This window comes from Geobacillus sp. FSL W8-0026, from assembly GCF_037966255.1.
GTDB lineage: Bacteria > Bacillota > Bacilli > Bacillales > Anoxybacillaceae > Geobacillus > Geobacillus icigianus.
Map to the genome: position 1 here is coordinate 3,584,567 of NZ_CP150194.1, position 46,463 is coordinate 3,631,029.

Annotated in this window: 45 protein-coding genes (1 of these 45 cut by a window edge); 8 read left to right on the forward strand and 37 right to left on the reverse strand. The window is 52.1% G+C overall.

Annotation, left to right across the window (positions count from 1 at the left end; translation table 11 throughout):
- The 3 genes from NST29_RS17915 to NST29_RS17925 form a co-directional block, all read left to right on the forward strand.
- On the forward strand, positions 1-741 hold the 3' portion of the coding sequence (locus tag NST29_RS17915; RefSeq protein WP_033842789.1) for a basic amino acid ABC transporter substrate-binding protein. The gene continues 81 nt to the left of window position 1, outside the view; only the last 741 of its 822 coding nucleotides appear in the window; its start codon lies beyond the left edge, outside the window; the stop codon is at positions 739-741.
- Between the two features lie 68 nt (positions 742-809).
- Positions 810-1,466, forward strand: coding sequence for an amino acid ABC transporter permease (locus NST29_RS17920; RefSeq protein WP_033017983.1), 657 nt, complete (start codon positions 810-812; stop codon positions 1,464-1,466).
- Positions 1,463-2,185, forward strand: coding sequence for an amino acid ABC transporter ATP-binding protein (locus NST29_RS17925; RefSeq protein ID WP_033842788.1), 723 nt, complete (start codon positions 1,463-1,465; stop codon positions 2,183-2,185). The genes NST29_RS17920 and NST29_RS17925 overlap by 4 nt, the downstream gene beginning before the upstream one ends.
- Positions 2,186-2,296: 111 nt before the next feature.
- Here NST29_RS17925 and qoxD read toward each other — a convergent pair whose 3' ends face one another.
- From qoxD to NST29_RS17950, 5 genes are all read right to left on the reverse strand, one after another.
- Positions 2,297-2,596 carry a cytochrome aa3 quinol oxidase subunit IV gene (gene qoxD / locus NST29_RS17930; RefSeq protein ID WP_033017979.1) on the reverse strand — a complete coding sequence of 100 codons (300 nt, stop codon included), beginning with the start codon at positions 2,594-2,596 and terminating at the stop codon, positions 2,297-2,299.
- Position 2,597: 1 nt separating this feature from the next.
- Positions 2,598-3,212, reverse strand: a complete 615-nt coding sequence (gene qoxC, locus NST29_RS17935) for a cytochrome aa3 quinol oxidase subunit III (RefSeq protein ID WP_033017978.1) — start codon at positions 3,210-3,212, stop codon at positions 2,598-2,600.
- A gap of 3 nt (positions 3,213-3,215) precedes the next feature.
- A complete protein-coding gene (gene qoxB, locus NST29_RS17940) occupies positions 3,216-5,162 on the reverse strand; it encodes a cytochrome aa3 quinol oxidase subunit I (protein ID WP_033842786.1) in 1,947 nt (648 codons plus the stop codon).
- A gap of 18 nt (positions 5,163-5,180) precedes the next feature.
- A complete protein-coding gene (gene qoxA, locus NST29_RS17945) occupies positions 5,181-6,086 on the reverse strand; it encodes a cytochrome aa3 quinol oxidase subunit II (RefSeq protein ID WP_033842785.1) in 906 nt (301 codons plus the stop codon).
- Positions 6,087-6,396: 310 nt separating this feature from the next.
- The gene (locus NST29_RS17950) at positions 6,397-7,137 is read right to left on the reverse strand and encodes an RNA methyltransferase (protein ID WP_033842784.1); all 741 of its coding nucleotides are present in this window, start codon (positions 7,135-7,137) and stop codon (positions 6,397-6,399) included.
- Positions 7,138-7,368: 231 nt separating this feature from the next.
- Here NST29_RS17950 and NST29_RS17955 point away from each other — a divergent pair, with 231 nt between their 5' ends.
- The gene (locus tag NST29_RS17955; RefSeq protein WP_061912671.1) at positions 7,369-8,757 is read left to right on the forward strand and encodes an amino acid permease; all 1,389 of its coding nucleotides are present in this window, start codon (positions 7,369-7,371) and stop codon (positions 8,755-8,757) included.
- Positions 8,758-9,287: 530 nt separating this feature from the next.
- Here NST29_RS17955 and NST29_RS17960 read toward each other — a convergent pair.
- Positions 9,288-10,688, reverse strand: a complete 1,401-nt coding sequence (locus NST29_RS17960) for a hypothetical protein (RefSeq protein WP_061912669.1) — start codon at positions 10,686-10,688, stop codon at positions 9,288-9,290.
- A gap of 187 nt (positions 10,689-10,875) precedes the next feature.
- Here NST29_RS17960 and NST29_RS17965 point away from each other — a divergent pair, with 187 nt between their 5' ends.
- The gene (locus tag NST29_RS17965; RefSeq protein ID WP_061912668.1) at positions 10,876-12,399 is read left to right on the forward strand and encodes an FAD-dependent oxidoreductase; all 1,524 of its coding nucleotides are present in this window, start codon (positions 10,876-10,878) and stop codon (positions 12,397-12,399) included.
- 141 nt (positions 12,400-12,540) lie between these two features.
- Complete coding sequence (manA, locus tag NST29_RS17970) at positions 12,541-13,503, forward strand: mannose-6-phosphate isomerase, class I (RefSeq protein WP_061912667.1); 963 nt, start codon at positions 12,541-12,543, stop codon at positions 13,501-13,503.
- A gap of 102 nt (positions 13,504-13,605) precedes the next feature.
- Here the strand turns inward: manA and NST29_RS17975 are convergent, their stop codons facing one another.
- Complete coding sequence (locus NST29_RS17975) at positions 13,606-14,748, reverse strand: glycerate kinase (RefSeq protein WP_061912666.1); 1,143 nt, start codon at positions 14,746-14,748, stop codon at positions 13,606-13,608.
- A gap of 303 nt (positions 14,749-15,051) precedes the next feature.
- Between NST29_RS17975 and NST29_RS17980 the strand changes: the two genes are divergently transcribed.
- Positions 15,052-16,290 (forward strand): GGDEF domain-containing protein, encoded by a 1,239-nt coding sequence (locus NST29_RS17980; RefSeq protein ID WP_061912665.1) that lies wholly within the window; start codon positions 15,052-15,054, stop codon positions 16,288-16,290.
- 121 nt (positions 16,291-16,411) lie between these two features.
- Here the strand turns inward: NST29_RS17980 and rlmH are convergent, their stop codons facing one another.
- The 19 genes from rlmH to NST29_RS18075 all read right to left on the reverse strand — a co-directional run bounded on the left by rlmH (position 16,412) and on the right by NST29_RS18075 (position 34,823).
- Positions 16,412-16,891, reverse strand: a complete 480-nt coding sequence (gene rlmH, locus NST29_RS17985; RefSeq protein ID WP_061912664.1) for a 23S rRNA (pseudouridine(1915)-N(3))-methyltransferase RlmH — start codon at positions 16,889-16,891, stop codon at positions 16,412-16,414.
- Positions 16,892-16,974: 83 nt separating this feature from the next.
- Positions 16,975-17,124, reverse strand: a complete 150-nt coding sequence (locus NST29_RS17990) for a CxxH/CxxC protein (RefSeq protein WP_082799330.1) — start codon at positions 17,122-17,124, stop codon at positions 16,975-16,977.
- Between the two features lie 228 nt (positions 17,125-17,352).
- Positions 17,353-18,573, reverse strand: coding sequence for a trypsin-like peptidase domain-containing protein (locus NST29_RS17995; RefSeq protein WP_061912663.1), 1,221 nt, complete (start codon positions 18,571-18,573; stop codon positions 17,353-17,355).
- A 105-nt stretch (positions 18,574-18,678) separates the two neighbouring features.
- The gene (locus tag NST29_RS18000) at positions 18,679-19,473 is read right to left on the reverse strand and encodes an MBL fold metallo-hydrolase (RefSeq protein WP_033017904.1); all 795 of its coding nucleotides are present in this window, start codon (positions 19,471-19,473) and stop codon (positions 18,679-18,681) included.
- A gap of 8 nt (positions 19,474-19,481) precedes the next feature.
- Positions 19,482-20,264 carry a two-component system regulatory protein YycI gene (locus tag NST29_RS18005; protein ID WP_061912662.1) on the reverse strand — a complete coding sequence of 261 codons (783 nt, stop codon included), beginning with the start codon at positions 20,262-20,264 and terminating at the stop codon, positions 19,482-19,484.
- Positions 20,251-21,582 carry a two-component system activity regulator YycH gene (yycH, locus tag NST29_RS18010; protein WP_339232553.1) on the reverse strand — a complete coding sequence of 444 codons (1,332 nt, stop codon included), beginning with the start codon at positions 21,580-21,582 and terminating at the stop codon, positions 20,251-20,253. The genes NST29_RS18005 and yycH overlap by 14 nt, the downstream gene beginning before the upstream one ends.
- A complete protein-coding gene (gene walK, locus NST29_RS18015; RefSeq protein WP_033017882.1) occupies positions 21,575-23,404 on the reverse strand; it encodes a cell wall metabolism sensor histidine kinase WalK in 1,830 nt (609 codons plus the stop codon). Before walK ends, yycH begins: the two co-directional genes overlap by 8 nt.
- Positions 23,405-23,410: 6 nt before the next feature.
- A complete protein-coding gene (gene yycF / locus NST29_RS18020; protein ID WP_033017880.1) occupies positions 23,411-24,124 on the reverse strand; it encodes a response regulator YycF in 714 nt (237 codons plus the stop codon).
- A gap of 196 nt (positions 24,125-24,320) precedes the next feature.
- The gene (locus NST29_RS18025; protein ID WP_033017903.1) at positions 24,321-25,607 is read right to left on the reverse strand and encodes an adenylosuccinate synthase; all 1,287 of its coding nucleotides are present in this window, start codon (positions 25,605-25,607) and stop codon (positions 24,321-24,323) included.
- Between the two features lie 189 nt (positions 25,608-25,796).
- Positions 25,797-27,161 carry a replicative DNA helicase gene (dnaB, locus tag NST29_RS18030; protein WP_033017901.1) on the reverse strand — a complete coding sequence of 455 codons (1,365 nt, stop codon included), beginning with the start codon at positions 27,159-27,161 and terminating at the stop codon, positions 25,797-25,799.
- Between the two features lie 105 nt (positions 27,162-27,266).
- Positions 27,267-27,716, reverse strand: a complete 450-nt coding sequence (gene rplI / locus NST29_RS18035; RefSeq protein ID WP_033017878.1) for a 50S ribosomal protein L9 — start codon at positions 27,714-27,716, stop codon at positions 27,267-27,269.
- Positions 27,713-29,686, reverse strand: a complete 1,974-nt coding sequence (locus tag NST29_RS18040) for a DHH family phosphoesterase (protein ID WP_033017877.1) — start codon at positions 29,684-29,686, stop codon at positions 27,713-27,715. The genes rplI and NST29_RS18040 overlap by 4 nt, the downstream gene beginning before the upstream one ends.
- Before the next feature lie 47 nt (positions 29,687-29,733).
- Complete coding sequence (locus NST29_RS18045) at positions 29,734-30,660, reverse strand: YybS family protein (protein ID WP_033017876.1); 927 nt, start codon at positions 30,658-30,660, stop codon at positions 29,734-29,736.
- A gap of 68 nt (positions 30,661-30,728) precedes the next feature.
- Positions 30,729-30,965: a 30S ribosomal protein S18 gene (gene rpsR / locus NST29_RS18050; RefSeq protein ID WP_008880812.1), complete on the reverse strand. Its 237-nt coding sequence runs from the start codon at positions 30,963-30,965 to the stop codon at positions 30,729-30,731.
- 337 nt (positions 30,966-31,302) lie between these two features.
- The gene (gene ssb, locus NST29_RS18055; RefSeq protein WP_033017875.1) at positions 31,303-31,797 is read right to left on the reverse strand and encodes a single-stranded DNA-binding protein; all 495 of its coding nucleotides are present in this window, start codon (positions 31,795-31,797) and stop codon (positions 31,303-31,305) included.
- A gap of 29 nt (positions 31,798-31,826) precedes the next feature.
- Complete coding sequence (gene rpsF, locus NST29_RS18060; RefSeq protein ID WP_033017874.1) at positions 31,827-32,114, reverse strand: 30S ribosomal protein S6; 288 nt, start codon at positions 32,112-32,114, stop codon at positions 31,827-31,829.
- Between the two features lie 465 nt (positions 32,115-32,579).
- Positions 32,580-33,680 carry a redox-regulated ATPase YchF gene (gene ychF / locus NST29_RS18065; RefSeq protein WP_033017873.1) on the reverse strand — a complete coding sequence of 367 codons (1,101 nt, stop codon included), beginning with the start codon at positions 33,678-33,680 and terminating at the stop codon, positions 32,580-32,582.
- Between the two features lie 27 nt (positions 33,681-33,707).
- Positions 33,708-33,905: a DUF951 domain-containing protein gene (locus NST29_RS18070; RefSeq protein ID WP_033017872.1), complete on the reverse strand. Its 198-nt coding sequence runs from the start codon at positions 33,903-33,905 to the stop codon at positions 33,708-33,710.
- 18 nt (positions 33,906-33,923) lie between these two features.
- Complete coding sequence (locus tag NST29_RS18075; protein ID WP_108209729.1) at positions 33,924-34,823, reverse strand: mechanosensitive ion channel family protein; 900 nt, start codon at positions 34,821-34,823, stop codon at positions 33,924-33,926.
- A 194-nt stretch (positions 34,824-35,017) separates the two neighbouring features.
- Between NST29_RS18075 and yyaC the strand changes: the two genes are divergently transcribed.
- Positions 35,018-35,641 carry a spore protease YyaC gene (gene yyaC, locus NST29_RS18080; protein WP_033017870.1) on the forward strand — a complete coding sequence of 208 codons (624 nt, stop codon included), beginning with the start codon at positions 35,018-35,020 and terminating at the stop codon, positions 35,639-35,641.
- Positions 35,642-36,170: 529 nt separating this feature from the next.
- Here yyaC and NST29_RS18085 read toward each other — a convergent pair.
- From NST29_RS18085 to rpmH, 11 genes are all read right to left on the reverse strand, one after another.
- The gene (locus NST29_RS18085; protein ID WP_339232556.1) at positions 36,171-36,869 is read right to left on the reverse strand and encodes a DUF554 domain-containing protein; all 699 of its coding nucleotides are present in this window, start codon (positions 36,867-36,869) and stop codon (positions 36,171-36,173) included.
- 45 nt (positions 36,870-36,914) lie between these two features.
- Positions 36,915-37,784 carry a ParB/RepB/Spo0J family partition protein gene (locus NST29_RS18090; protein WP_033842767.1) on the reverse strand — a complete coding sequence of 290 codons (870 nt, stop codon included), beginning with the start codon at positions 37,782-37,784 and terminating at the stop codon, positions 36,915-36,917.
- Entirely contained in the window at positions 37,777-38,538 is a 762-nt protein-coding gene (locus NST29_RS18095) for an AAA family ATPase (protein ID WP_033017866.1), read from the reverse strand. Before NST29_RS18095 ends, NST29_RS18090 begins: the two co-directional genes overlap by 8 nt.
- Positions 38,539-38,664: 126 nt before the next feature.
- The gene (noc, locus tag NST29_RS18100) at positions 38,665-39,510 is read right to left on the reverse strand and encodes a nucleoid occlusion protein (protein ID WP_033017865.1); all 846 of its coding nucleotides are present in this window, start codon (positions 39,508-39,510) and stop codon (positions 38,665-38,667) included.
- Between the two features lie 135 nt (positions 39,511-39,645).
- Positions 39,646-40,362, reverse strand: coding sequence for a 16S rRNA (guanine(527)-N(7))-methyltransferase RsmG (rsmG, locus tag NST29_RS18105; RefSeq protein WP_033844728.1), 717 nt, complete (start codon positions 40,360-40,362; stop codon positions 39,646-39,648).
- 22 nt (positions 40,363-40,384) lie between these two features.
- A complete protein-coding gene (mnmG, locus tag NST29_RS18110) occupies positions 40,385-42,274 on the reverse strand; it encodes a tRNA uridine-5-carboxymethylaminomethyl(34) synthesis enzyme MnmG (RefSeq protein ID WP_033842766.1) in 1,890 nt (629 codons plus the stop codon).
- Positions 42,275-42,290: 16 nt separating this feature from the next.
- Positions 42,291-43,679 (reverse strand): tRNA uridine-5-carboxymethylaminomethyl(34) synthesis GTPase MnmE, encoded by a 1,389-nt coding sequence (gene mnmE / locus NST29_RS18115; RefSeq protein ID WP_033842765.1) that lies wholly within the window; start codon positions 43,677-43,679, stop codon positions 42,291-42,293.
- A 231-nt stretch (positions 43,680-43,910) separates the two neighbouring features.
- Positions 43,911-44,567 carry an RNA-binding cell elongation regulator Jag/EloR gene (gene jag / locus NST29_RS18120; RefSeq protein ID WP_033842763.1) on the reverse strand — a complete coding sequence of 219 codons (657 nt, stop codon included), beginning with the start codon at positions 44,565-44,567 and terminating at the stop codon, positions 43,911-43,913.
- On the reverse strand, positions 44,564-45,328 hold the full coding sequence (spoIIIJ, locus tag NST29_RS18125; RefSeq protein ID WP_033842762.1) for a YidC family membrane integrase SpoIIIJ: 765 nt from the start codon (positions 45,326-45,328) through the stop codon (positions 44,564-44,566). The genes jag and spoIIIJ overlap by 4 nt, the downstream gene beginning before the upstream one ends.
- A 73-nt stretch (positions 45,329-45,401) precedes the next feature.
- Positions 45,402-45,767 carry a ribonuclease P protein component gene (gene rnpA, locus NST29_RS18130; protein ID WP_033017858.1) on the reverse strand — a complete coding sequence of 122 codons (366 nt, stop codon included), beginning with the start codon at positions 45,765-45,767 and terminating at the stop codon, positions 45,402-45,404.
- Positions 45,768-45,851: 84 nt separating this feature from the next.
- On the reverse strand, positions 45,852-45,986 hold the full coding sequence (gene rpmH, locus NST29_RS18135; RefSeq protein WP_020961658.1) for a 50S ribosomal protein L34: 135 nt from the start codon (positions 45,984-45,986) through the stop codon (positions 45,852-45,854).
- Between the last annotated feature and the right edge of the window lie 477 nt (positions 45,987-46,463).

Consider the following 46,463-nt stretch of genomic DNA (forward strand, 5'->3'; position numbering starts at 1 on the left):
GAAACAAGCTCACCGTCGGGAAGCGAAGGGGAAGCAAAGAAAAAAATCGTTGTCGGAACGGACGCGGCGTTCGCACCATTTGAGTACATGGAAAAAGGAAAGATTGTCGGATTTGACGTCGATCTTCTCGACGCAGTCATGAAAGAAGCCGGTTTGGACTATGAACTGAAAAACATCGGCTGGGATCCGCTGTTCGCCGCGCTACAAAGCAAAGAAGTCGATATGGGCATTTCCGGCATCACGATTAAGGATGAACGGAAACAATCGTACGATTTCTCAGCACCGTACTTTGAAGCGACGCAAGTCATCTTAGTCAAAGAAAACAGCCCGGTGAAAAACGCCCTTGATCTGAAAGGAAAAACGATCGGTGTGCAAAACGCGACTACAGGGCAAGAAGCGGCTGAAAAATTGTTTGGCAAAGGCAACCACATCAAAAAATTTGAAACGACCGTTGTCGCGATTATGGAAATGTTAAACGGCGGTGTGGAAGCGGTCATTACAGACAACGCCGTCGCTAATGAATACGTCAAAAACAACCCAACGAAAAAGTTGAAAGTCATCGAAGACCCGAACAACTTTGCATCGGAATATTACGGAATGATCTTCCCGAAAAACAGCGAGTTAAAAGCAAAAGTGGACGACGCATTAAAGAAAGTGATCGACAGCGGCAAATACACGGAAATTTACAAAAAATGGTTTAATAAAGAACCGAATATCCAACGCCTAGGTCAATCATCGTGAACAAACGAAACAGAAACATGCGTAACTGCCAGCAAGTTACGCATTTTTCGTAGAGAAAGGTGAGATCAATGGATTTCCGTTTTGACATTATTGTTGAGTATGCGCCTTACTTTTTCCAAGGGCTGCTGGCGACGATCGGCGTGTCATTGGTCGGCATCATCTTCGGCCTCATCCTCGGCCTGTTCATCGGCCTTGGCAAAATGGCCCATCATCCGCTCGTCCGCCTTCCCTTTACTTGGTACATCAACTTTTTCCGCGGCACGCCGCTCGTCGTGCAAATTTTGCTCGTCCATTTCGGCGCCATGCCGCTCTTGCTTGCCGAACCAAACGCCATCGTTTCATTGGCCGTCTCGCTGTCGCTGAACTCGGCTGCCTATGTAGCAGAAATTTTCCGCGCCGGCATCCAATCGATCGATAAGGGACAAATGGAAGCCGCCCGCTCGCTCGGGATGACCCACGCGCAAGCCATGCGTTACATCATCTTGCCGCAGGCGTTGAAGCGAATGATTCCACCGTTTGCGAACGAGTTTATCGTTTTGATTAAAGATTCGTCGCTCGGGATGGTCATCGCCGCTCCGGAAATGATGTACTGGGGAAAAGCGGCCGCCGGCGAATATTATCGCGTCTGGGAGCCGTATTTGACCGTTGCGTTCGTTTATCTTGTTTTGACATTGTCTTTAAGCAAGCTGTCACATTATCTTGAAAGGAAGTATTCGACCCAATGATCGACGTACGGCAACTGAAAAAATCGTTTGGTTCGCTTCAAGTATTGAAAGGAATCGACGTCCATATCCGCGAAGGAGAAGTCGTCGTGGTCATCGGTCCGTCGGGTTCGGGGAAATCGACGTTTTTGCGTTGCTTAAATCTCCTTGAGGATTTCGATGAAGGGGAAATTATCATTGACGGCCTCAATTTGAAGGCGAAAGACACGAATTTAAATAAAGTGCGGGAAGAAGTCGGCATGGTGTTTCAACGCTTCAACTTGTTTCCGCATATGACGGTGCTCAACAACATTACGCTGGCGCCGATGAAAGTGCGTCAATGGCCGCGTGAAAAAGCGGAAGCGAAGGCGATGGAGCTGCTCGCCAAAGTCGGCTTGCAAGATAAAGCGCACGCCTATCCGGATTCCCTTTCCGGCGGACAGTCGCAGCGTGTCGCCATCGCTCGTGCGCTCGCCATGGAACCGAAAATCATGCTCTTTGACGAACCGACGTCAGCGCTTGACCCGGAAATGGTCGGCGAAGTGCTCTCGGTCATGAAGCAGCTGGCCAATGAAGGGATGACGATGGTCGTTGTCACCCATGAAATGGGCTTTGCCCGCGAAGTCGGCGACCGCGTCTTGTTTATGGACGGCGGCTACATCGTCGAAGAAGGAAAGCCGAAAGAGTTGTTTGATCGCCCGCAGCACGAGCGGACGAAAGCATTTTTGTCCAAAGTATTGTAAACGCGTCTTGCCCCATTGAAGGCAAGACGCTTTTTTACGGCGGAAACGCCGTGCTTTCGCCTCGTCTTTTAGGATAGAAAAAAGCTGGCCGTGGACTCGGCCAGCTTCGCTCTACAACACAAACTGCATGACCCAAATCGAACCGGCGACAACGACAACCGCGATAAAGAAACTGTACATCATATTGAACGTCTGCATGCGGCCGCTGTCGCTTTCGTTGACGTGCATGAACATAAACAGCTGCAAGCTGGCTTGGATGACGGCAAACAGCACAATGATGCCAATGACTGCCTTGAGCGGCAGCCCGGACGAGAGCGCCACCCAAAGCGCCGCAAACGTCAAAACGAGCGACAACAAAAACCCGATGATATGTTTCCACGGAAATGATTCTTGATGGCTGTTCGCGCCCATGTTAGATCACCATCCCTAACAAATAGACGAGCGTGAAGATGAAAATCCAAACGACGTCCAAAAAGTGCCAATATAAGCTGACAATAAACACTTTGCGAGCCGTTTTCGCCGTCAACCCTCGCTGGAGGAGCTGAATAATGATGAGAATCATCCAAGCGATCCCTAAACTGACGTGGGCGCCGTGCGTGCCGACAAGCACAAAGAAGCTGGACAGAAAGGCGCTCGTCTGCATCGTCGCCCCTTCATGGACGTAATGGATGAACTCGCGAAGTTCAAATGTGATGAACCCCGCGCCAAGCAGCAGCGTGACAAGCAGCCAAGCGATCAGCCCGCTCATGCGGCCGCGCCGCATTTCAAAAATGGCCAGCCCGCACGTAAAACTGCTCGTTAACAGCAACAGCGTTTCAATCAAAACGTCTTTTACCTCAAACAGCTCGCCTGCCGTCGGTCCGGAGCCGGTCCGTTGAAACAAGACGAGATACGTCGCAAACAGCGTCGCAAACAACGCGACTTCCGCCCCGAGGAAAATCCAAAAGCCCAATATGTTCAACCGACTCTCTTGTGTCCGATACTCCAATGGCATTGTTTCATCATAACGATGTGCCGCTTCTCCCATTCGTTACGCCCCCTTTCGCGCCGCCCGTTCCATCCGTTTAATCTCATCAACCGGAATATAGTAGCCGTCATCGTCTTCAAACGAGCGAAGAATCAACCCGAGCACAATGAACAGCGCACCTGCTATCGCTAGCGCAAACCATTTGAACACAAGGCCGAATCCGGCGACGAAAAATGCCACCGACATCCAAAACGGACGTCCTGAGTTGCTTGGCATATGGATCGGCTTCAAATCCTCTTCTTTCACGTGGAAGCCGCCATATTTTTTCTTCATCACCCAATATGCATCGATATCTTCCACCACCGGTGTCACCGGGAAATTGTAATGCACCGGCGGCGATGCCGTCGCCCACTCGAGCGTCCGCCCGTTCCACGGGTCGCCGGTCATGTCGCGCTCGCCGTAGCGCGCGCTGTAATAAATGTTATAGCAAAGCACGATAAATCCGATGCCCATCAGCACCGCCCCAACAGTCGCGACAACGTTCAGCGGCGTCCAGCCGAGACCGTCCGAGTACGTGTACATGCGGCGCGTCATCCCCATCAGTCCGAGGAAATACATCGGGAAGAAGCAGACGTTAAAGCCGATCATAAACAGCCAAAACGTCCATTTGCCGAGCCGCTCGTTCAATATATGGCCAAACATTTTTGGATACCAGTAGTGCAAGCCGGCAAAGCAGGCGAACACCGTCCCCGCGATCAACACGTAATGGAAGTGGGCGATGAGAAAATAGCTGTTATGATACTGGTAATCGGCCGCCGCCATCGCCAGCATCACCCCTGTCACACCGCCGATGACAAAATTCGGAATAAACGCCAGCGACCAAAGCATCGCCGTCGTAAAACGAATTTTTCCTTTACGGATCGTAAACAACCAGTTAAACACTTTCACCCCGGTCGGAATGGCGATCGCCATCGTAGTGATCGAGAACGCTGAATTCACCGCAGGCCCCGCACCCATTGTAAAGAAATGGTGCACCCAAACGATAAAGCTCAAGAAAGCGATCCCGACGATCGAACCGACCATCGCTTTATAGCCAAACAGCCGTTTTTGCGCAAACGTGCTGACGACTTCCGAAAAAATGCCGAACGACGGCAAAATCACGATATACACTTCCGGGTGGCCCCAAATCCAGAACAAGTTCGCCCACAGCATCGACATGCCGCCGTTGGCCATCGTGAAAAACTGCGTGTCAAATACGCGATCGAACGTCATTAGCGCCAAGGCGACCGTCAAAACCGGGAAAGCGAAAATAATGAGCACGCACGTAATAAGAATCGTCCACGTAAACATCGGCATGCGCATCAACGTCATGCCGGGCGCGCGCATTTTTAAAATCGTGACAAGGAAGTTGATCCCGGTCATGAGCGTCCCGATCCCGGAAATTTGCAAGGCAACGGCGTAGTAGTTGTTGCCAACGCCATGGCTGAATTCGTTCCCGGCCAACGGGAAGTACGCCGTCCATCCGGCATCCGGCGATCCGCCGATGACGAACGAAATGTTAAACAGCAACGCCCCGAAGAAAAAGAGCCAAAAACTCAACGCGTTCAAATACGGAAACGCGACGTCGCGCGCCCCGATTTGCAGCGGAACGACGATATTCATCAAACCGATGATAAACGGCATGGCCATAAACAAAATCATAATCGTCCCGTGCGTCGTGAAAATTTCATTATAGTGCTGGGCATCAAGAAATTTCATGTTCGGAGCGGTCAGCTGCGCCCGCATCAAAAGCGCATCGACGCCCCCGCGGAACAGCATGAGGACGGCGCAAATAATGTACATAACCCCGATTTTTTTATGGTCAACGGTCGTAAGCCATTCGTCCCACAGCCATTTCCACTTTTTAAAGTACGTCAATACAAACACAATGCCGATCATCGTTAAAACGATCGCCACATCGGCCGCATAAATGAGCGGCTCGCCGGTGACAAAAAACTCGCTCCACTTCATCGGTTCGCTCCTCCTTTCCTACTCTCCATGATGGTGACCTTCAGACATGCCGTCATCCCGTTGATGCTCGCGACCCTTCGAATGACCGTTTTCATGGTGGCTGTTTTGCTTGGCATGGTCGATCCACTCCAAGTGAGTGTTCGAAAACGTCATCCGCCCAACAAGCCCCGGTTTTAAAATTTGCGTATATGTTTTCTCATCGAGCTTCGGGGCGGTTTGTTTCACTTCCTTCACCCATTTGCGGAAGTCAGCTCCCGTTTGCGCGACGACCTCAAACTCCATATGGGCGAACTTTTCCCCGGAAAAGTTGGCGCTCCGCCCCATGTAAGAACCGGGTTTGTCCGCTTGCAAAATCAGCTCGGTCTCCATGCCATCCATCGCGTATTTTTGGCCGCCCAATTCCGGCACCCAAAACGAGTTCATCGGCCCGACGGAAGTCAGCTTAAACTTGACCGGCACACCGGCTGGAATATGAACGTAGTTGACCGTCTCGATGTTTTCTCCCGGATAGCTAAAAATCCACTTCCAGTTTGCCGCCGTTACATGAATCGTGATCGGCTTCACTTTCTCCGTCGGCGGCTTTTCCAAGGCAAACGTCGCCTTCACCGTCGGAACAGCGAGTGCAGCGACAATCAAAATCGGAATGGCCGTCCAGACGATCTCAAGCAGCGTATTCCCTTCCTCATCCGGCGGCTCATAATCAGCGTTTTCCGGCTTTTCGCGATAACGGATCAGAAAAACGGCAAACAACGTAAAAACAACCACAATAATCAACAACATAAAACCGATCGACCACATGATCAAATCATACTGCGTGCGCGCCACCGGCCCTTGCGGATTGAGCACAGCTGTGCGCTCCACACAGCCTCCAAGAAAAAGGAAAAGCGGCACCATCAGCAACGCCCGCCATTTTGCCCGTTTCATCGCTGTCAATCCCCCTTTATCCGCTCCGATCAAACAGAGCGATTCGATGTCACTTCTTCTTTGTTTCTACCATATCAAAATTGAAAATCGTTGAAATGAACAAAAGGAAAAATTCATAAATCAGCAAAACATTTGTCACAAACTGTTCAATCATTGTTCAAGAAATCGCCACTTCTTTTCCTCTATTAGGCAACATGGGAAAGGCGGACAAACTTGAACAGCCGTTTTCCTCCCGTGCCTTATATGGGCAATGTCCCAACGCGAACAGGACGAATGCGGAGACCGTCCAAAGCAAAACAGCCGGGCATCCTTACTGAAAGGAACCCGGCTGTCCGCCTTTCCCCATCGTATATCCTCGTTGTTCCAGCTGTTTGCGGATGCGCGGCTGCAACGTCTGCCACATCCATTGTTCATAAAGCGCCCGTTTCTCCTCAAACGACAAATAGTAGCGCTCACCGACTTGGCGGCGCGCCCGTTCCGTGACATCATAGAGGGCCAACGCGGCGGCGACGGAAATATTAAAGCTTTGCACAAACCCGTGCATCGGAATGATAAACGTTCCGTCCGCTAGGCGAAGCGCCTCTTCCGACACGCCGCGGTGCTCGTTGCCAAACAGCAGCGCCGTCGGCCGCGACAAATCGATGGCGGAGAGCGGAACCGCTCCGTCGCCCAAATAGCTTGCGTACACTTGATAGCCGCGCTGCTTCAAGTCGGCGACCGCCGTTTGCACATCCGGCTTTTGATGCAACGTCAACCATTGATCGGCATAGCGCGTCACAAGCCGGTTCGGAGCAAACGGCGCCCTTCCGGCTACAATGGAAACATCTTGGACGCCAAACGCTTCCGCCGTCCGCAGCACCGCGGCCTGATTGTGCGGATCGTCAACCGCCTCCATCATCACGGTAATGTAGCGGGTGCGCTCGTTCAGCACCTCATGCATCCGCTGAAGCCGACGCGGCAAAATCATTTCCCAAACCGGGCGCGTCGATTCGGTGAGCAGCCCTTCTTTTTGGAGCTGTTCAACGATCGCCTTCGCCTCCCGTTCTTCCATCTGCCTAACCTCCGCTTCTCTTTTTGTGTTTTCCATTGTACAAAAGAGGGCGCAAAGGGCGCAATTCCATTATTTTTAAATATTATTCAAACTATTTTTTAAATATCAATTAGAAACCATTGCCCGTTTACAAATAGTTATTATATCAATTAATATTTTATTGTAAGCGTTTTAATAATCGTTTTTTAGAAAATGATTTTGATATTCTTAGTTTTTAAGGAGGGAAAAGAAATGGAACAAAAACAGCCGCAATTGCATCGCGGATTGGAAGAACGGCATATCTCACTGATGTCGCTCGGCGCCGCCATCGGCGTCGGCCTGTTCCTTGGCTCGGCCTCGGCGATTGAAATGGCAGGCCCGGCGATTTTACTCGCGTATGCGCTAAGCGGTGTCGTCATGTTTTTCATTATGCGCGCGCTAGGGGAAATGGCCGTTGACCATCCGGTCGCCGGCTCATTCAGCCGCTACGCTTACCAATATTTAGGCCCGCTGGCCGGCTACTTGACCGGCTGGAATTATTGGTTTTTATGGGTCGTTACGTGCATTGCGGAAATCACTGCCGTCGGCATTTACATGCAATTTTGGTTTCCAGACACGCCGCGCTGGGCGTGGGCGCTCGCGGCATTAATGGTCATGACATTGGTCAACTTTCTTGCTGTCAAAGCCTACGGGGAGTTTGAGTTTTGGTTTGCTTTCATCAAAATTGTCACGATCGTTGCCATGATTGTCATTGGTTTTGGCATGATTGCTTTCGGTATCGGCAACGGGGGCGTTGCCACCGGCATCAGCAACCTTTGGAAACATGGTGGCTTTTTCCCGCATGGAATCGGCGGCGTTTTGATGTCACTACAAATGGTGATGTTCGCCTATCTAGGCATCGAAATGATCGGCGTCACCGCCGGCGAAGTCAAAAACCCGCAAAAATCATTGACCAAAGCGATCAACAGCGTTTTTTGGCGCATCTTGATCTTCTATGTCGGCGCCCTGTTTGTCATCATGTCCATTTATCCTTGGAACGAAATCGGCGAAAAAGGGAGCCCGTTTGTGCTGACATTTGAAAAAATCGGCATTCACGCCGCGGCTGGCATCATTAACTTTGTCGTCTTAACGGCCGCCCTGTCGTCGTGCAACAGCGGCATTTTCAGCACGAGCCGAATGCTGTTTAACCTCGCCGAACAACAAGAGGCCCCACAGGCGTTTGGCCGCCTAACGAGCCGCGGCATTCCCGGCGTTGCCTTGATTGTCACCGCCGTGGCGATGCTGGTCGGCGTTTACTTGAACTATGTATCGGAAAAAGTGTTTCAATGGGTGACAAGCGTGGCGACATTTGGCGCGATTTGGACGTGGGCGATGATTTTGCTGTCGCAGCTGAAGTTCCGCAAGCAGCTCAACGCCGAACAAGTGAAGCGGCTCGCGTTCAAGCTGCCGTTTTATCCGTACAGCACGTACGTCTCATTGGCCTTTTTGCTCGCGGTGGTCGCCTTGATGGCATACTTCCCGGATACACGCATCGCTTTATTGGTTGGTCCGGCTTGGCTCCTTCTCTTGACAGCAGTATATTTCGCAAAAGGCATGCATCGTCGTCAGCACAACCGTGAATCGAAAAAACAAGCCGGCTGAAAAACGAAACGCCCCCTCGAACGGCCTCCCTAGACAGACGGAGATCGTAGCGCCGACCGTTTCGCCGGCATCATTCAGAAAAACGAGACTGACCAAAACGGTTGACTGTTCTCAAAATAGTCGCCCATTGCCGTGCAGCAGCCGCTTTATATTAGCAATGAGAGGAAAGCTTAATCCAAAAGGTTGACTGTCTTCAAGATAACTTCCTTGATGAAACAATTTCGTCACCATCAGAAGGATGAACATCCCTTTGCCTATGTTCGAATGGCAGGTATTTTCACGATAGACACAACATGTCGTGCAACAGAAGCAGTCAGCACGTATATAGCAATGAAAGAGGGTATCCCGATCCTTTTGGGACACCCTCTCCTTTTCGCTTTTCTTACACTTCGTTTGCGCGATCGACGTTTTCGTTTCCAAGACGATGAGTTGTTGCCACCGGCGGCACTTGTCGGCTTTTTCGTTCCTTTCCAATCGTTCACCGACCGATCCGATTTTCAACCTTCTTCCGGCACATCGGTCCAGTTTCCTCACTCATGCCGACCAAGTTGCTTCTTGTCGGCTCCGATGTACGCCTGACGCGGGTGATTGGGCTGATCCGGATATTGGAGACGAATTTTTCCTTCCTCTAATAGTTTCCCTAAGTAGTTGTTGCGCAGCCCGTCCGGCGTTCGCTCCAACAGTGCCGCCAGTTCTTTTAAACGAAGCGGCCGTTCATGGCATAAACGAACGATCAATTCCTCCATCACCGCTGGGGCGAGCCGCTTTTTTCGCCGCGCCAATTCCGCCATCTTCCACAACCGTTCATCAACCGCCTCTTCTTCTTCATCCGTACCGCCGATGCCGATTTCGCTACTTACGAAGTCGGGTGCGCTGTTTACGGAGTTGGGCGGTTTAGTTACGGAGTTGGGCGAGATATTCATGGAGTTGGCATCGCTATTTAAGGAGTTTTCGGCCTTGCTTACGAAGTTAGACCCGCTATTTACGTAGTTTGGTTCGTTATTAACGAAGTTGGGCTTTATATTTATGGAGTTAGGAGTGTTATTTACGAAGTTTTCATCGCGATCCAACTCGCCTGATTCCATCCATTCTTGTTCGATCTGTTGCACAACTTCGTCTATCCCTGTTTCAATTGTGGCGCTCGTTTCTTCTGGAAACGGCAACAAGCATAGTGTCACGATCGTCCGGTCGGGAGCGGTTTGTTGCGAAATATCGACCGGAGCGGCGAGCGTCCGTCCGCAGCCGTCACTCATCCGTTTCAAACCGGAGCCGGCCCGTTTGCACACGTCGATCAGCAAAAACATTTTAAAAATATTCGGGTTGCGCAAGTTGCTCATTTGCCCAGCCATCGCCGCCTCAATCGGAATGCGAAACCGCCCGGGATTGGCAAAGCGAAACGAAGCGCCGTCCTTCTCTACGATGATGCCGCCTTCCTCCCCATAATCCGCATGGACAAGCGCGTTGACCAACGCCTCCCGCAGCACCATCCGCCCTTCTTCTGACCAAACGTGGCGCTCCGCTTCAGCGAGCACGCGAAAATAAAAGTCGTAGACGTTTCCCGACCACGTTCCGTCTTGCGAGGTGAAGCGCTTCATCCAACCGGCTTCCGCCCGCTCCGCATGCTCCCGATACTCCAAAAAGTACTGCGGGAGCACCTCGGTGATGATCCGCTCTTCACTGAACATCAACAATCCGGCGAGGGTCAACCCTTCTTTGCTGCTGTCGCGCAGTTTGCCCCACGCTCCGATTTTGTATAAAAATTCTTTTGTCTCGAGGCCGTTCCACGGATGGTCGGGCTTCACCCGCGCAAACCGCTCCCGATAGTGATTGACGGTCTCAAAGTTGAGCTCGCTTACGCTGTAATGTTCCAAAATCAGACTGTCGGCCCATGAATGGGCGCGATCATGAAACGGGTTTGTATATTTATTCACTTCTGATCTTCCTTTAACATTATTTTCACAAAATCTTTTTTCCTCTTTTCTTTCTATTGTATCATCTTTTCCTGCCGTTGCGGACGGTTGCGAAAAAAGAAACGGGTGTGGATAGGTGGAATAACACGCCATAACCGAGAGCAAACTACCAAAAACGAGACTGTGGACAGTTAAGGAGGTTTCATCCATGTCATCTCTTCCTTCAGCTGTGGAACCATACTGGCGCGATTCCGTTCCGCTTCCGTCGTTTTCAACGCTTGACGAAGACATTTCCGTTGATGTTGCGGTGATCGGCGGCGGCATTTCCGGAATTACGACCGCTTATTTGCTCGCCACGCAAGGAGTCCGTGTCGCTCTTGTCGAGGCCGATCGATTGCTCAACGGAACAACGGGCCATACGACGGCAAAAATCACCGCTCAACACGATCTTATTTACGATGAACTGATCAGTCACTTTGGCGCGGAAAAAGCGCGCCTTTATTACGACGCTTGCATGGATGCGCTCCGCTTCATCCGCCTTACCGTCGAAAGCCGGGAAATCGATTGCGATTTTGGCGAACAAGATGCCTACGTCTATACAACATCTTCCTCCTCTTTACCCAAACTTGTGAAAGAGTGGGAGGCGTACGAACAGCTCGGCATTGAGGGCGCTTTTGTCGATTCGATTCCTCTGCCGCTGCCAGCGACAGCGGCGGTCGTAATGAAAAAACAGGCGCAGTTCCATCCGCTTACGTATTTACTCAAGCTTGTTGAAGTCATCGTCAACGCCGGTGGCGCCATTTATGAACATACGCCCGCTGCAGACATCGAACAAGGGAAGCGGTTGGCTGTCATCACCCGAAACAAGCGGCGGATTGCGTGCGACCATGTCGCTATTTGCTCCCACTTTCCGTTTTACGATGGGGGATTTTACTTTTCGCGCATGTACGCCGAACGTTCATACGTATTGGGAGTCACGGTCGCCGAGCCGTATCCGGGCGGGATGTACTTAAGCGCCGACGATCCGAAGCGCTCCATTCGTTCCGTTGCCGCCAACGGTGAGACGCTGATTTTGATCGGGGGCGAGAACCATAAAACCGGCCAAGGTGTACCGACAATGCATCATTACGAGGCGCTGTCCTCATTCGCTTCTCAGCTGTTTACGGTGAAGGACATCCGTTATCGCTGGTCAGCCCAAGACTTGACGACGCTCGATAAAGTGCCGTATATCGGCCCGATGACAGCGGACACACCGACGATTTATGTCGCGACAGGATATCGAAAATGGGGAATGACAAACGGCACTGCCGCCGGACAGCTGCTGTCCGATCTCATTCTCGGCCGCGACAACCGGTATCGCGATTTGTATTCCCCATCGCGTTTTTACGCTGACCCGAGTGTGAAACAATTTTTCACCACCAATCTAGATGTCGCCAAACACTTGTTGGCCGGGAAAATAGAGCCAGTCAGCCGCCGGCCGCAAGATTTGGCGCGCGGCGAAGGGGCGGTTGTTGCGGTCAACGGAAAACGAGCTGGTGCCTACAAAGACGAGGCAGGAATGCTCCACGTTGTCGATACGACATGCACCCATATGGGCTGCGAATTGGAGTGGAACGGCGGGGATCGAACTTGGGACTGCCCATGTCACGGTTCACGCTTCTCGGTCGATGGCGCCGTCGTCGAAGGTCCAGCGACGCGCCCGCTGCGCCGCATCGAATGGGACGCGACATGACGAATGGAAAGTTGATCCCGATTCACGCATGCCCTGCAGTCCAACGAGCTTACCGTTTTCATTTGCCGCTGGCGCCATTCATGGTAAGATAAAAATGGATAAAGGATGGCATCGGCATGACGTTTTCGGGAGGGATGACGCATGGATTTTGAACCGATTTTTCTCACTCCTGTATTCCAAGAACGGATTTGGGGCGGCACAAAGTTGGCCGAACGATTCGGATATGAGATTCCATCCGCGCAAACGGGGGAATGTTGGGCGGTATCGGCTCATCCGCATGGCCAGACCAAAATCGCCCAGGGACCGTTTGCCGGAATCACACTGGGACAACTTTGGGAGGAACGCCGCGACTTGTTCGGCCATTTTCCATCGGATCGTTTTCCGCTATTGACAAAAATTTTGGATGCGAACGCTGATTTATCAGTGCAAGTTCACCCGGATGACGACTACGCGAAGACACATGAGGGCGGGGAACTCGGCAAAACGGAGTGCTGGTACATCATTGACTGCAAGCCGGGGGCCGAGTTGATTTACGGCCATTATGCGGAAACGAAGGAACAGCTGCGCGCCATGATGGAGGCGGGGGAGTGGGACCGCCTGCTCCGGAAAGTGCCCATTCAGCCCGGTGACTTTTTCTATGTCCCGAGCGGCACGATCCATGCGCTCTGCGAAGGAACGCTCGTTCTCGAGACGCAACAAAGCTCCGACACAACGTACCGCGTCTATGACTACGACCGCGTCGACAGCCACGGACGGAAACGCGAACTCCATCTGGAAAAAGCGCTGGATGTCACCACGGTTCCGCACCGCGACGCCGATGTTCGCCCCTATGTCGCCGAGTTTCCGGGGGCAACGGTGACGACCTTCGTGGAGGGGGATTACTTTGGCGTCCAAAAATGGAACATCCATGACACGTTCACGTCAGCGCAGACAAAGCCGTTTCTCATCGTCAGCATCCTCCGGGGCGAAGGCGAACTCATCCACAATGGGCGCGCTTATCCGCTTCGCTACGGGGACCATTTGATTTTACCGCACCAATTCGGCTGCTTCACGATCCAAGGGACACTCGAGGCGATCGCCTCATGGCCGCGGGCAGGCAAATAAACGGGCCGTGCTCGCCGCGCCTAGCACCAATGTCTCTGCTAGATAAGGAACAGGCGCTCCGTCGTTTCGCACGGGCGCCTGCTTTCTTTTTTTCCCTAGTCCTCACCCTCTGCTTTGGCCGAGACGATACACCGCAGCGATGTGTCGCGCCGTCTGCACCACATACTGTTTCGCCTGCTCCAGCGCCTTGTCAAGCGGCACGACGCCAGGAACAATCGTAAACAATGCGTCAATGCCGTGATCCAACACGACATGACTGTCTTCGCCCAATGACCCGGCAATGCCGATGACCGGGACGCCAAACCGTTTCGCTGTTTTCGCGACACCGATTGGCGTTTTGCCGAAAACCGTCTGTCCATCGATCCGTCCCTCGCCCGTGATCACCAAATCAGCGTCTTTGACGCGTTCTGCTAGTTGGACGGCTTCGATCACAAGATCGACGCCGCGCCTCAACCGCGCCTTTAGAAACGCCAGCAATCCCGCTCCTAAGCCACCCGCCGCACCAGCGCCCGGGATGTCGCCGACCCGCCTCCCGAGTTCGCGCTCGACGACATCCGCATAATGCGCCAAATTCCGGTCGAGAACGGCGACCATGTCGGGCGTCGCCCCTTTTTGCGGGCCAAAGATGACGGACGCGCCGTTCGGCCCCGTAAGCGGATTCTCGACGTCACAAGCGACCTCAATGCAAACGTCTTCAAGGCGTGGATCCAGCCCAGAAAGGTCAATCGCATATAGATCGGCCAAAGCGCCTCCTCCCGGACCAATGTCGCGGCCGTCGCGATCCAACAGCCGTCCACCTAGCGCTTGCACCATGCCCGCTCCCCCGTCGTTCGTCGCACTGCCGCCAATGCCGATCACCAAGCGAGTCGCCCCGGCATCGAGCGCCGCACGAAGTAATTCCCCTGTTCCGCGCGTCGTCGTCAGCAGCGGATTGCGGCGATGGCGGGGAACAAGGTGGAGTCCCGAGGCGGCCGCCATTTCAATCACCGCTGTCTTTCCGTCGCCAAGCAAGCCGAAAAACGCCGGCACAGGGTCGCCTAACGGTCCTGTCACTTCGACGTTTATCAAGCGGCCATTCGTTGCGTCAACCAACGATTGTACGGTTCCTTCCCCGCCATCGGCCATCGGCACTTTCACATAGTCCGCTTCCGGAAACACGGCGCGAAACCCACGCTCCACCGCCTCAGCGACTTCGAGCGCCGAAAGACTTTCCTTAAATGAATCAGGAGCAATGACAATTTTCACATTTTTCCCCTCCCTGGCTTTGGGGTTCATGTCAAATTTCGCGAAAAAAGTCGAAAAACCATGCCATTCTGTCTATTTTCACAATTATGTATATAGTACTATAATAGACTTAACTGCTCGTTTGTTTGCTCCAAATAAGAACATATTCATGCCTTTGGGCCCCGTCTTCACCGCCCGCTGCCGCCTGCCGCCGCTCAAACGGTGACCGGGAACGCGCTGCCATGGTGGTTAGCCATCCTTTTCTTTGGCGTTGTTTCGCCAGCCCAAAAGTGGTCAGAGGTCAGATCATAGGAGAGAGTTGAGATGTTATTTCAAGCGCGACCAGTGATTTTCATCCTTTTTTTCGTTTCGATCATCATCGTTGCTGTGTCCGAGCCGCCCGTCCTTGATCGCACTTATGCCGTTGCCTTGTTGGTTTATTGGGTGTTTTCGAGCTTATATTCGCATTTGCGCGTCGTCGACAAAACGAAAAACAACATTCCGGTCGACTACGGCATCAACTATAGCCTGTCGTTCGCCTTGTTTGCCGGCCCGCTTGGACTGTTTCTGTTCGAGGCGTTGCTTCGCTTGACAGAGCATGGGACGAAAAAGTACTTGAAAACCGCGGAGCCTGATGAATGGCTGCACACGCTGTACAACATCGGCTCGTTTGTGACATTCAATTCGCTGGCATTTGCCATATACAGCTTCTTGGCTCCACTGTTTGAGACCGTTCCGTTCATCGGATTTTGGCTGCTGATCTTCCTGCTTGTTGTGACCGTTTCCTTCTTGACTGACTGTTGCTTAATCGTCATTTTCTACATAACAGGCGACATTCAAACAAGGCGCGAAGCTCTCGATTTTATTAAAACGAGAAGCTGGGCTGATATGGCTAAAACCGCGCTGACCAATGGCTTGCTGTTTCTCTTTTTGCAAGAGCAGCGCTGGGACATGCTTTTATGCTTGTTTCTGCTCAACTATTTCGTCAGCCGCTCCTTTTTTTCCAAGTCACAAAGCATCCAGCATAAGCTCGAGCGCGACCATTTTGAAAAAATGGCTTATACCGACTTTTTGACCGGCGTCCACAACCGCGCCTTCATGGACCAAACGATTGCCAAGCTAAACGGAACAGGGGAATGGATCGGCGTTGTCGTCGCCGACATCGACAATTTTAAGAGAATTAATGACACATACAATCACGCGGTCGGCGATGAAGTCATCCGCCACTTTACCTCAATCTTGAGACGATTTTTGCAAGAAGAAGATTTTCTATTCCGCAGCGGCGGCGAGGAATTTACGATGTTTTTGCGCCATCGCACCTTTGAACAATGCATCCAACTTGTGGAAGAAATGCGAAAAGCGGTGCAACGCAGCACGGTGTTTGTCGATTATGGGATGAGCAAACAGACCGTATCGTATACATCGTCCTTTGGTCTTTACTTTTTTCGAGCCGAGGGGACGATGTCAATCGAAAAGGCGTACATTTATGCCGATCATTTATTGCTTCGCTCAAAAGAAAGCGGCAAAAACAAAGTGTCTGCCCAATGTGGGGGAGCTGCCTAGTCAGGCCGCTCCTTTTCCATCCCCTCGCCAGCGCACCGGCCAACCGGAACAAGCGAAAAACCCGGCTATCACCCGAGGCGAACGCCGAGCTCAGCCCGCTTTGTTTACGAAACGACCTGTCTTACTTATGATACGGCTCCCCCCGGTTGATGCGGAAGGCGCGGTAAATTTGCTCGAGCAAAATGAGCCGCATCAGCTGATGGGGGAACGTCATTTTTGAAAACGACAGCGCCTCATCGGCACGCGCCATCACTCGTCTGCTCAAGCCGAGCGAGCCGCCGATGACGAAAGCGATGTTGCTCTGCCCGTAGGTCGCCAGCTCATCGAGATGGGCAGCAAACTGCTCGGACGATTTCATCTTCCCTTCGATAGCCAGCGCGATCACATAGGCGCTGTCAGGGATGTGAGCCAACAGCCGCTCTCCCTCTCGCTCTTTGATTCGTTCCTCTTCAAGCGGACTCGCCCGCTCGGGAGTTTTTTCGTCCGCCACCTCGATGATCTCGATTTTGGCATACGGGGATAACCGCTTTTTATATTCATTCACTCCAGCGATTAGGTAGGTCTCTTTCAACTTACCCACAGCGGCAATGCAAATATGCACAATCCATCCCCACCTTGTAAACACTTTATCAACAACATTTATCCACATATACACAATATATATCCACATATTGTGTAAAAATATTAGCTTCCTACTACATATATGGCCCTCTTCCCGCAAAACCAACACCTGTTTTCATCGTTATCCACAGGGGCCAAGTCAGGGGCTCGTTCCGTTTCATCCACATATTCATCAATGGCGGCATCAATATGTTCTTCACATGTGAATATCATCGCTTCCCCCTCCTTATCGCCCGTTTATGAGCAGGAATCCGTGCCAGCCAACCGGTTCGTTCATGGAAAAGTTCCAGGGGCAGCGATCTGCCCTCGACCGTGCCAGCGCGGCATTTTCACAGAAACGTTCCATGGGCGGCGCGCCCCGCCCTCCACCCAAGGATGAAAATCCGTGCCGGTTCGGCGTTTTCACGGAAAGAAGGAGCGGTCTCGCTCCTTCTTCTTTGTTTAATACGATTCACGCGCCAGTTTTAAAGTAACTGTCCGTTTTTTCCCATCGCGGTAAAACGTTACGTCCATCCGGTCTCCAATCGACTTTTTCGTGTACAAGTACTTGCGCAGATCGAGCACGTTGCGAATTTTCTCGCCGTCAAGCGCCACAATGACGTCGAATTGCTGCAAGCCGGCTTGGGCCGCTGGCGACATCGGGACAACTTGAATAACGGCAGCACCTTCGGTTACGTTTGCCGGCAAATGAAGCGTCGCTTGCCAATGATATGACGGAATGTCGCTTAACGAGCGAAGCTCCACGCCCATATATGGGCGGCGCACTTGACCATATCGCTCCAAATCGGAAATGATCGGGATGGCGGCATTGATCGGAATGGCAAAACCGATGCCCTCGACAGCCTCTTGGGCGATTTTCATGGAATTAATGCCGATGACTTGCCCTTTAATATTTACAAGGGCGCCGCCGCTGTTGCCCGGGTTGATGGCCGCATCGGTCTGCAATACTTCGGCATTCCAGTCGGGATTGCCGTCTTGGTCCAAATCCACTTCCACCGTCCGGTTCGTTCCGGAGATGATGCCTTGCGTCACTGAGCCTGCGAACTGCAAACCGAGCGGATTGCCGATGGCGATGACCGGCTCTCCCGGCTTCACGGCGTCAGAGTTGCCGAACTGGGCGATTTTTTTCACATGTTTCGCCTCAATTTCCAGCACGGCCAAATCCATCAGTACATCGCTCCCGAGCAGCTTCGCCGGCACCCTCGTTCCGTCCTTCAAGCTGACTTCCAGCTGGCTTGCGTTTTCAACGACATGATGGTTTGTGACGATAAACGCCCTTCCTCCCGCCTTTTTGTAAATGACCCCCGATCCAACGCCGGTTTCTTCACCTTGTGACCAGAAGCCTGCCGCTTGAATATTGACAACGCCAACAACGGCATCCGACACTTGAGCGATGGCTTTCGTGACCGCTGTGGTCACGTCAACAGAAACGCTTTGCTGGATGGGAGGGGTGCCATTGTCCCCTGCCCGCTCTTCTCCGCCAGCTTGCTCGGAAGGGGCAACATTGTATGGGAGAATGTCCCAACGGGAAAGCGCTGGAATCGAAAGGAGCACGAGCCCGCCTCCCAGTATGGCGCCGACGAACGCCGAGGCAAACGAGCCGCCGCGCCGTGTTCGTCTCGTTTGACCGTGCGATTCATAATGATCATCGTAATATCCCATGCCCATCACCACCTTTTTCTATATTTCTCTCCATCCCTCATTATAATCATGAACAGAGAAAAAAATCCAATCGGTGCCCGTTGCGCAGCCAAAGCCGCACCGCCATTAGACGCAAGCGAGCGCGGTCGCCTGATGCGGATCGGTATCGTACAGATGAAAGCGGCCGCCGACCGCGAGGCCTTTTTGTTCCAGTGTTTGCGCTACGGTCATGCGCGCCAGCTCCTTCATATTGTTGTCTTGGCTCAGATGGGCCAAATAAATTCGCTTCGTCCGGTCGCCGATCACATCGGCCAACGCCAAGCCCGCCTCCTCGTTCGAAATGTGGCCGACATCGCTTAAAATGCGGCGCTTGACGTTCCACGGATACCTTCCCATTCGCAACATGCCGATGTCATGGTTGCTTTCAAACACGAACACGTCGGCGTTCTCCACTGTCTTTTTCATCCGCTCGCTCACATAACCGGTGTCGGTGAGCAAGGCGAGTTTTTTTCCGCCGCAATGGAAGACGTAAAACATCGGCTCGGCAGCGTCGTGGGAAACACCGAATGATTCTACATCAAGATCGCCGAACGTCTTTACCGCGCCGAGCGGAAAAACGAACTTTTGTTCACTCGGGATTTCCCCAACCGCCGCCTCCATCGCTCGCCATGTTTTTTCATTGGCAAAGATCGGCAAGCGATATTTGCGCGCTAAGACGCCAAGCCCCTTAATGTGATCGCTATGTTCATGGGTGACAAGAAGCGCATGCAGTTCGCTTGGGTGGCGGCCGATTTGCGCAAACAGCGCCTCCAGTTGTTTGCCGCTCAAACCGGCATCGACAAGCAGACGCTGGCGATCCGTTTCCACATAAAAGGCGTTGCCGGTGCTGCCGCTTGCCAGTACGCTAAATCGCATCGTCATGTTCGTTTTCACTCCAAAACATTTCCTTGGTCATTGATGACTTGTCCTTCAAAGGCGTTGACGAAATAATCTTCCTTGCGATTGACGACAATATGCCATGTCGGTGTCAATACTTGAGAGGCGGTGAATTGGACAAGTCCGTAATAGCCGAGTTCGACCTTAGTGACGCGGTCCCCCGGCTGCAAATACCCTTTTCGATACAGCGTTTCAAGCGCCTTGATCGCTGGGACGATGTCTTGTTTTCGTTCATATTTTTCCAAGTCGTCCAACATCGTCTGTTCATAGGACAATGCTTCCTGCTTTTTGTTTACATGGATGACCAGCTTGCTGTTTTCGTTGCCATAAATCATTTTGCCGTCGTACACTTGATAACAGATAACTGTCCCTTCATTTTCATTGAACGACCAAAAGGCATACTGTCCCCCGTTGACCATGTAATGCTGCAAAAACTCGCGCAGTCGATACGGGTCATCGACCGGCAAAACAAGCGGACGGGTAAATGTTCCTTTGATTTTTGTTTTTCCTTCGATTTTCACTTTTTGGCTCGGCAACTTTTTCACATCGGCCTCGGTGAATTGACGACTTTTGCCGCTGACATACGCCGCCTTCGTCACTTCTTTCGGCAGCTCGACATACGTAATGCCATTGGCCTCAAGCTGCTCTTCAATCGTCGTTTCTAAAATGACGTCCAGCTGGCTGCTGCTTCGTTTTTCCATAAATTGATAGCCTAAAAAGCAGTCGAGAACGAGGAAGACGATGATAAAAATGGTCTTCGTTTTACTCCAATCCATGCGCTTCCCCTCCTCGTTCCGTTCCGCTCGGTGCCACCTTTTTCCACGTTTGCCCGTATAAATAAAACCATGCTGGTTCAAGGCGGATCACTTTTTCCCGATCGGGATCTTTCACGAGCTCATAGCCGATGACGATATTTTTGATCAGCGACCGGCGGACGCCTTTCATTTGTTCGAGCTGTTTGACGGCTTCGCGGCCGGACGGCAGCGTTTTCGGCGTGCGGCTACGGTCAGCGATTTCTAAGCGAAAGAGCGGGCGTTGATACTTCATTAAATCGCTCGCCCCCCACGTTTCCACAATTTCAGACATGCCATAATCGTTAAAAACCGGATAGCCGTTGACAACGAGCTGGAACACGACTTTCCGATCTTCTTCGTTCCAGCGGGCGAAATGGTACAGATCCGTCCAGCCGCCATGTTCGTTGACAAATTCAATGCTTTTTTGAATGAGATGGGTTTCCGGCTCTGTCTGCCCGCTGTTTGAGACGCGCGCCGCCGGATTGACGTATAAAAGCATGCGTTGCAGAAAATCAACATCCATCAGCCTTGATCCGTCCGTATACTCTTCACCGAACGGAATGAAGTCTTTTTTGACGAAGCTGGGGTCGCTAAACAGCGCCTCTTTAAACTTATCAGCGTCCAGTTCATCTGTGTAATATTGCAGGCTGTTCAACGTCACTTCGTTTTCCGGCAAATAAAGTTGCTTCATTTCACTGATCGGGTAGGCGAAATACCGAGGAAAACGGTTCGCCTCCCTCGCCAGCCGGTTGATGACGGATAGCGAAGCGTCAGTGGCGGTCGCCCGGTAAATTTTCCGCTTGTCGGTCGCGATAAAGTATACAGGAAACTCGTCCTTTCCGCCAAGCGGAACAACGAGACGGTCAAACGCCAATCCTTCCGTTTTTTTGTCTTCAATCGTAAAAATCAAGCGGTAAATATCCATCGGCACTTCGTCGGGATAAATGACTTCCAGCCGCTCCTTGCCGCTTAAAAACGATAAAAACTTCCCTTGTGGGACAGAAGAAGAAATATCTTCGAAGTCATCAAGCGACCATTTTCTGATCTCTTTTAACGCCTCATTTTTTTCCTCTTCTTTCACGACCGCATAGTGGATCCCGTTTTTATGAATCAGCACTTGTTCCGGCTGCACAACCATTGCCGTGTCCACTTGCGTATTGCTTACGGAGACGTGTTGAATGTATTCATCGCTGCTTTGCAACACGTCGTATCTCGGGTGGTATGTCCATAAAGCAAACGTCAGCATCACGCTGATGAATACGAGCGCCGTCAACACGATGGTTTTGATCGTCTCATACATCGTCCCAGTCATCCTTTTGTTCTCGTTCTACCGGCAATGTAAAGTAAATCGTCGTTCCTTTATGTTCTTTGCTTTCCGCCCAAATCGTCCCGCCATGGGCAAGCACCACTTCCTTGGCAATGGCCAGCCCGAGGCCGGTCCCGCCCAGTTTGCGCGACCGCGCCTTATCAACGCGGTAAAAACGTTCAAATATTTTACCTAAGTCAGCCTTCGGAATGCCGACCCCTTCGTCGCTAACGCTGACGATGATTTCATCAGCTAGCTGGCGCACGCGGAACGTAATCGTCCCGCCTTGAGGAGAGTATTTCAACGCGTTGGAAATGATGTTGTCCAACACTTGCGTAATTTTGTCCTCATCCACTTCAATAAAAATCGCCTCACGGGGAATTTTGCGGACGAACCGGATGTTGTCGCTTTTCGTCAGCTCAAACCGGTCAATGACTTTATGAAAATAGGCTGAAAAATTGATCCACGTTTTCTTGAGCTTGTAGTCTTTGCTGTCGAGCTTGGACAGATGAAGCAAATCGTTGACGAGCCGGATCATCCGCTCGGTTTCATTTTGCACGACTTGAATGAACCTTGGAGCGATGTCTTTATCTTGCCAAGCGCCGTCGGCGAGCGCTTCTAAATAGCTTTTCATCGTCGTGAGCGGCGTCCGCAATTCATGCGACACGTTGGCGACAAACTGCCGCCGCTCGCGATCGATTTTTTCCTGTTCGGTAATGTCGTGCAAAACGACGATCAATCCGTTGACAAATCCACCCTCTTTTTGAATCACCGACAACGACGCGCGCAAAATGTACAGTTCCTCATCCGTGCTGAAATCTAAAATGAGCGAATCGCGCTCCTCTAACAGCGTTTCAAACGTATACTGGTCGGCAAGGCCGAGCACGTCGACGATCGAACTCGACAGCACTGTTTCACGTGAAACATTCAAAATGTTTAGCGCGGCATCGTTGATGAGAATGACGCGCCCCCGGCGGTCGGTCGCGATCACGCCATCGGTCATATGCGTCAACACCGACTCGAGCTTGCGCCGCTCCCCTTCGGTGGTCGCCTGCGCCTCTTGCAATTTTTTCGTCAAATTGTTGAACGTCATGGCCAATTGGCCGATCTCATCGTAGCCGTACACTTTGACCTTGCGGGAGAAGTCTCCTCTTGTCATCGCCAGTGCTTGCCGGCGCATATCAGAAATCGGGCGAGTGATCGTGCGCGACAAAAAAATGCCGAGCACGGCGGTAATGGCGAGAGCGATCCCCGTTCCGGTCGCCAAAATCATATTGATTTGCCGCATTTGCGAAAAGACGTTTTCCATCGAAGCGATGACGTAAATAACGCCCTTAATTTCCCCGCTCGTTTTGATCGGTGTCGAGGAAATATACATGCGATGGCCCGTCTTTTGATCGAGCATCATTTGATCAACCATTTCCCCAGTAATCAGCGACCGCTTGATATAAATTTGCGTTGTCCGCTTTCCGACGATGTTTTGCGTATATGGGTTGGACGTCGCCAGCACTTTTCCTTTGTCATCGATCACTTGCACTTCGGAAATGTCTTGAGAAACGAAGTCATGAAGAAGCGAGCGGATGTCTTCTTCTAACGTCGGGCTATTCTCATCCCGCTCCCGATTCATCGCCTGCTCGATATTATAAGCGAGCAGCGTCACCCGCTCATTCAACGAGTTTTTAAAGTTTTGCACAAGTTCGGTTTCCAATTTGCGGACGAAGTAGACGCCGATAATTTGCATGGCGACGAGAATTAACAGCACATAAATGATGACAAACTTAAAATGAATGGAACGAAACGGCCCTACTTTTTTCATGTTCGTTCATGACTCCTGTTCCGGGTTGCGCAAATAGTAACCGACCCCGCGGCGGGTGACGATCCAATTCGGGTGGGATGGATTGTCTTCAATTTTTTCCCGCAACCGCCTTACCGTCACATCGACCGTGCGCACATCGCCGTAATAGTCGTAACCCCAGACCGTTTGCAGCAGATGTTCGCGCGTCATGACTTGTCCAATGTGTCTGGCTAAATAGTGGAGAAGCTCAAATTCGCGATGGGTCAGTTCGATCGTTTCGCCCCGCTTCTGTACGACATAGGCGTCCGGGCGAATGACGAGCGGGCCGATGGCAATTTCATTCGTTTCGCTTCCCTCTCCTTCTTGCGCGGCTGTTTGCGCATGACGGCGCAAGTTCGCCTTCACCCGCGCGAGGAGCTCGCGTGTGCTGAACGGCTTGGTCACATAATCGTCCGCGCCGAGCTCCAACCCGAGCACTTTATCAATCTCGGAATCTTTCGCCGTCAGCATAATAATCGGCATGTCGTATTTTTTCCGCACTTCGCGACAAACTTCCATGCCGTCTTTTAACGGCAGCATAATATCCAATAAAATCAAGTCCGGCATCGTTTCTTCGACTTTTTGCAGCGCCTCTTCGCCGTCGTAGGCGCAAATGACTTCATATCCTTCTTTTTGCAAGTTAAATTGCAAAATATCGGCAATCGGTTTTTCATCGTCGACGACTAAAATGCGTTTTTCCATCTCGCACACATCCTTCCTTTTGCGATGGAATGCTATCATTACTAATTTACCATGTTATGACCATGAAATCATCCGTTGCCGGCTGCCATTTTGAGGAGTCGAGCGAAATTGGCGCTGTCGTTTTGCCGCCCAATGACGAAACAGGCATAGACGCCATGCATCTATGCCTGTTTTTCCTATGGTCTGCTGCCGCTGTTTACGCGTAGACGCTGCGAACGACATTCGTTTGCGAGCGATCCGGACCGACGGAGAAAATCGAAAGCGGAATGCCGGTGAGCTGGGAAATGCGCTCGACGTAATGGCGGGCGTTCGCCGGCAATTCATCAAGGCTTTTCACGCCGGTAATATCCTCTGTCCAACCAGGCAGCTCCTCATAAATTGGTTCGCATTCGGCCAACACTTTTAAGCTTGCAGGAAACTCTTCAAGCACTTGGCCGCGGTAACGATAGGCAACACAAATTTTCAACGTTTCGATGCCGGTCAACACGTCGATCGAGTTGAGCGACAAGTCGGTAATGCCGCTCACCCGGCGGGCATGGCGGACGACGACGCTGTCAAACCAGCCGACGCGGCGCGGCCGACCGGTCGTCGTCCCGTACTCGCGGCCGACTTCGCGAATGCGATCGCCGATTTCATCGTGCAATTCCGTCGGAAACGGCCCGTCGCCGACGCGCGTCGTGTACGCTTTTGCCACTCCAACGACATGTTTGATCTTCGTCGGGCCGACGCCGGCACCGATCGTCACCCCACCGGCGACCGGGTTCGACGATGTAACAAACGGATAGGTGCCTTGGTCGATATCGAGCATGACGCCTTGCGCCCCTTCAAACAAGACGCGGCGCCCTTCATCCAAGGCGTTGTTCAATACGACCGAGGTATCGCAGACGTACGTAGCGATTTGTTGGCCGTACTCGTAGTATTGTTCGAAAATGTCTTCCAGCCGGAAGCCTTCCACTCCGTATACCTTTTCAAACAGCACGTTTTTCTCTTCCAAATTGCGAGCCAACTTTTCGGCAAACACCTCGCGGTCAAGCAAGTCAACGATACGGATGCCAACCCGGGCCGCTTTGTCCATGTATGCCGGCCCGATTCCTTTTTTCGTCGTGCCGATTTTGTTCGCACCTTTCCGCTCTTCTTCCAGCTCGTCCAGCTTCAAGTGGTACGGCAAAATGACGTGGGCGCGGTTGCTGATGCGCAAGTTGTCGGTCGCAACGCCGCGCTCGTGCAAGTACGAAAGCTCGGCGACGAGCGCCTTCGGGTCGACGACCATCCCGTTGCCGATGACGCAAATTTTATCTTTATAGAAAATGCCCGATGGGATCAAATGCAGCTTATACTTCTCTCCGTTGAACACGATCGTGTGCCCGGCGTTGTTTCCCCCTTGGTATCGGGCAATGACCTCTGCGTTTTCCGATAAAAAATCCGTAATTTTTCCTTTCCCTTCATCACCCCATTGCGTGCCGACAACAACGACTGACGACATGGCGAGCACCTCCAGTTTTCCTCGGTCTGAACATTGTCAGTGTATCAGTTTTCAGCCGCAAAGTCAATGAAACACGAACATTCAAAACATCCTTATCTTGTTTTATTCGTCAATGATTCACTGGAGGCATCGACAAGGCGACGTTGCGCAGGCACGGCAGAATCAGAGGCAACCGCCGGCTGCACACCGTTACGCTCCGGGCGGAATGTGCGCCTCATCGAAGCGGCGTTCTAAGTTGACAAATTTGTTGTACTCTTTAATAAAGGCGAGCTGCACCGTTCCGACTGGACCGTTCCGCTGTTTGGCGATGATGATTTCAATGATGTTTTTATGCTCTGAATCTTTGTTATAGTAGTCGTCGCGGTATAAAAAGGCGACGATATCCGCATCCTGCTCAATGCTTCCCGATTCGCGAATATCGGACATCATCGGCCGCTTATCTTGGCGCTGCTCTACGCTCCGCGACAGCTGCGACAAGGCGATGATCGGCACCTCAAGTTCACGGGCGAGCGCCTTTAACGAACGGGAAATTTCCGATACTTCCTGTTGGCGGTTTTCCCGATTGCGTCCGCTTCCTTGAATGAGCTGCAAATAGTCAATGACAATCATGCCAAGGCCGCTTTCTTGTTTCAGTCGACGGCATTTGGCGCGAATGTCGCTGACGCGGATGCTCGGCGTATCGTCGATGTAAATGCCGGCATTGGATAAGCTGCCCATCGCCATCGTCAATTTGCCCCAATCTTCCGGCGTCAGCTTGCCCGTGCGCAAGCTTTGTGCGTTGATGTTGCCTTCGGCGCAAAGCATCCGCATCACAAGCTGCTGGGCGCTCATTTCCAAGCTGAAAATCGCCACGTTTTCGTTTGTTTTCGTTGCGACATTTTGCGCGATATTCAAGGCAAACGCGGTTTTTCCGACTGACGGCCGGGCAGCGACGATAATCAAATCGCTGCGCTGAAAACCGGACGTCATCCGGTCCAGTTCGGTAAACCCCGTCGGGATGCCGGTGATATCCCCGTTCCGATTGTGGAGCATTTCAATATTGTCATAGGTCTGAACGAGAATATCGCGAATCGTTTTAAAACCACCGGAATGTTTCCGTTGGGAAACTTCCATAATTTTTCGTTCCGCTTCGTCGAGCAGGATGTCAATCTCATCTTCGCGGGTGTATCCGTCTTGGGCGATCGATGTCGCCGTGCGGATGAGGCGGCGAAGCACCGATTTCTCTTCAACAATGCGGGCGTAATATTCGACGTTGGCCGCCGTCGGCACCGAATCCGCCAGCTCGCTTAAATACGAAACGCCGCCCACTTCCTCAAGCTGCTCGGAGGCGGCGAGTTCCGCCGTCACCGTCACTAAATCAACCGGCTCGCCTTTATCGGCCACCCGGAGCATGGCATGAAAAATTTTTTGGTGTGCCACACGATAAAAATCTTCGGGAATCAATCGTTCGGAGGCGAGCGTCAGCGCGGTAGGATCCAAAAATACGGCGCCAAGCACAGCCTGCTCGGCTTCGATGCTTTGCGGAGGAATTCGTTCGGAAAACAGTTCGCTCATCGGTTTCACCACCTTTTCCCCCGTGTTTTTCATTCCACGCCAAACCTTCAAAGCTGAGAAGCAAGGAACCCCGCCGCAGCGGGCGGGGGCATCCGACAACAGCTGTTATTTTTGCTCGGTGACGTGCACTTTCAACGTGGCTGTCACTTCCGGATGAAGCCTTACTGGCACATTCGTATAACCGAGGGAACGAATGGCGTCAGCAAGTTCCATTTTTCGCTTATCAAGCTTTACGCCATGTTGATCGTAAAGCGCCTCGACGATCTGTTTGCTTGTGATCGAGCCAAACAAGCGGCCGCCCTCGCCCGCTTTCGCCGCGATTTCCACCGTCAGTTTTTCGAGCGCTTCTTTCAGTTTTTTGGCATTGGCCAGCTCTTCCGCAGCCTGGCGACGCTCTTTTTGCTTTTGTGCTTCGAGCGCTTTAATATTGGCCGGAGTCGCTTCAATAGCGAGCCCTTGCTTGAACAAAAAGTTGTTCGCATAACCGTCAGCTACGTCTTTGATTTCGCCTTTTTTCCCTTTTCCTTTCACATCTTTTAGAAAAATGACTTTCATGATGGCTTCCCCCCCTCAAAATAGTCATGAATCGCCTCACGCAGCTGCCGCTCCGCCTCTTCGACCGTCACGTCAGACAGCTGGGCGGCAGCGTTCGTTAAATGCCCGCCTCCGCCGAGCCGCTCCATGATCAATTGCACATTGACATCGCCAAGCGAGCGGGCGCTGATGCCGACCGTTCCATCCGCCCGCTTGGAAATGACGAACGAAGCGACAACACCGCTCAGTGTCAGGAGCGTGTCAGCCGTTTGCGCGATCAACACTTGATCGTGCACCTCATGTTCGTCCCCACTGGCAATGGCAATGCCGTGCTCATCGATGGCGGCCCGTTCAATCAGTTTGGCGCGTTTGACGTAATTGGCGATGCTTTCCCGCAGCAGCTTTTGCACGAGCACCGTGTCCGCTCCCTGAGAGCGCAAGTACGAGGCGGCGTCAAACGTCCGCGAGCCGGTGCGGAGCGTAAAGCTTTTTGTATCGACAACGATGCCGGCAAGCAAAGCGGTAGCTTCCAACATCGACAACTTCATGCGCCGCGGTTGATACTCCAAGAGTTCGGTAACGAGCTCGGACGTTGAGGAAGCGTATGGCTCCATATAGACGAGCAGCGGCGCCTCGATAAACTCTTCCCCGCGGCGATGGTGGTCAATGATGACAATGTGGTCGGTGCGGTATAGCAACCGCTCCTCAATGACAAGCGACGGTCGATGGGTATCCACGACAATGAGCAGCGTATCATCTGTCACCAACTCGAACGCCTGCTCCGGCTTCAAGCACCTTGACCATAAATCGGCCTGCTTTTTCATTTCCTCGAGCAGCCGCTGCACCCCAGCATCCGTTTTCGCCGGGTCAATGACGATAAATCCTTCCTTTTGGTTCGATTGAACGACTTTTAAAATGCCGATGGCCGCCCCAAGCGCGTCCATATCCGGATACTTGTGGCCCATGATGAGCACTTTGTCGCTTGCAACGATCAATTCGCGAAGCGCATGGGAGATGACGCGGGCGCGGACGCGCGTCCGTTTTTCCATCGGATTCGTTTTGCCGCCGTAAAATTTCACTTTCCCGGTTCCTTGCTTAATCGCCACTTGGTCGCCGCCGCGCCCAAGCGCCAAATCGAGGCTTGATTGCGCGAGCGCGCCAAGTTCAGGAAGCGGAGACACACCGGCGCCGATGCCGATGCTCAGCGTCAGCTGAACATGATGCTTCGCCGTCTGTTCTCTCACTTCATCAAGGATGGAAAATTTGCTTTTTTCCAATCGGCTCAAGATCTGCTCATTCAACACCGCGATAAACCGGTCGGACGATGTCCGCTTTAAAAAGATGCCATAATCATTGGCCCACCGATTCAGCACAGAAGTGACAAGGCTGTTCAGTTGGCTTTTCGCTTGATCGTCCATCCCTTGCGTAATTTCATCATAATTGTCGAGAAAAATAATGGCGAGCACCAAGCGTTCCGCCTCGTATTTTTGCTTCAATTCCATATGCTCGGTGACGTCAAAAAAGTAAAGAAGCCGTTCAGAGCGGCGAATGAGCACCTTGAGTCGCTTTCCATGAAACTCAAAGATCTCTTCGTCCGTTTTTCCTCTTTTGACGAAAGCGGCCAATGGCTCGGACAGTTCAGCGAGAGAGCGGCCGACTAACGTCTGCTCTTTGAAGCAGGCGGCCAGAAAGCGATTGGACCAATCGATCTCGCCGTCTTCATTCACAAGCATAATGCCGACCGGCATTTGCATGAGCGCTTCTTCCCCGACTTTTTTAACGCGATGCGATAAGTTGGAAATATAATGTTCCAGCTCTTGATACAAAGAGCGCTGCGACCAGATGACGCTGTACAGAACGAATCCAATGCCGAGAAGGGCGACCAGCCCGATCAGCCATTGGAAATAAAACAGGCCAATCGCCATTAGCACCGCCATGGCGGCCAACGCATAAAGCGGATAGCGATACGCTTTCCTTTCATAAAAATGCATTCAAGTCAGCTCCTACTTCGGAAGAAATGACTCACCTTATCCAATTATCATATGCGGCGGCGCAAATCAAATCCTAAATCAATTATACCGAATATCGCCACAAGATAAAGTAGAAAAGGCAGGAATAAGCAAAGGACCGTCCCCGCTACCACCACGCCTTTGGCGATTCCTCTTTTGTAGGCAACAGCGTACAAAAACGAAAAACCTTGCACGATCATGGCTAGGTGTAACACATACGATACATTTAGCACCGCCATATAGGCAAACGATCCTTCTTCCAGCGGAAACAAGGAGAGAAGGAGGACGACAACATAAATCCATAGCACGCTTTTGGGCCACGTCAACTCACGAAACGGCGGCCATGAACCGACCGGCAGCTTTAGCCTTTTCATCACTGGCAGCGAGACGATGATCGTCACATACGAAAGCGCCAACGCCGCGATGACAAACAGCGTCGGAATCATATAGCCGATCAGCTTCAGTCCTTGTTCGATCTGCCTTTGCATCTCCAAAGATGGCGCTTGCCCCATCCCTTCCATGAGACGCATCGCGGTGTCAAACGATTCACGCACGAGCGCAAGCGTATCTTGGATCAGATCGACGTGCAAAAACTGAATCGAGATGATGTAATCAAGGACGATATTGAGCAAAAATACAAACGTACCGACAAGAAGAACAACGTACCGGTTTCTCTGTTTGGAAAGCAGCGCGCCAACCGCGATGCCAAACGTGCCGAACATCAACGCCATCGGCAGCGCCAGAAGCGAACCGATCAAACCGGAGACGACAAGGGCCGCCGCCAGCAGCAACATAGCAGGAATCCATCCGTGGCGCATCGTGAACACCATAAACGGAAGCGCCAAAAACAGAGTAGCAACGATCCCGACGACCGGCACGTACAGCGCAAACAAAAACAAAACGGCAAACAGCGCAAGCTCGATCGCCGCCTCGGTGAGAACATGCGTGTTTCGCAAGGAATGTTCCCCTTTCTTGACCAGATATAAAAAAAGCAGTAAGGTTCCCCTTACTGCCCTTTTCCGGCTCATTCATCCGCAACGTACGGCAAGAGCGCCATTTGACGCGCGCGCTTGATCGCTACCGTCAGTTTGCGTTGATATTTTGCGCTCGTTCCCGTTACGCGGCGCGGCAAAATTTTTCCGCGTTCAGAGATGAATTTTTTCAGCAAATCGACATCTTTGTAGTCGATATGCGTAATGTTATTCGCCGTGAAGTAGCATACTTTGCGGCGTTTGCCGCGTCCGCCTTTCCGTCCTGCCATTTTTGTTTCCTCCTTTCTTTCTTCGCTTTCCGGACCGCCGCCCGCCCATGGGATCAGCGCTCTCCCCATTTTTCGAGCGGAGGACGGTGTTTTCAGACGATGAACTGCCCGCCACCTACGCTTCGCTTAGAGGTGGAGGCTTCCAACGACTTGGGCGGTGTTCGCCAAACTAAGCCACACCCAAGTCCCCTTTACGCCTTCCTTCGCTCCGAAGGCATCCGTTCAAACAATCGATGACCACATCCGTCGGCGATCGCCGACATCCCTCTTCCACTTACTCATTAGGCTTTGCCCTGTGCACATTCCTTGAGGTGGAAGACTTCTGTCAGAAATAACGTTAAAACGGCAAATCGTCATCGGAAATATCGATCGGCTGACCGTCATCGGCGAAAGGATCTTCATCGATGCGGCCCGCCTGTTTGTCGTTCGGATATCGGTGGTTCTGATCTTGTCCGAATGGGAATGGATCCCCATAGTAGCCGCCTGCTGCTGCCCCTCGCTGCTCGCTCACACCTTTGGGCTCTAAAAATTGGACGCTGTCAGCCACCACTTCCGTGACATAGACGCGCCGGCCTTCTTGATTTTCGTAGCTGCGGGTCTGCAGCCGGCCATCGACTCCAGCCAAACTCCCCTTTTTGAGGAAATTCGCCACATTTTCCGCTTGGCGGCGCCAAACGACGCATTGAATAAAATCCGTTTCCCGTTCGCCTTGCTGGTTTGTAAACGGCCGGTTGACGGCAAGCGTGAACGTGGCAACAGCCACTCCGCTTGGAGTGTAGCGCAACTCCGGATCTTTCGTTAACCTGCCGACTAAAATGACGCGGTTAATCATCAGAACCACCTCTTGCCATAAAGAAAAAATTATTCGTCTTCCTTGACGACGATATGACGGATAATGTCTTCGCTGATGCGCGCTAAACGGTCAAATTCCTGCACCGCTTTCGGCTCCGCTGTGACGTTGATGATCATGTAATAGCCATCGCGGTATTTTTGAATTTCGTAAGCTAAGCGACGCTTACCCCAATCCGTCACCTTTGTAATCTCCGCGCCGTTTTCTTTCAACACGTTGTTGAACCGTTCCACGAGAGCTTGTCTCGCCTCATCGTCCATGTTCGGGCGGATGATGTACATAATTTCGTATTTTCTCACGCTCGTCACCTCCTTTTGGTCTGAACGGCCCTTCCGCTGAAGGGCAAGGAGCAATGAACATTACTCACATTTATTGATTATACCATGATGGATAACGATAAGCAAGGTAGTTTGCCGCATTTGCGCGGCACAAACATTTGCCATCCTCATTTTGGTTGAACTAGCGGCCTTGCTTCTTTCGGGGGAATGCGAAACGCTAGAAGGCCGGTGATTTAAGGGGGCAAGCCGCTGATCAAACCCGTTTCTCAAATGGATAAGCCTTGTCGCATCAGGAGCGCCTTTCAAACATTCCCCCATTGCTCAAGAGAAACGACCGTTTTTCATCAGCCTCCTAGAAGGATGGTGAAAAACCGCTGTTTGCCTTGATCCGATGATGGAACGTGTGAACATAGAAGCTAATGCAACTAGTTTTTCTATTTGAAAAATGATTCTGAGAAGCGGTTGCGTGAGTAAATCACCGACCTCCTAGACGTTGAATCGGAAATGAATAATGTCGCCGTCTTGCACTTCATAGTCTTTTCCTTCAAGCCGCACCTTGCCCGCCTCGCGCGCTGCCGCCATGGAACCGGCAGCGACTAAGTCATCGTATGAAACCGTCTCGGCGCGGATGAAGCCGCGCTCAAAATCGGAATGGATGATGCCCGCGCATTGCGGCGCTTTCATCCCTTTTCGAAACGTCCACGCCCGCACTTCCTGTTCACCGGCAGTGAAAAACGTCGCCAGCCCAAGCAAACTGTAAGAAGCGCGAATCAGCTGGTCAAGGCCGGACTGCTCAATGCCGAGCTCCCGCAAAAACTGCTGCTTTTCTTCCTCGCTGAACTCGGCAATTTCCTCTTCAATTTTGGCGCAGACGACGATCACTTCCGCGTTGTCGCGCTTCGCAAACTCGCGCACGTCCTTGACAAACGGATTGCCGTCAGGATCGGCGACGTCTTCCTCGCCAACATTGGCGACATACAGCATCGGTTTGATCGTCAACAAGTGCAGCTGCTTGACGACTTTCATCTCTTCCTCAGAGAATTCGAGTGTGCGCGCCGGTTTGCCGGCTTCGAGCGTTTCTTTCAATCGCAGCAAAATCCCGTGCTCAAACGCCGCCTCTTTATCTTTTTGCTTGGCGATTTTGCCGACCCGCTCGATTCGTTTGTCAACCGTCTCTAAATCGGCCAACACAAGCTCCAAATTGATCGTTTCGATATCGGCGAGCGGATCGACTTGGCCGGCCACGTGCGTAATGTTTTCATCGCTGAAACAGCGCACGACTTGGCAAATGGCATCGACTTGGCGGATATGGGACAAAAACTTATTGCCAAGCCCTTCTCCTTTGCTTGCCCCTTTGACAATGCCCGCAATATCCGTGAATTCAAACACGGTCGGCACCGTCCGCTTCGGCTGAAACATGTCAGTTAATACTCGAAGCCGCTCATCGGGCACTTCAACCACCCCAACGTTTGGCTCAATCGTACAAAACGGATAGTTCGCCGACTCGGCTCCGGCTTTCGTAATGGCGTTAAACAACGTCGATTTGCCGACGTTGGGCAAACCGACGATTCCTGCTGTCAATCCCATGGATTCCACTCCTCTTTTCCCGTTCGGTTATTCTTCATGCTTGACAAGCACTTTTTTCATTTTGCGGACAAATTCCTTCCGCGGCAGCAACACACTGTGAGCGCAGCCCTCACATTTAATGCGAATGTCAGCGCCTAGACGAATCACTTTCCATCGGTTCGTCCCGCACGGATGCGGTTTTTTCATTTCCACGATATCATAAAGACCAAATTCTTTTTCTTCCATCTGTCCACCTCCTCGCGATCACAGCTGTTGTTTTTGCGGCTTGGCGTCCAGCTGTTCCTCCCCGCCGCGGCGATGCAGCACAAGCCGAGGATACGGAATATCAATGCCGCGTTCATCAAGAAGCTTTTTGACTTCTTTGCGAATCGCGCGAGCCACCGCTACATGACGCATCGGCTTCGTTTCGCACGTAATGCGGAGGACCACTTCCGCCCCGGTGACGTTTTGCACGCCGAGCAACTCCGGTGCGGCGGCCATATCTTCGTATTTCTCCGGCAGCTGCGGAAGAAGCTCGCGGATCGCTTGTTCCGCCTCTTCAATATCTTCTTCATAGGCAATGCTGACGTCGACAACAGCCAAGCTGTTATGCAACGAAAAGTTCGTCACTTCGATAATGCTGCCGTTGGGCAAAATGTGCACTTCTCCCGTCCAGCTTTTAATTTTTGTCACCCGCAACCCGATTTCTTCCACGTATCCTTCAAAGTTGCCGATGCGCACATAGTCACCGACAGCAAACTGATCCTCAAAAATAATGAAAAATCCGGTAATGACATCTTTGACTAAGCTTTGCGCCCCGAAGCCGACCGCTAATCCAACGACCCCGGCCCCAGCAAGCAATCCTTTCACCGGAACACCAAATGTATCTAAAATCATTAAGAGCGCCATAAAATATAGTACGTACGTAATGACATTGTCGAGCAGGCGAACAAGCGTCGCCTCCCTCCGTTCGGAAATGCGGATCGGCGCCTTTTGCCGCACGCGAAACATATTATGGACAGCCACTTTTAACACTTTCACGGCCACGGCGCACACGAGGAAAATCAAAACGATCTTCAGCGCCCCTTTTCCTATCTCCAGCCACAGCGTTTCATCAGTCAAAAACGCCAACAGTTCATCGACCATTTTCTCGATCGCTTTCAACGTTGACAACACCTCGATCTTCTTCGTTCTGCGCTTTTTATTTTAACAAGACAGGCCATCGATGGGTAGCCCGATGTTTTCGCCATCCGCATCACTCGCGAACAAGAGCGGGAAAATAGGGGAAGAAACGTATATCATTCTTTTATTTTCCGTATACTGTTAATACTTTTGGATGGAAAGTAGGAGTGAAAGGAATGAGCATACCATCGATTTTTTTCTCTTCCAAGGAGGAAAGAGACCGCATTTTTTACGATGAGCCAGGGGCGGTATCATTGATCGCTTGGCGGATCGCCGCGCTGCTTCCGGATCCGCTCGTCCAGCCGGTCGCCATCGTTTGCATCGGCACCGATCGATCGACGGGCGATTCGCTCGGACCGTTAGTGGGCACGATGTTGAAAGAAAAGCCGTTATCCCGCTTTCATGTATACGGAACACTCGAGGAGCCGATTCACGCCGTCAATCTTGAGGAAAAAGTGGAGGCGATTCGACTGACTCACGATGAACCGTTCATGATCGCGGTGGACGCCTGCCTTGGTCGGTTGAAAAGCGTCGGCGCCATCACCGTTGCCAAAGGGCCGGTTCGCCCCGGGGCTGGAGTCAATAAACAGCTGCTTCCCGTCGGGGACGCCCATATTGCCGGGGTGGTCAATGTCAGCGGATTTATGGAATTTTTTGTCCTGCAAAATACGCGCCTTCACTTGGTCATGAACATGGCCAAAACCATTGCCAACAGCATTTACGAAGCAGAACGGTTCGTCGTTCGCAAGGAGCGGCTTGGCGCCCCTCCGCTTTCGAAAGATCGGCGGTCGTTGTGGTAAAAAAAGGGTCCGCTATCGGAGCCCGTGCACCGCTTCGCCTAAAAGGTTGGTGAAAAATCGCTGTTTGCCTTGATCGATAGTGGAACGCGCGAACATAGAGGTTGAGGCAACAAGTCGTTTCCACTTGAGAAACGATTCGGAGAAGCGGTTGCGCGCGTCAATCACCAGCCTCCTAAAGAGGGCGGTGAAAAACGGTCGTTTCTCTTGAGCAATGGAGGAACGTTTGAAAGGCGCTCTTGACGCGACAAGGCTTATCTGTTTGAGAAACGGGCTTGATCAGCGGCTTGCTCCCTTAAATCACCAGCCTCCTAAAAGTCCGGTGAAAAACCGCTGATTCCCTTCATCAATGGGAAAGCGCGTGAAAAGCAAGACCGATGCAACAAGGTTTTTCTCGTTGAGAAATGAGATGGCAAAGCCGTATCCACGACAATCACCGGACTCCTCATGATTGGCGATAGCGGACGGCCAATCCCCCTCTTTCTCAGTCTCAGCTGTTGAAAGAGGGGGTTGCACGCGGCTTGCCGTCCCACTACCAGAACGAAAGAAGAAAAACAGCGCCCGCCGTGACAACAATGCTCGGCAGCAAATTCGCCACCCGAATGTTCGTTACCCCGAGCATATTGAGACCGATCGCCATAATCAAAATCCCTCCGGTCGCTGTCGACTCGGCGATAAAGGAATCGAGCACGCTCTTTGGCACAAACCGCTCGATTTGCGTCGCCAATAACGCGATGCTGCCCTCGTAAACCATCACCGGCAGCGCGGAAAATATGACACCGATGCCAAGCGTCGTCGTCAAAATGACGCTGGCGAACCCATCCAAAATCGATTTTGTGTAGAGGACGCTATGGTCGCCGCGCAGCCCGCTGTCCAGCGCCCCGACAATGGCCATCGCGCCGATGACAAACAATAACGTCGCGCTCACAAATCCTTGGGCGATGCTTCCCCCGTTCCCGCCCACTTTTTTCTCGAGCCATCGGCCGAGCCGGTTCAGCTTTTCCTCCCAGTCCCACCACTCTCCGAGAATGCCGCCAAACACAAGGCTAATGATGACAACAAGAACCTGCTCGCTTTTCATCCCCATCTGCACGCCAAGAAGTGCCACAGCCAGTCCGATTCCTCCCATCACCGTTTCTTTGACGCGGTCGGAGATGCGGCGAAACGCCTTGCCGATCAATGCTCCAGCTACAATGCTCAGCCCATTGACGATCGTTCCTAGCAATACCATGATGAACCACTCTTTCCAACCAATTGAACATCCTCGATCATCGGCCTACTCATCAAACCGCACATCGAGCAGTTCTAATATTCTCTCTAAATCTTCCGGAGAAAAAAATTCAATTTCGATTTTTCCGCGTTTTTTCGTTTGTTTAATGGTGACGTTCGTTCCGAATTTTTCGCGCAGCAACGCTTCGCTTTCGCGAAGAAACACGCTTTTTTCTTGCTTTTTTCGCTTCAATGTTTCACGTGGAACATCGGCATTGGCCTGCTGAATCAGCTTTTCCAGCTGACGGACGTTCAGTCCTTCGCGAATCACCCGTTCCACAATCGGTTTCATTTTGCTTTTTTGCTTCAGCCCCAAAAGCGCGCGGCCATGCCCCATCGAAAGAGTGCCATCGATGAGCAGTTTTTGCACATCGGAAGGGAGGGACAACAAACGCAAATGATTGGCGATGTGCGGGCGGCTTTTCCCGACGCGGCTGGCGACTTCCTCTTGGGTCAAGTGCAGCTTGTCCATCAACATTTTATACGCCATCGCTTCTTCGATCGGGTTCAAGTCTTCACGCTGCAAGTTTTCGAGAAGCGCAAACTCCATCATTTGCTCGTCGGTCAATTCGCGAACCACCACTGGCACTGACGACAAATTCGCCTCTTTTGCCGCCCGGTAGCGCCGTTCGCCGACAACGATTTCAAACCCTTTCAGTGCGCGGCGGACGATGAGCGGCTGCAAAATGCCATGCTGCAAAATCGATTGCTTCAGCTCCTCGATCGCCTCGGGTTGAAACGTTTTCCGCGGCTGGTACGGATTCGGCCGAAGATCGTGAATGCTGACTTCCCGCACAGTTTCTTCGTTTCCGTCCATTCCGTTGAGCGGGAAGTTGTCAAACAGCGCGCCGATGCCTTTGCCAAGCCCTCTAGCCACGTTCAAGCACCTCCTTCGCTAAATCCAAATACACTTCGGCCCCCCTCGACTTGACATCGTACAAAATAATCGGTTTGCCATGGCTTGGCGCCTCGCTCAACCGCACATTCCGCGGGATGATCGTCTCGTACACTTTTTCGCGGAAATACTTTTTGACTTCTTGAATGACCTGCAAACCTAGATTTGTCCTTGCATCAAGCATCGTCAACAGAACGCCTTCAAGGCGCAAATCGTAGTTTAAATGCCGCTGCACAAGCCGGATCGTATTGAGCAGCTGGCTGAGCCCTTCCAGCGCGTAATATTCGCATTGGACCGGGATAAGGACAGAATCGGCCGCCGTCAACGCATTCAGCGTCAGCAACCCGAGCGAAGGAGGACAGTCAATAATGATAAAGTCATACTTGTCTTTTAGCGGTGCGAGCGCGTTTCGCAACCGAATTTCGCGAGAGATAACGGAAACGAGCTCAATTTCCGCACCAGCCAGCTGGATCGTTGCTGGAATGACGTATAAATTTTCGATGTCTGTCGGCCGAATGACGTCTTTCGCCTTCATGTCACCGATGATGACGTTATAAATGCATTCGTCAACATCTCCCCGTTCAATGCCGATGCCGCTTGTCGCATTTCCTTGCGGATCGGCGTCAACCAACAGCACTTTTTTTCCGAGATGGGCGAGACAAGCTGACAAGTTGACCGCTGTCGTTGTTTTTCCGACGCCACCTTTCTGGTTTGCAATAGCAATGACTTTGCCCACGATGCCACCTACCTCTATCTCTTCCTCATAAACTTTATTTTATCATGAAAAAAGGAAAATGACTTTGTTTTCTGAAAGAAAAAACCCCATCAGCCGCGCGTGATGAGGCAAACGATGACCAGTTGATTATTTTTTGGCGATGCGAATCGTAATTTGATAGTAATCGTCCAATTCTTCCTCTTCCGATTGAACGGACACCCCGCTATTTTCCACCATCGAAAGCGACTGGCGAATCGTATTAATGGCGATGCGCATATCGCGGCTGAACGCCTTGCGCTTTGGCTTCGGCTTTTGTTCCCGCGCTTCAAGCAGCTTGACGACCCGGTCTTCCGTCTGCTTGACGTTCAGTTGCTTGTCGATGATTTCCTGCAGCAACTTCAGCTGTTTTTCTTTGTCTTTCAACGCAATTAGGGCGCGCGCATGACGCTCCGTAATCGCCCGCTGCAACAGCGCTTCTTGGACTTCCTGCGGAAGTTTGAGCAGACGCAGCTTGTTGGCAATCGTCGACTGCCCTTTGCCAAGCCGCTGGGCGAGCGCTTCTTGCGTCAAATCGTGCAGTTCGATGAGCCTGGCGTACGCCATCGCCTCTTCAATCGGTGTCAACTCTTCACGCTGCAAGTTTTCAATGAGGGCGACGGAGGCGGTTTCTTTGTCATTTAAGTTTTTGATGATCGCCGGGATTTCCGTCCAGCCGAGCTTTTGCACCGCCCTCCATCTCCGTTCGCCGGCGATGATTTCAAACTGTCCGTTTCCGCATTCGCGGACGACGATCGGCTGGATGATGCCGTGCGTGCGAATCGTCAACGCCAATTCATTGATTTTTTCTTCATCAAACATCGTGCGCGGCTGAAAGCGGTTCGGGATAATGCTTTCGACCGGAATGTGGCGAACTTCTTCCCTCTCTTGTTTTTCCCCCGCTTCTTCCAGCTCTCTCTCTCCAAAACTGAACAAGCGCGAAAATGGATGCTTCATCCCCCTACACCACCTTTGGACGTACTTAGCAAAACGCTCTCTTTGCCACCCGGCACGCGCGACCTTCTCCCTAGCTGTTTCCCCGTCATGAGACACGGGACGACGGAGCCGCCTTTGCGCCGTGTCCGCCGCCGGCTACTGAATGGGCTGCTTGCTCGGCGTTCCTGGCTTGCGCGGATATTGGACCGGCGTCTTTTTCGTTTTATGAATGAAAATAATGGTCCGCTCCCCCTCCGCAAACGGCAACGCGAACGTTTCCGCCGCCGCGACTTCCCCGCCGAGCACCGCGATCGCCTTTTTTCCCTCTTTCAATTCTTCAGGCGCCGAAGCAGCCTTCATGGCGATCAATGTGCCTCCAACTTTGACAAGCGGAAGACAAAGTTCGGCAAGCACCGGCATGCGCGCTACCGCCCTAGCCGTGACAACGTCAAACGATTCGCGCATTCCCTTTTGACGAGCGAACGTCTCGGCCCGATCATGATAGAGCGCCACTCCCTCAAGTTGCAGCGCGGCGACGAGATGGTCCAAAAAACGAATGCGCTTTTGCAACGAATCGACGATCGAAACGCGCAGATGCGGAAAGCAAATTTTGAGCGGAATGCTTGGAAACCCCGCTCCAGCGCCGACATCGCACAGCGAAAGCGGCGCGGAAAAATCGTAGTAAAAGGCGGGGGAAACCGAGTCAAAAAAATGTTTCACATAGACGCCGGGCTTGTCTGTAATAGCGGTCAAATTCATTTTCTCGTTCCATTCGACGAGCAGTTCATAATAGCGCTCAAACTGCGCAAGCGCTTGGGAAGAGAGGGAAATCCCCCTCTCCTCAAGCATGGCTTGAAATTGTGTCGCCTCCATAAGCCAATCCTTTCCCTCATGTTTATTCATTCGACACGCGCGCGATTCTTCCTTGTTCCAAATACACTAATAAGATCGAAATATCGGCCGGATTGACGCCGGAAATGCGCGATGCTTGGGCGATTGAGAGCGGGCGCACTTGTTTCAGTTTTTGCCGCGCTTCGGTCGCCAGACCTTGAATGGCGTCGTAGTCGATATCTTCCGGGATTTTTTTGTTTTCCATTTTTTTGAGCCGCTCGACTTCTTGCAACGATTTTTGAATGTAACCTTCATATTTGATTTGAATTTCGACTTGTTCCGCCACTTCTTTAGCGATCTCTTCATCGGAAGGCGCCAGTTTTTGGATGTGCTCGTACGTCATCTCCGGACGCCTTAGCAAATCAGCGGCGCGAATCCCGTCTTTCAGCTCGCTTCCGCCCGCCTGGCGGATGACTTCCTGCACCTCTGGCGTCGGTTTAATGATGATCGTTTGCAGCCGTTTTTTCTCCCGTTCGATCGCCTCTTTTTTCGCCAAAAATTTTTCATACCGTTCTTCGGAAATGAGACCGATCCGATAGCCGAGCTCAGTGAGGCGCAAATCGGCGTTGTCGTGGCGGAGCAACAGCCGATATTCGGCGCGCGACGTGAGCAGGCGGTACGGCTCGTTTGTCCCTTTTGTCACCAAGTCGTCGATCAGGACGCCAATATAAGCGTCCGAACGGCTTAAAATGATTTCCTCGCGGCCGAGCGCGCGGTGGGCGGCGTTAATGCCGGCCATGATGCCTTGCCCCGCCGCTTCTTCGTAGCCGGATGTGCCGTTAATTTGCCCGGCGGTGTACAAGTTTTTCACCAGCTTTGTTTCCAATGTCGGCCAAAGCTGTGTCGGCACGATGGCATCGTACTCGATCGCATAGCCGGCCCGCATGAGCTGCGCTTTCTCGAGCCCTGGGATCGTCTCAAGCAGCTTGCGTTGGATATGTTCCGGCAAGCTTGTCGACAGCCCTTGCACGTAGACTTCTTCCGTTTCCCGCCCTTCCGGCTCGAGGAAAATTTGATGGCGCGGCTTGTCGTGGAACCGAACGACTTTATCTTCGATCGACGGGCAATAGCGCGGCCCGGTTCCTTTGATCATGCCGGAGTACATCGGCGACAAATGCAAATTTTCATCAATGATGCGGTGCGTTTCCTCTGTCGTATACGTCAGCCAGCACGGCAGCTGATCGGTGATGTAAGTTGTCGTCTCGTACGAAAACGCCCGCGGCTCTTCGTCGCCCGGCTGAATTTCCGTTTTGCTGTAGTCGATCGTCCGGCTGTTGACGCGCGGCGGCGTGCCCGTTTTGAAGCGGACGAGCTCGAACCCAAGCTCTTCTAAATGCTCGGACAGCTTGATCGACGGCTGCTGGTTGTTCGGTCCGCTTGAGTATTTAATGTCACCAATAATAATTTCTCCGCGCAAAAACGTCCCGGTTGTGATGACGACGGCCTTCGCGTAATAATGAGCGCCCGTTTGGGTGATGACGCCTTTGCAGACGCCGTCTTCAACGATGAGCCGCTCGACTTTCCCTTGCAGCAACGTCAAATTTTCCTGATTTTCGAGCGTTTTCTTCATTTCCCGCTGGTACAGCACTTTGTCAGCCTGGGCCCGCAGCGCGCGGACGGCCGGACCTTTGCCCGTGTTTAACATCCTCATCTGGATATACGTTTTGTCAATGTTTTTCGCCATTTCCCCGCCGAGAGCGTCGATTTCGCGCACGACGATCCCTTTCGCCGGGCCGCCGATCGACGGGTTGCACGGCATAAACGCAATCATATCGAGGTTGAGCGTAATGACGAGCGTTTTCGCCCCGATACGCGCCGAAGCAAGCGCCGCTTCGCAACCAGCATGGCCGGCGCCGATGACGATGACGTCATACGTTCCTCCGTGATACTCCATTTCGTTTCCTCCTTGCTTATTTTCCTAAACAAAATTGGGCAAACAGCTGATCAATCAAACTTTCGTTTACTGTATCGCCAACGATTTCGCCAAGCAGCTCCCACGCCCGGCGCAAATCGATTTGGACAAGATCGACCGGCATGCCGGCGTCAATGCCGGAAAGCGCATCATCGACCGCCTGCTTCGCTTGTTCAAGCAGCGCGATATGGCGGGAGTTTGATACATAGGTCAAGTCGCCCGCCTCAAGTTCGCCGCCGAAAAACAGATCGGCGATGGCTTTTTCCAATTCATCGATTCCCTGTTCATGAAGCAATGAAGCCGTCACGATCGGTCGGCCGGCCGCCAATTTCTCGACCCGTTCCATATCTATTCGTCTCGGCAAATCGGTTTTGTTGACGATGATGATCGCGTCCATCCCTTCAATCATCGCAAACAGCCGCTCATCCTCTTCCGTCAGCGGCTCATGGTTGTTCAGAACAAGCAAAACGAAATCAGCCCGCTTCAGCATTTGCCGCGAACGCTCAACACCGATTCGCTCCACGACATCTTCCGTTTCGCGAATGCCGGCCGTATCAATCAAGCGGAGCGGTACGCCGCGGACGTTGACATATTCTTCAATCACATCGCGCGTCGTCCCTGGAATGTCGGTGACGATCGCCCGGTTTTCATGGACGAGCGCATTTAACAGCGATGATTTTCCGACGTTCGGCCGCCCGATAATGACCGTTGCCAAGCCTTCGCGCAAAATTTTCCCTTGATTGGCGGTCGACAGCAACTTTTCAATCTGTCCGCGCACATATTGCGCCTTTTCTTTGAGCAGGCGCGGCGTCATCTCTTCGACATCATCGTATTCCGGATAGTCGATGTTGACTTCAACGTGCGCCAACGTTTCTAAAATGGTCTGCCGCAATTCGCGAATTAATTTCGACAACCGCCCTTCCATTTGCTGCAAAGCAACGTTCATGGCGCGATCCGTTTTAGCGCGGATCAAGTCGATGACTGCCTCCGCTTGGGATAAATCAATGCGCCCGTTTAAAAACGCCCGCTTCGTAAACTCCCCCGGTTCAGCAAGGCGCGCCCCATTAGCCAGCGCCAACCGCAGCACCCGGTTGACGGAAACAAACCCGCCATGGCAATTAATCTCCACGACATCTTCACGGGTGAACGTCTTGGGGGCCCGCATCACCGACACCATCACCTCTTCAACGATTTGTCCGCTCTTCGGATCGACGATATGCCCATAATGGATCGTATGCGTCGGGACCTCTTTGAGCCGTTTCCCGCTCGGACTGCGAAAGAGCCGGTCGGCGATCTCCACCGCCTCATCGCCGCTCAATCGGACGATCGCGATCGCTCCTTCTCCCATCGGCGTCGAAATGGCGGCAATCGTATCAAATTCTGTCATGGCTTGTTCACCTCGCTTTTTCCCTGTCTTTTCTATATCCACAGCCCGTTTCCGCTGTCGCTTTCCGTGTGCATCGTTGCTCAGTTCAATTTTAACTTATCCACATGTGAATAACAATATGGCATGCTCATGTTGAAAAAAGACCATATGTGCGGCCGCGGTTTTGTTTCAAACCATCCTTTCCGCTGCCAGCGCCACCACGACAACAAAAAAAGGCCTTCCTCTCCTTATTCAGAGAGGGGCCTCTTTCGTCGGCGCTTTCGTTTCCATCGCCGGGGCCACGACGATTGATCGATGCGGATCGACCCCGACCGAATAAGTGGAGACCCGCTTATGGCGGGCCAGCGCAGTGTGAATAATTTTTCGCTCATGCGCCGGCAGCGGTTCGAGCCGGATTTCCTTCCCCGTTTTCACCACCTGAGCCGCCAGCTTGTTCGCGAGCTCGATGAGCGCTTTTTCTCTCCGCTCTCGGTAATGTTCAACATCGACGACAATGGACACATATTCATCGGCATAGCGGTTGGCGACGAGCTGCGCCAAAAACTGGAGCGCATTCAACGTTTGTCCATGTTTGCCGATCAGCAGTCCGACCGGTCCCCCGTGAACGTGAAGCGTCGCTTGTTTGCCGCGCCGCACCACTTCAATGCTTGCCCCTTCCGCTCCCATCTGCGCCATCACCCGTTCGAGAAAGCGCACCGCTTCCTCGATGGGATCGACCTTCAACACCGCCTTCACCACTGCCGGACGGCCGCCAAACAAGCCGAACCAGCCTCTTTTTCCTTCATCAAGCACGACGATGTCGACGCGCTCCCGAGGTGCACCGAGCTGGGCAAGCGCCAACCGCACCGCCTCTTCGGTCGTTGCCGCAGTCGCGGTGACTTCTTTCACTTTTTCGCTCCTCCTGAATGGGCAGAAACGTTCGGCCCTTTAATGAAATGCGTTTGCACAATAGAGAAAAGATTTCCGACGACCCAGTAAAGCGACAAAGCAGCTGGAAAATTGATAGCAAAAATGACGATCATGATCGGCATCACCCAAAGCATCATCGCCATTTGCGGATTTTGCTGAGCGGAGCCGGCCATCATGATTTTTTGCTGAATGAACGTCGTCACCCCGGCGATGACCGGCAAAATATAGTACGGGTCCTTTTCGCCAAGGTCAAACCAGAGAAAATTGTGCTGCGCAATCTCTCTCGTTCGCATGATGGCGTGATAGAAACCGATTAAAATCGGCATTTGAATCAAAATAGGAAGGCAGCCAGCCATCGGGTTGACGCCGTGCTTTTGGAACAAAAGCATCATCTCTTGCTGGAGTTTTTGCTGGGTTTGGGCGTCTTTCGAGCTGTATTTTTTGCGCAGCGCCTCCATCTCAGGCTGAAGCGCTTGCATGGCCTTGGCATTGCGCGTCTGCTGGATCATCAGCGGCAAAATCAACAAGCGAATCAACACCGTGACGACGATGATCGACAACCCAAAGCTTCCGCCAAGCAACCCGGCGACATGTTTGATCAGCCAAGAAAGCGGATAAACGATATACTCATTCCAAAAACCTTTGCTCTCCGGAGTGATCGGTTTGTTGATTTCCGTGCACCCCGCCAAGACAGCCATCAATGCACAACCTAAGACTATCCATACAATTCGCCTTTTCACCTTCTTTTTCCTCCCATATGTACGAGTTCACGTCTGTATTTTACCATCTTTTTTGGCTAGATGGGGCATCGTGTCAAACCGAGGGCCGCGACTTTGTCCCATTTTTCAGCGCGCCAGCTTTCCTGAGCACATGGATGAAGCTTTTTTTCACTTCCGTGTAACTCATCTCTGAAACGGGCTGTCTAGCGATGACGACATAGTCCTTGCCGGGGACGATTTCCTCTTTCAACTCGAGGAAACATTGGCGGATGTAGCGCTTGATCCGGTTTCGGGTGACGGCCTTGCCCAGCTTTTTGCTTACGGAAAGCCCAATGCGGAAATAAGGCTGCCCCGGGCGGTCAAGCGTGTAGACAACAAACTGGCGGTTGGCTGTCGAAACCCCTCGCTGAAACACTTCCTGAAATTCATCGTTTTTCTTGATTCGATGCTTTTTTTTCATTTTCCGTAAACACTCCATTTGCCCTCATTTCCAGGCGACCAATCACCACGTGAGAAAAAAGACCACTGAAACTTCAGTGGCCTATTATGCAGACAATACTTTTCTTCCTTTGCGGCGGCGGCGCGCCAGCACTTTTCTCCCGTTTTTCGTGCTCATGCGGGCGCGAAATCCGTGCACTTTGCTGCGTTTCCGTCTATTCGGTTGGTACGTCCGTTTCATCTATGACACCTCCCTAGGGAATAACTGTTACGGGCAGTCTTTCTCATTATATTGAACAATCTCAGCAAATGTCAACTGCCTCTTTGTTTCGCTCCTTCCACGCAACGATGTGGATAAAATTTCGCCACCAAAGTAACAATTCACAACATTTATCGACATTTTTTTCACATCTTCACCCGTGTGGATAACGAAATTTGCACAGTCTGTCCGTTTTGTGGATAAGCAAAAAAGCCGTTGCAACAACTTGTTTTATTTGCTATTATTATTGTGTTTTCACGATGGACAACTGTGTGGATAAAGAAAGATATCCACATTTTGTGGATAGGTTGTGGATAGTATTTTTCACAGGCTGTTGATCGCTTTGTCCACAGGTGGTGGAATTTGTCGAAAAGCCGCCTTTTTTCCTTAATATTGTTTTTTCCACAAACTTATTTTTTTAACCAAATGATCATCCGCTAACCAAGGGAGGGGCAACGG

What these genes read in the sequence shown, in the direction of transcription:
- NST29_RS17920 (WP_033017983.1), top strand. Translation starts at nt 810, where the DNA reads ATGGATTTCCGTTTTGACATTATTGTTGAGTATGCGCCTTACTTTTTC.
- NST29_RS17925 (WP_033842788.1), top strand. Translation starts at nt 1,463, where the DNA reads ATGATCGACGTACGGCAACTGAAAAAATCGTTTGGTTCGCTTCAAGTA.
- qoxD (WP_033017979.1), bottom strand. Translation starts at nt 2,596, where the DNA reads ATGGGCGCGAACAGCCATCAAGAATCATTTCCGTGGAAACATATCATC.
- qoxC (WP_033017978.1), bottom strand. Translation starts at nt 3,212, where the DNA reads ATGGGAGAAGCGGCACATCGTTATGATGAAACAATGCCATTGGAGTAT.
- qoxB (WP_033842786.1), bottom strand. Translation starts at nt 5,162, where the DNA reads ATGAAGTGGAGCGAGTTTTTTGTCACCGGCGAGCCGCTCATTTATGCG.
- qoxA (WP_033842785.1), bottom strand. Translation starts at nt 6,086, where the DNA reads ATGAAACGGGCAAAATGGCGGGCGTTGCTGATGGTGCCGCTTTTCCTT.
- NST29_RS17950 (WP_033842784.1), bottom strand. Translation starts at nt 7,137, where the DNA reads ATGGAAGAACGGGAGGCGAAGGCGATCGTTGAACAGCTCCAAAAAGAA.
- NST29_RS17955 (WP_061912671.1), top strand. Translation starts at nt 7,369, where the DNA reads ATGGAACAAAAACAGCCGCAATTGCATCGCGGATTGGAAGAACGGCAT.
- NST29_RS17965 (WP_061912668.1), top strand. Translation starts at nt 10,876, where the DNA reads ATGTCATCTCTTCCTTCAGCTGTGGAACCATACTGGCGCGATTCCGTT.
- manA (WP_061912667.1), top strand. Translation starts at nt 12,541, where the DNA reads ATGGATTTTGAACCGATTTTTCTCACTCCTGTATTCCAAGAACGGATT.
- NST29_RS17980 (WP_061912665.1), top strand. Translation starts at nt 15,052, where the DNA reads ATGTTATTTCAAGCGCGACCAGTGATTTTCATCCTTTTTTTCGTTTCG.
- NST29_RS17990 (WP_082799330.1), bottom strand. Translation starts at nt 17,124, where the DNA reads ATGATATTCACATGTGAAGAACATATTGATGCCGCCATTGATGAATAT.
- NST29_RS17995 (WP_061912663.1), bottom strand. Translation starts at nt 18,573, where the DNA reads ATGGGATATTACGATGATCATTATGAATCGCACGGTCAAACGAGACGA.
- NST29_RS18000 (WP_033017904.1), bottom strand. Translation starts at nt 19,473, where the DNA reads ATGACGATGCGATTTAGCGTACTGGCAAGCGGCAGCACCGGCAACGCC.
- NST29_RS18005 (WP_061912662.1), bottom strand. Translation starts at nt 20,264, where the DNA reads ATGGATTGGAGTAAAACGAAGACCATTTTTATCATCGTCTTCCTCGTT.
- yycH (WP_339232553.1), bottom strand. Translation starts at nt 21,582, where the DNA reads ATGTATGAGACGATCAAAACCATCGTGTTGACGGCGCTCGTATTCATC.
- walK (WP_033017882.1), bottom strand. Translation starts at nt 23,404, where the DNA reads ATGAAAAAAGTAGGGCCGTTTCGTTCCATTCATTTTAAGTTTGTCATC.
- yycF (WP_033017880.1), bottom strand. Translation starts at nt 24,124, where the DNA reads ATGGAAAAACGCATTTTAGTCGTCGACGATGAAAAACCGATTGCCGAT.
- NST29_RS18025 (WP_033017903.1), bottom strand. Translation starts at nt 25,607, where the DNA reads ATGTCGTCAGTCGTTGTTGTCGGCACGCAATGGGGTGATGAAGGGAAA.
- dnaB (WP_033017901.1), bottom strand. Translation starts at nt 27,161, where the DNA reads ATGAGCGAACTGTTTTCCGAACGAATTCCTCCGCAAAGCATCGAAGCC.
- rplI (WP_033017878.1), bottom strand. Translation starts at nt 27,716, where the DNA reads ATGAAAGTCATTTTTCTAAAAGATGTGAAAGGAAAAGGGAAAAAAGGC.
- NST29_RS18040 (WP_033017877.1), bottom strand. Translation starts at nt 29,686, where the DNA reads ATGCATTTTTATGAAAGGAAAGCGTATCGCTATCCGCTTTATGCGTTG.
- rpsR (WP_008880812.1), bottom strand. Translation starts at nt 30,965, where the DNA reads ATGGCAGGACGGAAAGGCGGACGCGGCAAACGCCGCAAAGTATGCTAC.
- ssb (WP_033017875.1), bottom strand. Translation starts at nt 31,797, where the DNA reads ATGATTAACCGCGTCATTTTAGTCGGCAGGTTAACGAAAGATCCGGAG.
- ychF (WP_033017873.1), bottom strand. Translation starts at nt 33,680, where the DNA reads ATGGGATTGACAGCAGGAATCGTCGGTTTGCCCAACGTCGGCAAATCG.
- NST29_RS18070 (WP_033017872.1), bottom strand. Translation starts at nt 33,905, where the DNA reads ATGGAAGAAAAAGAATTTGGTCTTTATGATATCGTGGAAATGAAAAAA.
- yyaC (WP_033017870.1), top strand. Translation starts at nt 35,018, where the DNA reads ATGAGCATACCATCGATTTTTTTCTCTTCCAAGGAGGAAAGAGACCGC.
- NST29_RS18085 (WP_339232556.1), bottom strand. Translation starts at nt 36,869, where the DNA reads ATGGTATTGCTAGGAACGATCGTCAATGGGCTGAGCATTGTAGCTGGA.
- noc (WP_033017865.1), bottom strand. Translation starts at nt 39,510, where the DNA reads ATGAAGCATCCATTTTCGCGCTTGTTCAGTTTTGGAGAGAGAGAGCTG.
- rsmG (WP_033844728.1), bottom strand. Translation starts at nt 40,362, where the DNA reads ATGGAGGCGACACAATTTCAAGCCATGCTTGAGGAGAGGGGGATTTCC.
- mnmG (WP_033842766.1), bottom strand. Translation starts at nt 42,274, where the DNA reads ATGGAGTATCACGGAGGAACGTATGACGTCATCGTCATCGGCGCCGGC.
- mnmE (WP_033842765.1), bottom strand. Translation starts at nt 43,679, where the DNA reads ATGACAGAATTTGATACGATTGCCGCCATTTCGACGCCGATGGGAGAA.
- rnpA (WP_033017858.1), bottom strand. Translation starts at nt 45,767, where the DNA reads ATGAAAAAAAAGCATCGAATCAAGAAAAACGATGAATTTCAGGAAGTG.
- rpmH (WP_020961658.1), bottom strand. Translation starts at nt 45,986, where the DNA reads ATGAAACGGACGTACCAACCGAATAGACGGAAACGCAGCAAAGTGCAC.